Here is a 56158-nt window from a genome sequence, read left to right on the forward strand (position 1 = left end):
CGAAGAGGTCGCGGCGGTATTGCTCCGCCAGATCCTTATCCTGGATGGCCGAGGCGGTGTTCCTCAGCCGCGCCTTGAAGCCGGCCTTGCGCTCCGGCGTGTCCAGCGGCTCCAGATGCTGTTCGCGGCGGAACAGCACCTCGGCGAACCCATGAGTTTCGGCCAGGGCCTGGCGCAGCGCGGGCGCGCCCTTGTCGCGCAGGATGTCGTCGGGATCCTGCCCGGCCCCCAGCAGGGCAAATCGGAAGGAGCGCCCCGGCTTCAGCAGCGGCAGCGAACGTTCGATGGCGCGATAGGCGGCGCGCAGTCCGGCCGCATCACCATCGAAGCACAGGATCGGCTCGTGCGACACGCGCCACAGCCGTTCCATCTGCTCCTCGGTCAGAGCCGTGCCCATCGGCGCCACGGCCGGCAGGCCCGCGCGCTGGCAGGCGATGACGTCCATATAGCCCTCGACCACGATGATGGCCTGGTCATTCTTGGATTCCGCGCCCAGTATCCGCCGCGCCTCAGGCAGGCCATACAGGGTCGCGCCCTTGTGAAACAGCGGGCTTTCCGGGCCATTCAGATATTTGGCGCGGTCGTCGGGGTTCATGGCCCGGCCGCCGAAGCTGACGATCCGGCCGCGCGCATCCAGGATCGGGAACATCAGCCGGTCGCGGAACCGGTCATAGGGCTGGCCGCCGCTTTCGGGCGAGATCAGCAGCCCGGCCTCGACCAGTTCGGCGGGTTTGGCGCCGCGCTGAACCAGCGCCTGCTTCAGCCCCTCGCGGTCGTTAGGCGCATAGCCCAGACCGAACCGCTCCCACTGATCCTCGGGCAGGCCGCGCTTGTCCAGATATTCGCGCGCCGCCTTGCCCGGCGTGCGGCGCAGGTTTGCGGCGAACCATTTCTGGGCCAGGTCCATCCAGTCCGACAGACCCGCCCGCTTCTGCTCGCGCTCGGCCTCCTTGGGGTCTTCGGCGGGAAGCTGCATCCCCGCCTCGCCGGCGAGGCGCTGCACCGCCTCGACGAAACTCAGCCGCTCGGTTTCCTGCAGGAAGGAGATGATGTCGCCATGCTTGCCGGACGAGAAGTCGTGGAAGAAGCCCTTGTCGTCATTGACGAAGAAGGACGGCGACTTCTCCTTCGAGAATGGCGACAGGCCGACATATTCGCGGCCCTGACGTTTCAGCTTCACCGTCCGCCCGATCACGTCGGACGGCCGAAGGCGGGCCTTCAGTTCATCGATGAATCTCTCGTCGAAACGCACCCGCGATCCTTAAGCCCTGCGGCCCCCACAAGCGAATCGAATGAGCGCAAAACCCTCATTGACTTGACAAGTTTATATTTTAAAGTAGTCATATCGCAGGAGAGCCAAGAATGACAGATTCTTCTTCATCAAGGGACGAAGCCGACCTGGCCTACCTCAAACGATTGGCGGTAGCGGGACGCGGGCAGCCCGCCCCTTTCCTGCTCTTGATCGCCGTGTTCGGGGGCGCCTATGGCTTTGCACTGTTGGCCGTCCTGATGGCCTTCGTGATCGAAGGATTCCCGCAACCCGGAACACCCGTGACAGGACCGATCTCTAATCTCGTGGGATCGTGGGGAATTATAGGATCGCACCTGATCTTTTTCGCCACCGTCGCGTGGACGATCTGGAGAACCTTGGGTCCAAACCTAGTCCGCCTTAGCCGATCCGCTACAGCGACATGGTCCGGCAGCTTCATCGCGCTGGTCGCCACCTTTGTCGTTTTCCACCTGGTTACGCGAAACGAAGCCGCGCCGGATGCGACGAAGATTGCCCAGGTCATCTGGCCGGTCGTGTTGATCCTATGGGGCGCAGCATGGTGGACCACCGCCATCGCCAGCGACCGGAGGTGGCTCATCGCCGTTGCGATCGGAAGTTTTGGCGCAGCCGCTGCCTTGGCGTGGGTCGGCACAGCGTCTTTGGCCGCCTTGGTTGTCATGTGCGCCAGTCTGATACTTCTGGCCTTCGCTCCTGCGATGATCCTGATGCGCGAGACGCGCAGGTGACGGCCGAGCCCAGCGTCGATCCCGCCTTTTCCCATCGATTAAGAACAGGGGTGATGGCCTATCTCTCGACCGCCGAAGCCGCCGACTTCACCGAGCTCGCCCTCGCCTTGGCCGCCCCGAACAACAGCCTGTCCAGTCACCTGACCCGACTGGAAACCGCCGGCTATATTGAACTGCGACGGGGTTTTCTGGGCCGCAAGCCTCGCACCCGCGTCGTCCTGACCGTCACTGGACGGGCGGCATGGGAAAGATATCTGGGCGCGTTGGGCTAAAGGACGATCAGGCGGCTCGTCCGGGCATCCCCCGATATCCGAACGAACCGCCGCATCGCAGAAGGCGCAAACCGCAGCGTCCCCCAACGCCTTGGCTAACGAAGTCCTAACGCCTCGCGGACCGGCATCTGAGGTCAGGACCAGCGTTCTGTCGAGAGGCGGGCCGTCTTGCTCTAGCGAATAGAGGCGAGACTGTGTCCTTTTCGTCGCGCGTCGTTCGCCTTAAGGGCGACCGAAGGGGACGACCTTATTGGCGGCGTCATGCCCGATATCGGCGCTTCCCAGAAAGGGTATGCCCGAACGCAGGCACCAGTATCGAACGATTTCCTCCGGAGTCTGACCAAAATCGGGATCGTTTGGCGTAACGTCCGAGACTCGTCCCAGACGAATCCCGGCCACGCGACGGATGCTGGCCTGGCTGGTCAAGTGAAACATCATCCGGTCGATCCGGTAGGCGGCCTCGGAAACCTCCTCCAGCATCAGGACGTGCCCGGACAGATCCGGCTCCAGCGGCGTGCCGGTCAGTTCGTTCAGGATGGTCAGGTTGAAGGCGACGGCAGGGCGCGGATCGGTCGCCAGCGACGGCTCGATCCAGTCGGTCCGCCCGGTGGTCAGCCAGGACAGGGCGCCCTTCGCCGTCTCGTCGTCGCGCACCGAGTCCGAGGCCATCGGCCCGTGCGCCAGATGCTGGAAACCCGCCTTGTACATCCCGGCCAGCAGGCTGCCGGCGTCGGAATACCCCATGTAGCGCTTCTTGCCGGCGACGGCGTCCAGGCGCGGGATCACCGCATCGGCGATGCGGCACGAACCGTATCCGCCGCGGGCAAACCAGATGGCATTGATGCGGGGATCGTTGGCGAACTCCACGAAGGCGTCGGCGCGCGCCCGGTCGTCGCCGGCGAAATGACCGTGTTTCAGAAAACAGGCGGGGTGGAAGACGACCGCCACATCGCGGTCGGGGTGGTTCTGCGCCATCCAAGCCTCGACCGCCTCGGCGCGCTCTTTCGAGAAGCGCGAACTGGCGCAGACGACGCCGATCTTGAAGCTATTGGTGGTCACGTCCGTCTTCTTCGTCGTTTTTGCGATCCCCTACTGGCGGACCGGCCCGATCCCCTGTTCTAAGGGGGCATGAACCAAGACGCCTCCTATTTCTTCTGCGGCATCGGCGGGTCGGGCATGCTGCCCCTGGCCATGATCGTCCAGGCGCGCGGCGCCGTGATCGAAGGGTCGGACCGCGCGCTGGACCAGGGCCGTACGCCCGAGAAATTCAACTGGCTGCGCGCCCACGGCGTGATCCTGCACCCGCAGGACGGATCGGGCGTGACCCGCGCGGATCAGACCGTCATCGCCACCGGCGCCATCGAGGAGACGGTGCCCGACGTCGGCGCGGCCAGGCGCGTGGGCGCGACCATCAAGACCCGGCCTGAGCTGCTCAGCGAACTCTTCAACGCCGCCCCGACCTCGGTCGGGGTGGCGGGCACCAGCGGCAAATCCACCATCACCGGCATGATCGCCTGGATCCTGCATCAGACGGGCCGCGAGCCGACCGTCATGAACGGGGCGGTGATGAAGAACTTCGCCGACGCCGACCATCCGTTCGCCAGCGCCCTTATCGGCGGGCCAGACCTGTTCGTGTCGGAGGTGGATGAAAGCGACGGCTCCATCGCCCACTACGATCCGACGGTAGCGGTGGTGTCCAACATCTCGCTGGACCACAAGTCGATGGAGGAGTTGCGCGACCTGTTCGGGGGCTTCACCGCGCGGGCGACGACGGCCGTGTTGAACCTGGACAATCCCGAGACGGCGGCGCTGGTCCAGACCCTGCCGGTTGGCAAGGCGATCACCTTCGGCCTGGGCGAAGAAAAGGCCGACCTGTCCGCCCATGATCTTCAGCCCCTGCCGACGGGCATGCGGTTCCGGCTGATCGAAGGCTGGATCGAACACGACGTGGTCCTGAACGTGCCCGGCGCGCACAATGTCGCCAACGCCCTGGCGGCGCTGGGCGCGACCCGGGCGCTGGGCGTGCCGACGGCCGAGGCGGTCAAGGCGCTGGAGACCTTCGCCGGCATCCGTCGCCGGATGGAGGTCGTCGGGACGGCCGGCGACATCACCGTCATCGACGACTTCGCCCATAACCCGGACAAGATCGCCGCCACGCTGAAGACCCTGCACGCCTTCGACGGGCGCCTGCTGATCCTGTTCCAGCCGCACGGTTTCGGGCCGCTGAAGCTGATGAAGTCCGAGTTCATCGACGGTTTCGCCGGCCTGATGCGCGAGGACGACGTGCTGCTGATGCCCGAGCCGGTCTATTACGGCGGCACCACGGACCGCAGCGTGGGATCGGAAGACATCGCCTCCGGCGTCCGCGCCGCCGGCCGTCAGGCCGAGGCGCTGGCGACGCGCGCCGACTGCGGCGACCGGATCGTCGAGATCGCCAAGCCGGGCGACCGAATCATCGTCATGGGCGCGCGCGACGACACCCTGTCGACCTTCGCGGCGGAACTGTTGGGGCGACTAGACCAGTAGCCCCCATCGGCAAAGACGGGGTTCAGTATACGTCGCGGCGGTAGCGGCCGTCTTCCAGCATGGTCAGCACCACGTCCGCGCCCAGCGCGCTTTCCAGCGCGGCATGCACGCCTTGCGACATGCCGTCCAGACTGCCGCAGACATAGATCGCCGCGCCGCGCGCGATCCAATCTCGAAGCTCGTCGGCCGCCGCCCCGACCAGATTCTGCACATATCGGCCGTCGCCCGCGTCGCGCGAGAAGCTCCGGTCCAGCCGCCGCAGCACGCCCGACGCCAGCCAGGCCTGCAACTCCGCATCGAAGAAGGCGTCGTGCGCCTGGGTGCGTTCTCCGAACAGCAGCCAGGCCCCCCCCGCCGCCGTCCGCGCTTTCAGATGCGCCCGTAAGCCGGCGATGCCCGTGCCGTTGCCGATCAGGACCATCGGCGTCTCGTCCGCCGGGCCGTGAAAGCTGCGGTTGGTGCGCAGGCGCATTCCGATCTGATCGCCCAGCGCCAGATCCTGCGTCAGCCAGCCCGAGGCAAGGCCGGGTGTGCCGTCGGGATGGCGCATCAGGCGGACCAGAAACTCGACCCGGCCGTCAGACGGCAGGGAGGCGATGGAATATTCGCGCGAACCCGGCGTGACGCCATCACGCTCAGGCAGGCCGACCTCGGCGATGTCGCCGGCCGACCAGTCAGGCGCCGCGCCGACAGCTTCGAACGCCAGATGATACGCCTCGCCGCCGGGACTGCTGGGGTTGACCAGAGTTCGTTCGACCAGCCGCCAAGGATCGTAGGCCGGCGGGGTCCAGTCGGGGGCGGTCACGCTGCCGGTGATCTGATTCAGCTGGTGCTGCCAGTGTCGGATGGCGCCGGCCTCGCCGTTGTCGACCTCGACCGTGTCGAACAGGGGTTCGGCGGCCGACCGCCTCAGCCAGCCGTCCACCGCATGGCCGAAACCGCAGAACTGATCATAGCTGCGGTCGCCCAAGGTCAGCAGTCCGAAACGAAGACCGGACAGGTCCGCCGTCTCGCCCATCGCCTTGCGCACGAACCGGGCCGCGCTGTCGGGGGGATCGCCCTCGCCCGTCGTGGAGACGATCAGCAGCGCCCGGTCCGCCGCCTTCAGGGTCTGAACGTCCAAATCGGCGAAGGACAGCACCCGCGCGCCCACGCCGCCGTCGCTCAGGGCGCGGGCCGTCATCCAGGCCAGTTCTTCGGCAAAGCCGGTCTGGCTGGCGAAGGCGATCAACAGCGGCTGTCCCTCGCCTGCGCCCACCAGAGCATCAGACCGCGCGCGGGCCGCCGCCCTGGCCCTGCGTTCACGCCAGACGATGACGGCGATCAGGGCCAGCCAAAGTGCCAAGGCCCCGACCGCCCACAGCCAGCGCTGCGGATCGGCTGTCACCTCGGACGATCTCCGTCGTCGTCGAGCAGAGCGGCGAAGGCTGGCGACATCCGCTCGACCGGCCCGCGCTCGGTGCGTTCGACGAAATGGGCCATCAGGCCGACGGCCTCGGCGTAGTCCGGTCCGTCAAACGGCCCCATGACGGTCAGGGCCGTGGCGTAGGCGTCGGCCATCATGGCCGAGGGGTGCAGGACAGTGACCGAACTCAGGTTATTGCTGACCGGCCGACCGGTCGATCCGTCGATGGTGTGGGGATAAAGGCGCCCCTCATGGCGGAACGCGCGGCGATAGTCGCCGCTGGTCGCCACGGCGAGATCGAACAGGGCCGCCACGGTGTGGGGCGCCGGCGAACCCTCGACCCGCTCGATCTCGACCCACCACGGCTGGGCGTCCGGCTTGACGCCGCGCCCTTTCAACTCGCCGCCGATCTCGATCAGGTGCGAGGTGGCGCCCATGGCCATCAGGCGGTCGGACACGCGGTCCACCGCATGACCCTTGGCGATGCCGGAGAAGTCCAGCCTCATCCCGCCCATCTGCATCACCGCCCGCGCGTCGCCGTTCAGCCGCAGTTTCTGCCAACCCGACACGGCCATGGCCGCCGCGATCTCGTCTTCCGACGGGACGGGCAGCAAGGCCGAACGCGGTCCAGGCGGGCCGAACCCCCACAGATCGACCAAGGCGCCCAGGGTCGGATCGACCGCGCCGTTGGTCTCGTCGCCCAGGGTCATCGCCGCATCCAGCAGATCCCAGAACGGCTGGGACACCGCCCAGACGCCGGCTGGCGCGGTATTGAAGCGGCTGATTTCGCTGGACGGCTCCCACGGGCTGAACAGACCGACGACGGTCGCCAGTTCCTCTTCGATCGCCGCCCGGATCTCGGCCTCGCCCACGCCTGGCGGGGCGATGACGCGCGCGCTCCAGGTCGTGCCCATGGTCTGGCCGCCCAGCGAACGGATCAGGTCGCTGGGCGGACGGGGCGGCGCGCCTTCGATCGCGGGCACGAGGACGCGGTTGTCGGCGCGGTCGCCCAGAGGGGCGGCGTCGCCGATATTGACCGTGGGCGGGGCGGCGCGCGAACCGCGCGAAGGGGGAATGTCGGACATGGCCCTTCGCTTAGGGCAGGACTTCCATCGCCGCCACATAGCTGGCGTTGGAACCCAGCGTTTCACCCTGGCCTTCGGTGCGGACCGAGGCGTTCAGCCAATACATGCCGGCTTCCGGCCAGGTGATGGTGAAGGCGCCCTCGGCGTTCGTTTTGAGCGTCGATTCTTCGGGGTTGTCGCGGTAACGCAGACCGCCGCGCGCCACGGTGACGTCGATGTCAGCCGCCGGCTGGCCGTTGTTCAGCAGCTTGAAGGTGGCAAGCTCGCCCACCACCAGATCGTTCGGGTGGGTGACGGGAACCAGCTCAAGCCCTTCGCCGGTCGTCTTGAAGACGGTGTCGGTCGGATTGTTCAGGGTGACGAAGGTCTCGATGCGGCTGGCGGTGCGGGTCGCCTGAACATTGGTCGCGCCCTCGGGCAGGCCCGCCGGGTATTCCGAGGCCGCGCCGCGCCAGCGCTTCTGTTCACCGTTCAGGGTGTAGCTGGCCATCACGCCGTTCATGACGTTGGCGATCTTGTAGGTGCCGTTCTGGGTCAGATGGGCGTCGAAGGTCGAGCGATAGCGGCCCTGCATGGCGTTCTCGGGCTGGACCGCCGAGCCATCCGGCGCGGTGATGGTCAGGCCGGTCAGGCGCATGGCGGCGTGATCGGGGTTGAACACCTGGTTCGACATGCCGGCGTCGAATCCGACCCAGGCGTCCGTGCCGGACAGGGTCGTGGCCGTGGGCGCCAGCCAGGCGCGGTGGGCCTGGGCGGCCATGGGGGCGGCCAGCGCTGCGGCCAGCGTCAGCAGGGCGATCGTCTTCTTCATGGTCATGATCCTCAGCGAGAGACGGCGACGCGCACGGCGCCCAGTTCGGTGGAGCCGGTTCCGGCGCCGGTGTTGGCCGCGCCCCAGCGGAACGGCACGCGCACGACTTCGCGCCCGCCCAGTTCGCGGGCCGCCTCGACGACGATGTTGTACTGGCCGGGCTGAAGGTTGCGAAGACGGGCGGCGGGTACGGTGACGGTCTGGCGGCCCGGCGCGCGCGTGGCCCCGGATACGCCGTCGGCCGGCAGGCTCATGGCCCGGCCGCCCTTGCGCCACCAGGTGCGCAGATCCTTCAGCCAGTCCTTGCCGTCGCCTTCGTTGTTGCGGGTCTGCTGATACCAGACGGCCAGGGTGCGCTCAGCCGACTGGTCCGGCTTTTCGATCCACACCGCGACATAGGGGCGATGATACGAGGCGGTGTTCAGGCGCGGAATCTCAACCGACACCGTCAGGTCGGCGGCCATGGCGGGCGCAGCGGCGGCGGCCAGGCCGACGGTGGTGATGACGACGGGGAGAAGGCGCATCGGAAAACTCGTCAGTGAATGAAGATCAGGGCGATGACGACGGGGATCAGCAGGCCCAGCGCCGCCAGCGGCCAGGTCGAGGGCCGACCCTTGGCGTGCAGGAACATCAGACCCAGGCCCGTGACGGCGAAGATGACGCAGGCCGCCGCGAAGACGTCGATGAACCAGAACCAGACCACCCCGGCGTTGCGGCCCTTGTGCAGGTCGTTGAGGTAGGCGATCCAGCCGCGCGTCGTCTTCTCGTGCAGGGTCTCGCCGGTCGAACGGTCGATGGTGACCCAGCCGTCGCCGCCAGGCATGGCCAGGGCGACATAGACTTCTTCCGCCGTCGTCTCGGTCGGCTTGCCGGCGATCTCGACCTTGAGCGCCTCGGACGCCCAGCGTGCGACAGCGTCAGGGACAGGATCGGTCGTCTCCTGCGGGAAGCTCGCCAGCCGCTGCAACAGGGGCGTCGGCAAGGTCGCGGTCTGTTCTACCGTCACCGGATCGCCGGGGATCGAGGCCGCATGGTTCAGGGTGATGCCGGTGACCGCGAACAGCATCATGCCGACCAGGCTGACCGCCGCCGAAATCCAGTGCCAGCTATGCAGCTGTTTCAGCCAGAACGACCGTGCGCCGTTCAGCACCGCCTTGGGTTTGGGGCCCTTGGCTGCGGTTTCGGCCTGACGCTGTGTGGCGAGTTCGGTCACGGGCTGGCTGTGCCATTGTTGCGAACGGGTTGCAATAGCATTTAGCGGCGTCGCGGCGCCTTGTGTGTCAGAGCTCGGTCCAGCGCCGCAGCAGATTGTGATAGACGCCGGTCAGTTCGATCACCGCCTGATCCTTGGGCCCCCTCTCGGACGACACGCGCTGGGTGGCGATGTCCAGACGGAACAGGGCTTCACGATCGGCGTCGTCGCGGACCAGGCTCTGCATCCACATGAAGGACGACACCCGCGCGCCGCGCGTCACCGGCGTGACCCGGTGCAGGCTCTTGGAGGGATAGAGGACCAGATCGCCAGCCGGCAGCTTGATCGCCTGCGACCCGTACATCTCCTCGATGATCAGTTCGCCGCCGTCGTAGTCCTCGGGTTCGGACAGGAACAGGGTCGCCGACAGATCGCTGCGAATGCGGATAGCCCCGCCGTTGCGGGACTGACGGATGGCGTTGTCGACGTGCAGGCCGAACTCACCCCCGCCTTCGTAGCGGTTGAACAGGGGCGGAAAGATCGTGTGCGGCAGGGCGGCCGCCACAAACATCGGATTGGCGTTCAGCGCCTGGACGACCAGAGCCGAGACCTCTTTCGCCACATCCGACCCTTCGGGCAGTTGAAGGTTCTTCTTCGCCGTCGCCGATTGATGGCCCGAGGTGGCGTTGCCGTCCGCCCACGGCCCGACGTCCAGCCGCGCACGCAGAGCCGCGACCTCGGCCTTGGAGAAGACTTCCGGAATTTGCAGCAGCACAAGCGTTCTCGCTGAAAGACGAAACGGCCCCGCGGGGGGATCGCGGGACCGTCAGACTAGGCCGGGGAAACGGCCGTTAGAAGCGCAGGTTCAGGGCCAGGATGGCTTGGCGACCTGCGGCCACATCGGCGTGGTGAACGCCGTTAGTGCGCATGATGTATTCCTCGTCCGTCACATTCTTGACGTTCAGCTGAAGCGTCGCGCGGTCCGTCAGATCATAGGCGGCGAAGGCGTCCACGCGGGTCCATTCGGGCGCATAGATGCGGTTGTTCCCGCCGCCCGCGCCGCCCTGATTCCCGCCCAGAGATTTGGATGTGTAGTAGACGCCGCCGCCGACCGTCAGCCGGGGCAGGACGCGATAGGTGGTGAACAGGCTGGCGCTGTGCTTGGGCGTGTTGGCCAGCGGCAGGCCTTGCAGTGGATTGACGCTTGCGACCGGCGGTGTGCCCGACACCACCACGGCCGCCTTGGTCAGTTCGGAGTCCATGTAGGTATAGCCGCCGAACACGGTCCACTTCGGCGTGATGCTGCCCGACACGCCCAGCTCAAAGCCGTTGACCTCGACCTCGCCTTCCTGACGGAAGATGTTGGGCTCAACCAGGATCAGGGCGTTCTTGCGCGTCAGATGGAAGGCGGCCGCCGACAGGGCGAGACGGTCGTTCAAGACATTGGCCTTGGCGCCGACCTCGAAGCTTTCGGTGTCTTCCGGATCCAGAACGGTGTTGGCGACGCCATCGACCGTGCCCAAGCCGCCCGAGGCGTTCTGGTCGCCCGCCGAAATGGTCGGCGGCGTCGAAGAGGTGGACCAGGACGCATAGACGCTGCTGTTCTGCGTCGGCTTGAACACCAGACCGACCTGATAGTTGGTGAACTCCCAAGTCTGTTCCGGTACGGCGACGATGCCAGGGGCCAATGTTGAACCTGGTGCCGGAATTTGCGGGTTGAGTGTCCACATCCCTGCCGACTGAGTAGCATTCTGGTTCACGCCCTTGACCGAATACTGGTCCCAGCGAACGCCCAGGTTCAGGATCAGTCGCTCGGTCAGGGTGATGCTGTCGTTGGCGTAGACGCCGATGGCTTCGGTCGTGTTCGAGCTGGTCGGGCCGCGATTGATCACGCCGGTCCAGGCGTCGTCGGGGTTTGGGTTATAGACCGGGGTGCAGTCGCCGGCGCCCAAGGCGCCAGTGGCGGTCGGATAGGTTCCCGACACCGTCGTCAGACCGGTCGGGCAGGCCGAGCCCGAGGTGGTGTAGGTCGAATAGGTGGCGTTCCTGTTGTGCTCGCGCGACAGCTCCACGCCGACGTCATAGCTGTGCTTGATCGAGCCGGTGGCGAACTGGCCGAAGACATCGGTCACATTGGCCAGGGTGGTGACCGGGTTCCAGCGGGTCTTGGTGCCCCGCTTCATCCAGTAGGTGCCGTCCGCCGCCCGTCCGACATAGCCGCCGTCGCCGGGGTTGGTGACGATGTAGTCGTTCAGCGTCTGCGAATAGCGGCTCACGTTGCGGATCGTGGCGAAATCGTTGAGGCGATGCTCGGCCTTGAAGGTAAACGCATCCACCTCATTGGTCAGGTAGTCGCGCGCCTTCAGCCCATAGAAGCTGTCGTAGGGCACATCCAGAACGCCGCTGTCGGTCGTGCGCGACTGGATCTTGGTGAACAGCGGAATGCCGTAGTCGGGCATCTGGTCGCTGGTCAGGTGGTAGTAGCTGAAGACCATCGACGAGGGCGTCCCCAGACCGGCGCCCAGGCTGATGGCCGCACCCCATTTGTCGTAGTCCACGGCGTTGCGGCCGGGCACGTCGCCCTGGGCGCCCATCAGGTTGATGCGCAGAGCGGCGGTCTCGCCCAGCGGCAGGTTCGCATCGACCGTGCCGCGCAGATAGCCGTCGGTGCCCGCGCCCGCGCTGACATTGGTGAAGGCGTTCAGCTTGGGCGATTTGGAGGCCAGATTGATGCTGCCGCCGCCCGAACCGCGTCCCGAATAGACAGCGTCCGGCCCCTTGATCACCTCGACCTGCTCCAGGTTAAAGACCTCGCGCTGCTGGCCGCCCGTGTCACGAATGCCGTCCACGAAGATGTTGTTGCCCGACGACTGGCCCCGGATGAAGGGACGATCGGCCAGCGGCTGACCGCCCTCGCCTGCCCCGAAGGTGATGCCGGGGGAGTTGGACAGCAGGTCCTGCAAGGACGAGGCCGAGGTCTGTTCGATGATGGCCTGGGGAATCACCGTCACGGCGCGCGGCGTGTCCACCAAGGGCGCGACGAACTCGGGGCTGACGGGGGCCGGCTTCTTGAACTGACCGTTGACGTCGATCGTGCCCAGATTGGCGGGCTGGGACTGGTCGGCCGTGACCACCACGCCGTCCTCGGCGGTCACATCGGCGGCGATAGCGGGGGCGGCGACCAGCATGCTGGCGGCGCTGGTGGCGAACAGAAGCGAGCGGAGCGCGGCGGCGCGGGATTCGGACATAGTCTTGCGACCTTTTGGTCTGATTTTGCGATGCGCTCGCAATAACCAGCTCCACAGGAAGGCACAAGACAATTGCGAACAAATCGCAATCTTAATTAGCCGACCGCGCTGATGCTCGTCTGAGGCGCCGACGTGTCGATATCGAGCCAGGTCGGATCAGGCATGGCGCGGTGGGCGGCGGCCAGGGCTTCGGACCAACGCCGGCCCAGATCACGGAAATAGGGATCATCCGCCTCGATGCGCCGCGCCGTGCCGGTCAGCTGGTCGCGCGGCATGACGATCAGGTCCAGCGGCGGGCCGACGGCGATGTTCGAGCGGATGGTCGAATCGAACGAAATCAGCCCCAGCTTCACCGCCTCGGACAGGGAGGTGGAGCTGTGCAGGGCGCGGTCCAGAATGGGTTTGCCGTACTTCAGCTCGCCGATCTGCAGATAGGGCGTATCGGGCCCGCACTCGATGAAGTTGCCCTGGCCGTAGATCAGATACAGCCCCATCTTGCCGCCAGCGATTTGACCGCCCAGCAGCATGGAGGCGGTGACGTTCAACCCGTCTGCGGTCGGCGTCGGCGGCGTATTGATGCTGGCGCGCACGCTGGCCATCGCATGACCCAGAAGCTGGGCGGCGCGGAACAGGGTCGGGGCGGTCTGTAGCGTTTCAAGCTCGGTGGAGTCCGGCAGTTTGACCCCGGCTGCGACCATGGCCAGCGCCGTCTGGGTGACCGACAGATTGCCCGCCGTCGCGACCGCCAGGATCCGCTCGCCCGGCGACTTGTAGATGTGAAGTTTGCGATAGGACGAGATGTTGTCCACGCCCGCATTGGTGCGCGTGTCGGCGATCATCGCCAACCCGTCGTCCACCAGCATGCCTACGCAATAGGTCACTTCGCTCTATTCGCTCCCCGCGTTGCGAATCCCCAGACGCTAACAGATTCGCGCGTCATGCCTATCGGGGCCATCCACTGGATTGCAGTTGTTGCTGGCTCTGTTGCACCGGCCGCACATTCAGGGCGACGGTCAGTTGCTCTTGGCCGCCGCCATAGCTCGTGCCCCGGATCGGGGTGGCGCCGCGCGCGTCTAGGCCGACCGCGACCCGAACATAGTGTTCGGTGGGACAGATGCCGTTGGCCGGATCGAACCCGACCCAGCCCAGATTCTCGACCCAGGCCTCGGCCCAGGCATGGGCGGCGTCCTGATCGTGGCGTCCGTCCTGACGGCTGAGGTGGCCCGAGACGTAGCGGGCCGGCACGCCCAGCAGGCGTGCGGCTGAGATGAAGATCTGCGAATGGTCCTGACAGACGCCGCGCTTCTGAGCAAAGGCCTCGGCGGCGGTGTGGGAGGCGGAGGTCGAGCCGACCTCGAACGCCACCGTATTCTTCAGCGCGCCCATCAAATGATGCATCCGGCCCAGCGTCGCGCCCTCAGGAATGGAGCGGGCGAAATCGACGATACCGGCGTCGGCCTTGGTCATCGGGGTGTCGCGCAGATAGACGATGGGCGACAGGCGCTCGGCCTGTCCCTTCACGACGCCGCCCGTCTCGACGGTCGAAACCTCGCCGGTCACGCGGATGGTCAGGGCGTCGGTCGGCCGCTCGGTGTAGAGGCTGTGAACGATGTTGCCGAAGGCGTCCTCGCTGCGCCGCAGCCGGGCGTCTACATCGGTTTCGATCCGCCAGTCGCGGACCTGCTGGCTTTCGCACGACTTGGGCGTCAGGCGCAGCATCTGGACGATGAACCGCGCGGGCCGGGCGTAGGCGTAGCGGGTGGAGTGATCGATCCGGATCCGCATGGTCAGACCAGATACTGTTCATGGACGGCCGCGGCCAAGGCGTTGTTCTCGTTTAGGAAGCCCTGGATGTATTCGTGCAGGCCGGACTGGAAGATGTCCTCGATCTTGGCCTCGTTGAACTGGCTAAGGCGGTTGGAGGCCAGTCGCTGCGCCGGTCCGCGTCTTCCGTAATCGGTCGCCAACTTCTCCAGATAGCTGACGATCATGCCCTGACATGAGGCCAGCGAGCGCGGCATCTGGCGGTTCAGCACCAGCAGGTCCGCCACCAGCCAAGGCCGAACGCTTTCGCGGTAAACCCAGCGATAGGCGGTCAATGCCGAAACCTCGCGCAGCAGGGTCGTCCACTGGAAGTAGTCCAGTTGCCCGCCCACCCGTTCGCCGGGCGGCAGCAGCAGGTGATATTTCACGTCCAGCAGTCGCGCGGTGTTGTCGGCCCGCTCGATCGCCATGCCCAGTCGCAGGAACCAGTAGGCGTCATTCCTCAGCATGGTCCGCGACGAGGCGCCCTCAACCGCCAGGGACGTCGATTTCACGAAGTCGAGGAAGTTGGTGAAGTCGTCGCGTTTGGTCGGTTCGCCCAGCTCGTTCAGACCGTTCCAGGCGCCGTTGATCGCCTCCCACAGTTCGATGGTCAGGGCGGTGCGCACCGAGCGCGCATTGGTCCGCGCCTTGGTGATGCAGGCCTTGATCGAGGTCGGATTGTCGAAGCCGAAGGCCAGATATTCCCGCACGGACTTTTCCGACACGGTGCGTCCGGTCGCATCAAAGCCGGCCTTGACCCCCGACGAGGCGATGGCCCCGGCCCAGGCCGTGACGGCGGCCTGATCTTTCGCCGGCAGGGCGGCGAGACGGATCGCCGCCTCCAGAATGCGGGCGAGAAAGTCCGCCCGCTCCATATAGCGGCCGGTCCAGTAGAGGCTGTCTGCGGTGCGTGAAAGCATCAGTTGTCCAGCACCCAGGTATCCTTGGTTCCGCCGCCCTGGCTGGAGTTCACCACCAGCGACCCTTCCTTCAGCGCCACCCGCGTCAGGCCGCCGGGCGCGACGCGCACGCCGGCCGGGCTGGATAGGACGAACGGCCTGAGATCGACGTGGCGGGGCGACAGGGCCCCGCCGTTCAGCGTCGGAGCCGTCGATAGGCTCAACGTCGGCTGAGCGATGAAGTCGTCGGGATCGGCGATCAGCTTGGCGCGGAAATCCTCGATCTCGGCCTTGGTCGAGGTCGGCCCGACCAGCATGCCGTAGCCGCCCGATCCGCCGACTTCCTTGACCACCAGTTCCGGCAGCTTATCCAGCACTTCCTTCAGGGCGTCCGGCTCGCGACAGCGCCAGGTCGGCACGTTCTGCAGGATCGCATCCTCACCCGTGAAGAAGCGGATGATCTCGGGCATGTAGGTATAGACGGCCTTGTCGTCGGCCACGCCCGTCCCGACCGCATTGGCCAATGTCACTCGTCCCGCGAAATAGGCGGACATCAGCCCCGGCACCCCGATGGTGGAGTTGGGCATGAAGGTCAGGGGATCGAGGAAGTCGTCATCGATGCGGCGATAGATGACATCGACGCGCTTGGGCCCCTCGGTCGTGCGCATGAAGACCGTGTCGTCATTGACGAACAGGTCCGTGCCCTGGACCAGCTCGACGCCCAGCTTGTCGGCCAGGAAACTGTGCTCATAGTAGGCCGAGTTGAAGGGGCCGGGCGTCAGCACGACGATGGTCGGATCCGCCCCCGCCCCTGCCGGCGCGGACGCCTGCAAGGAGCGCAGCAGCATGTCGGTGTAGATCTCGACGGGACGTACGGCGTGTTCCGCGAACAGGTCGGGGAACAGCCGCATCATCATCTCGCGGTTCTCCAGCATGTAGGAGACCCCCGACGGCGTGCGGCAGTTATCTTCGAGTACGTAGAAGCCGTCCTCGCCCGTGCGCACCAGATCCACGCCCGAGATATGACACCAGACGTCGCCCGGTGGACGACGGCCCTGCATCTCCGGCCGATAATGCGGATTGGTCAGGATCAGATCGGCCGGGACAATGCCCGCCTTGATGCAGTCCTGCGGCCCATAAATGTCTTTGAGGAAGGCGTTGATGGCGGTGACCCGCTGCTTCAGCCCCTTTTCCAGACCGCCCCATTCGTCCGCGCCGATGATGCGCGGCACCACGTCGAACGGGATCAGCCGCTCGTTGGATTCCTCGTCGCCATAGACGGCGAAGGTCACGCCCATGCGGCGGAAGAACAGCTCCGCCTGGCGCGAGCGCGCCTGCAACAGATCGGCCGGCGCGTTTTCCAGCCACGCCGCCAGCGTCTTGTAGCTGTCGCGGATCGCACCCAATCCGCCGCCGTTCATTTCGTCGAAAGCTCTGGTCATCCGCCCCCGCCGCGTTGAAGTCGCAGCTTGAACGGTCACGAACGTAAAGCGCAACAGTTTTGTTGCACTGCGGCGACGCCTTATCCGACGGCCACCGCCTTCATCGACACCGCCGGATCGGCCAGCTTGTCCACGTCCACAGGCGTCGCCTTGGCGATCAACTGTTTGCCGGCCATGAACTCGGGCGGAGCGTTGACGGCCTCGACGCAGACGATCCGGTCGCCGTTCAGATGGAAGACAGCAAAGCCCGACGCCGTCGGGTCGCCGCGCACCACCTGTCGGTCGGCGTCGAACGGCAGGCCGGCGATCTGAAGCTTGACGTCATACTGGTCCGACCAGAACCACGGCACTTCGGGCGTGGGTCCGGCCCGCCCGACGATGGCGGCGGCCGCCTGTTTGGCCTGCTCCAGGGCGTTGGGCACGCTTTCCAGCCGATGATGCACGCCGCCGTGGACCGGAATCGGTCGTCGCGTCATGTCGCCGATGGCGAAGATCGCCGGGTCGCTGGTGCGCGCCTCGGCATCCACCACCACGCCGTCGTCGCAGGTCAGGCCGGCCGATCGCGCCAGAGCGTCGCACGCCAAGGCGCCGACGCCCACCAACACCGCATCCGCCCGCACCACCGATCCGCCGGCCAGGCTCACGCCGTCGCGGGCCACGGCGACCACCTCAGCGTCGGTCAGGATTTCGACGCCGTGCGCCCGGTGCTGCGCCGTAAAGAAGGCCGACAGGGTCTCGGACGCCACCCGCGCCAGCACGCGTGGCGCGCGCTCGATCACCACCGCCTCGGCTCCCAGGGCCCGCGCCGACGCCGCCGCCTCCAGCCCCACATAGCCGCCGCCGACGACCGCCAGACGCTTGCCGGGCCCAAGGACGGCTTTCAGCCGCTCGGCGTCCTTCATGGTGCGCAGTTCCAGCAGATCGGGATGATCCCCGCCCGGAACCGGCAGCTTGCGCGCCATCGAACCGGTCGCCAGCACAAGGATGTCGTAGGTCTCCGACGACCCGTCCTCAAAGACGACCGTCTTCGCTGCGGGGTCCACCGCCACGGCGACCATCGAGGGTCGGAAGTCGATGGTCTGCTCGGCGTAGAAACTCAGAGGCCGCAGCAGCAGCGCCTCCAGATCCGCCTCTCCCTTCAACCAGGCCTTGGATAAGGGCGGCCGCTGATACGGAGGCGCATCCTCCTCGCCCGCCAGCACGATGGGGCCTTCATGCCCATACTGCCGCAGGAACGCCGCGACGGAGCCGCCAGCGTGTCCCGCGCCGATGATGAGAACCTTGGTCATGACGACGCAGATAGTGCGCCACGCACGATCTGTCTCCTCCCCCCTTGACCGTTCCATCGTTACAGCATAGTGGAACGCGCATGACGACCCCGCCCGCCTGTGACGACCTGCATGACGCCCTGCTGTCGATGAAGACGCGCGCCGAGATCGACGCCTTTCTGGCCGATCTTTGCACGCCTGCGGAACTGCGCGCCTTCTCCGAGCGCTGGCAGGTCGCGCGCCTGCTCGACGCCGGCGGCAAATCCTATCGCGAGATCGCCGCAGAGGCCCATGCCAGCCCCACCACCGTCGTCCGCGTCGCCCGCTATCTGAAAGACATGCCGCACCAGGGCTATCGCCTTGCCCTGGACCGCCTGAAAAACAAGAACTGAGTATCCGAATATGAGCACCGTGCAGGGCCGGCTTCGCATCGCCGTCCAGAAATCCGGCCGTTTGGCCGACCGCAGCCTCGACCTGATCCGCGACGCGGGCCTGAAATGGGTCAAGGGTCACAACGACTTGCTGTACCGGGTCGAGAACTATCCGATCGACCTGCTGCGCGTCCGCGACGACGACATCCCCACCTTCGTGGCGGACGGCGTCTGCGACCTGGGCATCGTCGGCGAGAACGTGCTGGAGGAAGGTCGCAACGGCGGGCCGAACGCCTCGATCGTCATGCCGCTGGGCTTCGGTCGCTGCACGCTCAAGATCGCCACGCCTCCAACCCTGGCCTATGACGGTCCGGCCTCGCTGGACGGTCTGCGCATCGCCACCTCCTATCCCAAAATTCTGCGCCGCTTCCTCGACGAACGCGGGGTCAAGGCCGACATCGTGGTGATGCGCGGCGCCGTCGAGGTCGCGCCCCGGCTGAAACTGGCCGCCGCCATCTGCGACCTGGTCTCGACCGGCGCGACGCTGGAGGCCAACGGCCTGGGAGCCAAGGATACGGTTCTGGAAAGCCAGGCCGTGCTGATCCAGTCGCCCGTGGCGCCCGAGCCCGCATTGCAGCAGCTGTTGGACAGCGTCATCGAGCGGATGGCGGGCGTGGTGTCCTCTCAAGGCGCCAAATACGTCATGCTGAACGCCCCGCGCTCGGCCCTGGACGAGATCACCGCCATCCTGCCCGGCGCCGGCTCGCCCACGGTCATGCCCCTGATGGGTCGCGACGATGCGGTCGCCGTCCACGCCGTCTGTCAGGAGGCGGTCTTCTGGGAAACGCTTGAAAAGCTGAAGGCCGCCGGCGCCTCGGCCATTCTGGTCCTGCCGATCGAGAAGATGATGTGATGAAACGCATCGACTGGTCTTCCCTCGACGCCGCCGGCAAGACGGCCGCCCTGGCCCGCCCGGCCCAACGCACCGCCGGCGACGTGACCGAGGTCGTGCGCACCATCTTGGACGACGTGCGCCAGCGCGGCGGCGCGGCCGTGACTGACTGGTGCCTGAAGCTGGACAAGGCGCCGCCCCGTCGCATCGCCATCACGCCCGAGACTGTGGCCGAGGCGCGCGACGCCCTGCCGCCCGGCGACGTGCGCGCCCTGCGCATGGCGGCCGACAATGTGCGCGTCTTCCACCAGGCGACCCGGCCCGAGGACACCCCCTTCGTCGAGACGACGCCTGGCGTGCGCTCGAAACTGGCTTGGCGCCCCATCGCCTCGGCCGGCCTCTATATTCCCGGCGGCACCGCGCCGCTGTTTTCGTCGCTGCTGATGCTGGCCATTCCAGCCGGCGTCGCGGGCGTGGGCCAGCGCGTCGCCGTCACGCCGCCGAACAAGGAGGGCGGCATCCACCCCGCCATGATCCTGGCCGCCGCAGAGGCGGAGCTGGACGCCATCTGGCTGATGGGCGGTGCCCAGGCCATCGCCGCCCTGACCTTCGGCGTCGAGTTGGAAGACGGGGTCATTCCGGCCTGTGACAAGCTGTTCGGACCCGGCAACGCCTATGTGGCCGAGGCCAAGAAGCAGGCCTCCGCCCTGCCAGGCGGTCCCGCCGTCGACATGCCGGCCGGCCCGTCGGAGTTGATGGTCATCGTCGATCGCGACGCCGCGCCCGAGATCGCCGCCGCCGACCTGCTCAGCCAGGCCGAGCATGATGCGGATGCGCAGGTTCTGCTGGTCTCCACCAGCCGCGCCACCATCGACTACATCCTGAGCGAGGTGGAGGTGCAGGTCGCAACCCTGCCCCGCGAAGCCATCGCCCGCGCCTCTCTGAACGAAGCCCGCGCCATCCTGGTGCGCGACCTCGACGCGGCCGCAGAAGTCGCCAACCTCTATGGTCCCGAACACCTGGCGATCCAGATCGACGATCCCGAGCCGCTGGTCGACTCGATCAACGCCGCCGGGGCCGTGTTCGTCGGCCGGTTCGCCGCCGAGACGCTGGGTGACTACGCCGCTGGTCCCAGCCACGTCCTGCCGACCGACGGCGGCGCCCGCACCCTGGGCGGCGTCACCACCGCCAGCTTCATGACCACCATGTCGGTCCAGCTGGTGACCGAGGCCGGCGCCCGTCAGCTTGCGCCCATCGCCGCCCGTCTGGCCCGGATGGAGGGCCTGGAAGCCCACGCCCGCGCCGCCGACCTGAGGGCCGAAGGATGACCCTGCCTGCCCCTTATCCGCCGCTGGTTTCCGGCGGCGAAGGTCTGGATCGCTATCCCGACGACGCCTCAGCCCTCGCCGCTCGCATGGCCGGCGTCTATGGCGTACCTGCCGAACAGGTGCTGCCGGTGCGCGGCCTAACCCACGGGTTGGAACTGGCCTGGCGCCTCGCCGCTCGCGACGGGGGATCGGTCGAGGCCCCGAAGGCCGAACCCTATGACAGTCTCGGCGCCATCTATCCGGCCAAGGGCGAAACGGCCCCAGAGAAAAGTATCGTCGTCATCCGCGCCCTGGGCTCGCCCGAAGCCGTCGGCGAGATGGCCGCCCGCGTCGCCCCCGCCCTGCTGGTGGTGGACGAGGGACTGATCGAGTTCTCCGACAGCGCCTCGGCCGTGACCGTCGTCGCCGATCAGCCGAACCTGATCGTGCTGCGCAGCCTGTCCCTGGCCTATGGCTTAGCCGGCGCCCGCGTCGGCGCGGCGATCGCCCAAGCCCAGACCCTGGCGCGTCTGGCGTCGGTGCTGGAACCCTACGCCCTGCCCGAACCGCTGGTGCGGCTGGCGATGCAGGCGCTGGACCCGTCGCGGATGATCGAGACCGCCGAGCGCATCGCCTCGGTCCGGCGCGAACGCGAGCGGATCGCCCGCGAACTGGGCCGCCAGATGCCGGTCGAGCCCGGCGTCGGCCCCATCATCATGGCCCGGCCGGAAGACCCCGCCGCCGCCTTGGCCGGTCTGAAGGCCTATGGCGTCGAGGCCGACCTGTCCGGCGACCGCCTGCGTCTGCCCGTCTCCATCAAACCCGAGGTCAACGACCGGCTGCTGGCCGCCTTCGGCCTGACGCCCGCCAAGCGCCGCCCGGCCCGCGTCGGCCAGGCCGTGCGTGACACCAAAGAGACCCGCATCGTCTGCGCCGTCGATCTGGACGCCCCAAGCCCCATCAAAATCGAAACCGGCGTCGGCTTCTTCGACCACATGCTGGAGCAGATCGCGGCCCACGGCGGCTTCTCCCTGCGGCTTCAGTGCGAGGGTGACCTGCACACCGACCCGCACCACACGATCGAGGACAGCGCAATCGCCCTGGGCCAGGCGCTGAAACAGGCGCTGGGGGAGCGCAAGGGCATCGCCCGCTACGGCTTCGTCCTGCCGATGGACGAGGCGAATGCGACGGTCTCGATCGATCTTTCCGGGCGCCCCTATCCGCTGTTCGAGGGCTCGTTCGAGACGCCATTCATCGGCGACTACCGCACCGACCTGACGGCGCACGTCTTCCGTTCATTGGCCGAGGCTATGGGCGCTGCCGTCCACATCTCGGTCACCGGCCAGGACGACCACCACAAGACCGAAGCCGTCTACAAGGCGTTCGGCCGCGCCCTGCGCCAGGCCATCCGCGTCGAGGGCGACGCCGTGCCGTCGACCAAGGGCGTGTTGTGACCGAGGTCGCCGTCATCGCCTACGGCGCCGGCAATGTCGCCTCGGTCCAGTTCGCGCTGGAGCGGCTGGGCGCGACCGTGCGCCTGACCGATGATCCGACGGTGATCGCCGAGGTTGAACGGGTCATCCTGCCCGGCGTAGGCGCGGCCGGATACGCCATGAAGCGCCTGTCGGACCTGGGTCTGATCGCGCCGATCCGCGCCTTCCCGCGCCCCCTGCTGGGTGTCTGCCTGGGTCAGCAACTGCTGTTCGGATCGAGCGACGAAGGTGACGGCGTCGATCTGCTGGGCCTTATTCCCGGGGCGGTGACCCGGCTGAGGCCTGCGAGCGATCTGCCGGTGCCGCACATGGGCTGGAGCCGGTTGACGCGCGACCGCGACGACCCCTTGCTGGAGGGCGTCGCCGACGGCGCCTACGCCTATTTCGTCCACGGCTTCGTCTGTCCCGACGGACCAGCGACCCTGGCGCGCGCCGACTATGGCGGCGTCGTTCCGGCTGTGGTGCGATCCGCCAACCGCTGGGGCTGCCAGTTCCACCCCGAACGCTCGGCCGAGGCCGGGGCGACCATCCTCAAGAACTTCCTGAGTTTGTCATGCTGATCTATCCCGCCATCGACCTGAAGGACGGCGTCTGCGTGCGCCTGATGCATGGCGACTTCGCCCAGGTGACGCATTACGACCAGCAGCCGGCCGCCCGCCTGACGACCTTCGCGGCCGAGGGCGCGGAGTGGATTCACATCGTCGATCTGGACGGAGCCGAGGCGGGCGAGGCGCGTCAGCATGCTTTGATCGGTGAACTGACCCAGGCCATCGACGTCAAGGTCCAGTCGGGGGGCGGCGTGCGCAGCGCCGACGATGTGAAAAAACTGCTGGACGCCGGCGTGTCGCGCGTCGTGGTCGGATCGCTGGCGGTGACCCAACCCGAGGCGGTGGCGACCTGGTTGGAGACCTTCGGCGTCGAGCGCATCACCCTGGCCCTGGACGTCAAGATCGAGGACGGCGTGCCGGTCCCCGCGCTGAAGGGCTGGACCCAGTCCTCGGGCATGACGCTTTGGGAGGCGTTGGATCGGTATCCCAAGGGGACGGCCAAACACCTGCTGGTCACCGATGTCGGTCGCGACGGCGCCCTGACCGGGCCGAACCTGGATCTGCTGGCGGAGATCCGCAGCCGTCGGCCGGATCTGGTGTTGCAGGCCTCGGGCGGCGTTTCATCTCTGGACGACATCGCTGCGGTCAAGGCGCTGGGCTGTCACGGCGCCATCGTCGGACGCGCGCTCTACGAGAACTGCTTCACCCTGCCCGAGGCGATCGCGGCGGCCAAACGCGCATGACGGCCCACCCTGCATCAAGCGGGGCGGTCAGATGACCGCTCGGCGGATCATCCCCTGCCTGGACGTAAAGGACGGCCGGGTGGTCAAGGGCGTGAAGTTCGTCGGTCACACCGACATGGGCGACGCGGCCGAGCTGGCCGCCCGTTACCGCGACGCGGGCGCCGACGAACTGGTCTTCTACGACATCACCGCCAGTCCCGAGGGGCGGACGCTGGACTACGGCTGGATCAAGGACATCGCCCGACTGCTGGACATTCCTTTCTGCGTCGCCGGCGGCATTCGCACCGTGGAGCAGGCGGCGCGCTGCCTGGACCACGGGGCGGACAAGGTCTCGATCAACTCCCCGGCCTTGGAACGGCCCGAACTGATCGCCGACATGGCGGCGCGGCTGGGCAGCCAATGCGTCGTCGTCGGCGTTGACAGCCGGTTCGAAGACGGCGACTGGGTGGTGCACAAATATACCGGCGACCCGGATGCACGCCGTCATGCCGGCAAACGCACCCTGGACTGGCTGGACGAGGCGCAGAGCCTGGGCGCAGGCGAGATCGTGCTGAACTGCATCGATCAGGACGGGGTTCGGCGCGGCTATGACATCGAGCAGCTGTCCGCTGCGCGCGCGCGCCTGACCATTCCCCTGATCGCCTCGGGCGGCGCCGGCGCGCCCGAGCATTTCAAGGCTGTGTTCGAGCAGGCCGACGTCTCCGGCGCCCTGGCCGCCAGCGTGTTCCACACCGGCGCCATCGCCATTCCCGACCTGAAACGCTACCTGGCCGACCAAGGCCTGGAGATAAGACTGTGATCGACCCGAACACCATCGACTTCGCCAAGGGCGACGGCCTGGTCCCCGTCGTGGTTCAGGACGCCGCCACGCTGCAGGTCCTGACCCTGGCCTATATGGATCGCGCGGCGCTGGACGAGACGATCGCCTCCGGCGAGGCCACCTTCTTCTCACGCTCGCGCGGAGGGCGGTGGAGGAAGGGCGAAACCTCGGGCGACCGGCTTCACGTCGTCTCCATCACGGCCGACTGCGACGCCGACGCCATCGTGCTGGGCGTCAGGCCGGTCGGAAACGCCTGCCACCTGAACCGGACAAGCTGTTTCGGCGAGGCCGACGCGCCGGGGCTGGGTCGGATCGCCCGGCTGGAGCGCACCATCGCCGAACGAGCCGCTGCCGATCCGTCCGAAAGCTGGACCGCCCGACTGATCGCACAGGGGCCCAAACGCATCGCCCAGAAGGTCGGTGAAGAGGGTGTGGAGACCGCGCTGGCCGGCGTCGCCGGCCCCGATGAGGAACTCGCCAGTGAGGCTGCGGATTTGATCTATCACCTGCTCGTTCTTCTCCATGCCCGTAACATGGTGTTTCAGGATGTGCTGGACGTGTTGGCCTCGCGGGCGGAAGCGGCCAAAGACAGCGGCTAGACCGTAAAGGCGTGCGTCCCGACAAATGGGATCATCGAGGGACAAGACATGGCGGCTCTCATTCTGTTTGGCGGCGGCGGCGATCTGGCGATGCGCATGCTCCTGCCGTCGCTCTACTTCCTCGAACACGACGGCCTTCTGCCTGAAGGGCTGAAGATCATCGGCGCCGCGCGTTCGGAAGAGAGCGCCGACGACTATATCGCCAAGGTGCACGAGGCGGTGAAGGCGCGCGCCGAGGCCGACAAGGTCTGGGACGAAGCCAGCTGGTCGCGGATGAAGGCCCGCCTGGACTATCTGGCAGTCGACGCCACCTCGCCCGAAAGTCTCAAGCCGCTGAAGGACAAGGTCGGCGACGGGGAGGTCACCTCCTTCCTGGCCGTGTCCCCCTCGCTCTATGCCCGCATCGTCACGGCGATGAAGGCGGCGGGCCTTGCCGAAAAGAACTGCCGCATCGTGCTGGAAAAGCCGGTCGGGCGCGACCTGAAGTCCTTCCTCGAAATCGACGACGCCGTGGCCCACGCCTTCAGCGAGAACCAGGTGTTCCGCATCGACCACTATCTGGGCAAGGAGACGGTCCAGAACCTGATCGCGCTGCGGTTCGGCAACACGATCTTCGAGCCGCTGTGGAACAACCTGTCCATCGACCACGTGCAGATCACGATCGGTGAGACGGTGGGGGTCGGCGACCGCTGGCCCTACTATGACGAATACGGCGCCCTTCGCGACATGCTGCAGAACCACATGCTGCAGCTGCTGTGCCTGGTGGCGATGGAGCCGCCCAGCGACCTGGACCCGGACTCGGTGCGCAACGAGAAGGTCAAGGTGCTGCGCTCCCTGCGCCCGATCACGCCTGACGAAGCCGAGCGCGTGACCGTGCGGGGTCAGTATGTGGCGGGCGTCTCGGAGGGCAAGCCAGCCAAGGGCTATGACGAGGAGCGCGGCCAGCCGTCCGACACAGAAACTTTCGTCGCCGTGCGCGCCGACATCGACAACTGGCGCTGGGCGGGCGTGCCCTTCTTCATGCGGACCGGCAAGCGCCTGCCCGAGAAGCGCACCGAGATCGTCATCCAGTTCAAGCCGGTGCCCCACTCGATCTTCGACCGCGACGACCGCGGCGAGGTTCAGGCCAACCGAATGATCATCGAGCTGCAGCCCGACGAAGACATCTCTCTGACGGTGATGAACAAGCGGCCGGGCCTGGATCAGCGCATGCAGTTGCAGCCGATCAAGATGAGCCTGTCGTGGGGTGTGGACGGCAAGTCCGCCGCCCCGCCGCGTCGCCGCATCGCCTATGAGCGCCTGCTGCTGGACGCGATGGCCGGCGATTCGACCCTGTTCGTGCGCCGCGACGAGGCCGAGCAGGCGTGGAAATGGGTGGACGAGGTGTCTGAGGCTTGGGCCGAATCCGGCCTGAAGCCCGACGACTATGTCGCCGGAACCTGGGGCCCCGACAGCGCCGACATGCTGATGGCCCGCACCGGCCGCGACTGGAACACCACCGATGTCTGAGACCCCCGCCATCGAAGCCTTCCCCTCCGTCGAGACCTGGGCCGAAGCCATCGCCGCGCGCCTGGCCGAAACGCTTGGCGCGGCCCTCCGCGACAATGGGCAGGCCCTGTTCGCCGGTCCCGGCGGTTCGACGCCCGCACCCGTCTATCGCCGTCTCGCCGCGACCGATCTGGACTGGTCCAAAATCGCCGTGACCCTGGTGGATGAGCGGTACGTGCCCGAGACCTCGTCGGAATCGAACGCCCGGCTGATCCGCGACGTGCTGCTTCAGGACAAGGCGGCGACGGCCCGCTTCATCCCGCTCTATACGCCCGAGGTCACCGTGGACCGCGCGGCCATCGTGGCGGCCAAGGCCTTGGCCGATGTGGGCGGGCGGTTCGATGCGGTGCTGCTGGGCATGGGCGAGGATGGCCATATCTGCTCCATGTTCCCCGAAAGCCCGACGCTGAAGACCCTGCTGACCCCGACGCTGAAGCCGACCGTTCTGGGCGTGCCGCATGGGCGCGACGGCATGGCGCCGACGATCGAACGGCTGTCGATCAACCTGCCCTATCTGATGTCAGCGGGCCGGGTGATCCTGGGCCTGAAGGGCGCCGCCAAGCGTCGTGTCTTCGAAGAGCAGGCCCAGGGCGATCCGAAGATTCAGCCCATCGCCGCCCTGATCGCCGCCGGCGTTCCCCTTGAAGTTCTGTGGACGGAGGAAGGCTGAAATGGCGCTTCATCCCACCGTGGCGGCCGTCACCGCCCGCATCGTCGAAAAAAGCCGCGAGACCCGCGCCGACTACATCCGTCGCATGGACGCCGCGCGCGACAGCGGCGCCGGACGCGCCAAGCTGAGCTGCGCCAACTGGGCCCACGCCTTCGCGGGCCAGACCATCGCCGACAAGCTGACGGCGATGGACGGGTCCAAGCCCAACCTCGGCATCGTCACCGCCTATAACGACATGCTGTCGGCCCACCAGCCGTTCGAACGCTTCCCCGACGTGGTGCGCAAGGCCGTGCGCGAGGTCGGCGCCACGGCCCAGGTCGCCGGCGGCACCCCCGCCATGTGCGATGGCGTCACCCAGGGTCGTCCGGGCATGGAGCTGTCGCTGTTCAGCCGCGACCTGATCGCCATGTCGGCGGGCATCGCCCTGACGCACGACGCCTTCGACGCCGGTCTGATGCTGGGCGTGTGCGACAAGATCGTACCGGGCCTGTTCATGGGCGCCCTGGCCTTCGGCCATCTGCCGGTCGTCTTCGCCCCAGCCGGTCCGATGCCGTCGGGCATTCCGAACGCGGAAAAGGCCCGGGTGCGGGCCGAATATGCGCAGAACAAGGTCGATCGTCAGACCCTGCTGGAAAGCGAGATCGGCAGCTATCACTCGCCCGGCACCTGCACCTTCTACGGCACTGCCAACTCCAACCAGATGATGATGGAGCTGGGCGGCCTGCACATGCCCTCCACCGCTTTCGTCCATCCCGACACCGGCCTGCGCGACGCCCTGACGGCGGCGGCGGCGAAACGGGCGGTCGAACTGGCCCGCAGCGGCGAGTGCCGCATGGCCGACGTCATCGACGAGAAGTCCATCGTCAACATGATCGTGGCCCTGCTGGCCACCGGCGGCTCGACCAATCACGCCATTCACCTGGTCGCCATGGCGCGGGCGGCAGGCGTGCTGATCGACTGGACCGACATGGACGAGCTGTCGTCGGTCACGCCGTTGCTGGCGCGGGTATATCCGAACGGTTCGGCCGATGTGAACGCCTTCCAGGCCGCCGGCGGCGTCGCCTTCATCGCGCGTGAGCTGGCGATGGCGGGCAATATCCATACCGACGTGACGACCATCATGGGTCAGGGCATCCAGGCCTATTTCCAGGAACCGTCGATGGTGGACGGCGAACTGGTCTGGCGCGATGGGGTCCAGGAAAGTCTCGATCTCGACATCCTGCGCCCCGCCTCGAATCCCTTCGACAAGGAGGGGGGCCTGCGTTTGGTTCAGGGCGATCTGGGACGCGCGGTCATCAAGATCTCCGCCGTCAAACCCGAGAACCGCATCGTCGAGGCGCCCGCCGCCGTGTTCGAGACCCAGGAAGATGCGCTCCAGGCCTTCCGGGACGGCAAGCTGTTCCGCGACGTGGTCGTGGTCCTGCGCTTCCAGGGGCCCAAGGCGAACGGCATGCCCGAACTGCACAGCCTGTCGCCCGCCCTGTCCGTCATTCAGGACAAGGGGTTCAAGGTCGCCTTCGTCACCGACGGCCGCATGTCGGGCGCCAGCGGCAAGACGCCCGCCGCGATCCACGTTTCGCCCGAGGCCCTGGCCGGCGGCCCGCTGGCCCATGTTCAGGACGGCGACATCATCCGCCTGGACGCCGAGGCCGGGGTCCTGACCACCGTCGGCGTTTCCGACCTGACCGCTCGTCCGCTGGCCGCCCGGTCCGCCGTCAACGCCGAGGGTTCGTCCTGGGGCTATGGCCGTGAGCTGTTCGGCGCCTTCCGCCATGTGGTCACGACGGCCGAACAGGGGGCGACGGTCTGTTTCGCCCTGCCGACCGGTTCGCGCGGCAACGACGACACCCCGCCCAATCCCAACTTCGTCGATCGGACCGTGGACGCCTAATCCACCGAACCGAGCGCAGGAAACGCCCAATGAATGACAAGACCCTTCTCGTCGGCCCCCAGCTTGTTGGCGATGTCGGCGGCACGAACGCCCGCTTCGCCGTGGCCCGCATGGTGGACGGCAAGCCCGTGCTGGACCACCACGAGAGCTTCCCGGCCGAGACCTATCCGACCTTCCTGGAAGGCGTCGCCGCCTTCATCGACGGCTGCGAGGTCAAGCCGACGGGCGGCGTGATCGCTGTCGCCGGCCCGGTGACGGACGGCGCCATCGACCTGACCAACTCGCCCTGGCAGGTGTCGGAGGCGGAGCTTCAGACCCTGGGCCTGAAGCCGGTCAAGCTGATCAACGACTTCGAGGCCCTGGCCTGGGGCGCGCCCATCGTGCCGGAAGACCAGCTGGAGAGCCTGGGCGGGCCGGTCGACGGCGATCCGCACTGCACCGTCGCGGTGCTCGGCCCTGGCACAGGCTTCGGGGTCTCGGCCCTGGTGCGGGATGCGGCCGGCAAGGAAATGGCCATGCCGTCCGAGGGCGGACACGCCTGCTTCCCCCCCCGGCGATCCGGTCGAGGATGAAATCCTGCGCATCCTGCGTCGCCGCTATGACCGGGTGTCGATCGAGCGTCTGATCTGCGGGCCGGGGCTGCTGAACATGCACCGGGCCTTGGCCGAGATCGACGGGCGCGAGACCCACATCGACGATCCGGCTCAGATCACCGCAACGGCCCTGGCCGATCCGAACAGCCCGTGCGGCGCGACCCTGGCCCGCTTCTGCGCCATCTTGGGCGCGGTCGCCGGCGACATCGCCCTGACCACCGGCGCGCGCGGCGGCGTCTATATCGCCGGCGGCATCGTTCCGCGCATCCTGCCCTTCATCAAGGCCAGCCCTTTCCGCCAGCGGTTCGAGCGCAAGGGCCGGTTCAAGGAATATATGCAGGACATTCCGACCAAGGTGATCATGCACAAACACGCCGCCCTGCTGGGCGCTGCGCGGGTCGCCTTCGCCCAGTCGGAGGGCTGACGCGGCGGGCGATCACGAAAATCTCACGGCGGCGTGAACCGAACCGTCACCGTAGCGTTTGAGAGTTTCCACCTAGGAGAGGAAACTCAAATGAAAAAGTTCGCCATCGCCGCCGCTTCGGTCTTCATGCTGGCCGGCGTCGCCGCCTGCGGTGAAAGCGCCGCCGACAAGGCCGCTGAAAAGCAAGCCGACGCCATCGAAGCGACGGGCGAAGCCCGCGCCGACCAGCTGGAATCGCAAGCCGCGACCGCTCCGACCGCCGCTCAGGCCGACGCCCTGAACGCCCAGGCCGACCAGGTCGAGAAGAACGCCGACCGCAAGGCCGACATGGTCGAGCAGCAAGCCGGCAACGCTGATGGCGGCGCTACGACGGCCAACACGCCTTCGACCCACTAAGATCTGGCGACCGACTAAATCCGTTTACGGATGGATCAGCCCCCCGTCGTTCGCGACGGGGGCTTTTTCGTGCCTGCGACCTCAGTCGATGCACAGGGTCGGGCCGGCCTTGCCGTCCTCGACCGTCGTATTGCAGCCGAAACGGTCGCTGGTCGCCTGGCAGACGCCGGTCGCCGCCGTCCCCGGCGTCACGCCGCTGTTGCCCTCGATGCGGCAGTCGCCTTGGCACTGATCGCCGTCGGTGCATCGCTTGCCGGCGTCGGCGTAGGAGATGACGCACTGCCAGGACTGCATCCGCCCAACCTGTTTCATCGTGCCGCCGCGCGTGGCGCAGGACGCGGCGTCGGCGCTCTGCATCGGCGCATCCGACGCCGCGCCCGTGGTCTGGGGCGAGCAGGCGGCGGCCAGAAGCGCGACGGCGGCGATGAGGGAAATGCGGATCATGAGATCTGTCCTTTGGTGAAGCCTGACCAGACGTCGTCGTAGTCGAGCTGCATCTGCGGTGATTCCGACGCCCATTTCGTGACGCGGATCGGCATGCGCGTCTCGAACATGAAGGCCAGGGTGTTTTCGATCTTGTGCGGCTTCAGCTCGGCCTTGATCGCGCCGTCATAGCTGGCCTGATCGGGGCCGTGGCCGCTCATGCGGTTGTGCAGCGACGCGCCGCCCGGCGCGAAGCCGCCGGCCTTGGCGTCATAGGCGCCGGTCACCAGACCCATGAACTCGCTCATCACGTTGCGATGGAACCACGGCGGGCGGAAGGTGTCCTCGGCCACCATCCAGCGCGGCGGGAAGATGACGAAGTCGATATTGGCCGTGCCCGGCGTCTCGGACGGACTGGTCAGGACCGTGAAGATCGACGGATCGGGGTGGTCGTAGCTGACGGTGTTGATCGTGTTGAAGCGCGCCGTGTCATAGCGGCAGGGCGCCAGATTGCCGTGCCAGGCGACGACGTCCAGCGGGCTGTGATCGAAGGTCGTGGCCCACAGGCGGCCGCCGTATTTCTGGACGCACTCGGTCGGGCGATCCACGTCCTCATAGGCCGCGATCGGGGTCTCGAAGTCGCGCGGATTGGCCAGGCCGTTCGAGCCGATGGGGCCCAGATCCGGCAGGCGGAACGGGCTGCCGTAGTTCTCGCAGACATAGCCGCGCACCGGCCTCTCAATCTCGACGCGGAAGCGTACGCCGCGCGGGATCAGGACGATGTGGCCCGGCTGGGCCTCGATCACGCCGAACTCGGTGATGAAGCGATGGTCGCCTTCCTGAGGCACGATCAGCAGTTCGCCGTCGGCGTCATAGAAGACCCGGTCGGTCATCGATCGGTTGGCGACATACAGGTGAATGCCCGCCCCGGCCCCGCCGTCAGGCTCGCCATTGCCGCCATAGGTCGTCAGCCCCTCGACCCAGTCGGTCGCAGCCTGCGGTATCGGCAGCGGATCCCAGCGCATCCGGTTGGGATTAGGCGGCGTCTCGTCGAACGGACCGGAGCGGACCCGCCCCTGATCGAAGGGCGCGTAAGGCCCATGCTGGGCCGACGGACGCAGGCGATAGAGCCAGCTGCGCCGGTTCTCGGCGCGCGGGGCGGTGAAGGCGGTGCCGGACAGCTGTTCGGCATACAGGCCCATCGGCGTCTTCTGCGGCGAGTTTCGGCCCACCGGCAGGGCGCCGGGCGCGGCCTCGGTCGCGAAATGATTGCCGAAACCGGTCATGTAGGCGGGCGCGTTGGATCGCGTCATGTCGTGTCTCCCTATGCCCCTCGTTTAGCCGTCCCCGGCGCCAGCGTCACCCTTTGCCCGTCAGGCAACAGCTTGGCGGTTGGCGCGTTGCTGTGGCCTCGCGGAGGGATTTCCATGACCTATCTGACCCGGGCGGTGTTCGCCTTCGCCAGCCTGCTGCTGTTGCTGGCAGCCATGGCCCTGATCGGGTTCGGGGTGAAGGATGCGCTGCACGGCATCGGCTCGCCCGACAAGTCCGGCGCCGATGCAGTTCTGGACGTGCTGGGCTATGTCATCGTCGCCATCGCCGTGTTCGACGTGGCCAAATACATCTTCGAGGACGAGGTTCGACGCGGCAACGAAAAGCGCAGCGCCGCCGAGGCCCGGCGCAGCCTGACGAAGTTCCTGTCGACCATCGTCATCGCCCTGTTCCTCGAAGCGTTGGTCGTGGTGTTCAAGACGGCGCGCGAGGACGTGGCGCAGTTGCTCTATCCCACCGCCCTGCTGATCGCCTCGGTGCTGGTGCTGGTGGGCCTGGGCGTCTTCCAGCGCCTGTCGGCCACGGTCGAGGAAAAGGTCGGCGACGACGACGAGGCCGAGGATCGCAAGGACAAGGTCAGGCGAAAGGCGGCGCCCTAGCCTTTGCTCGGCAGGAAGGGCGAGAAGGTGATGACGGTGAAGGTGTCGCGCACGTGCGGTCGCGTCTGGACCTGTTTCGTCACGAAGGTGCCGATGTCGGCGTCACGCGGCAGATTGAACTTGGCCAGCAGGTCGTGCTGGCCCGAGGTGGAATAGACCTCCGAGACGTTCTCGACATTGTCCACGATATCGGCCGCCACGTCGTTGGCGTAGCCCAGCTCGCATTTGATGAAGACGAAGATGGCGGTCATCATGGCGGATCAGTCCTCTGGTTCGAGGGCGCTTCTAGCGGACGAAGACGTGACGGGTAAGCCGCAAGACACAGACGCCGTGCTGGAGGCGCAATACAACAACCGCGCCCTGGTCCCCGACCACCCCGCCGTGATGGCGCGCTGGAAGGCGGGATCGGAGACCGCCCGCGCCGCCCATCCGCCGCAGGTCCTGAAATACGGCCCAAGAGAGCGCGAGTGGATCGACTGGTTCGACGCCGGGAACGGCGCGCCGGTCCTGGTCTTCCTGCACGGCGGCTACTGGCAGGCGCTGGATGCGAGCTGGTTCAGCTTCGTGGCGCCGCCCCTGCTGGCCCACGGCGTCAGCGTGGCCATCCCGACCTATGACCTGGCGCCCAGCGTGCGGCTGGGCCGGATCGTCGATCAGGCGCGGACGGCGGTCGACCTGATCCATGCCCGCACCGGCGATGCGCCGGTCGTCAGCGGCCATTCGGCAGGCGGGCATATGGCGGCCTGCCTGCTGGCGGACGGGCGGGCCTCGGCGGCGGTCGCCATCTCGGGCGTGTTCGATCTGGAGCCGCTGATCCCCACCTCGCTCAACATCGCCCTGGATCTCAATACGGCCGAGGCTCAAGCTCTGTCGCCTATCCGATGGCGGGCGCCCGCCGGCGCAGTTCTGAACTGCATCGTCGGCGGCGCCGAAAGCGACGCCTTCGTGGACCAGAGCCGCGCCATGGCCGCACGCTGGGGCGACGCCGGGGCCGAGACGCGGTTCGAGCCCCTGCCCAACCTGAACCATTTCACCGTCCTGGACCCGCTGTTCGACGCGGACAGCGCCTTGGTCATGCGTCTGACGGCCTTGGCGCAGGGTCGCTAACGCGGTTTGACTTGACCTTGCGTTCGCGACAGCGGAGGTCGGACGCGAACCTATCGCAGAGGAACCCGTCCATGGCCCATGATCGCGTCAGCGTGCTTCAGGCGCTTCAGACCCAGGGCGTGTGCCCGGTCTTCTACCATCCCGACGCCGAGGTCAGCCTGAATGTCATTCGCGCCTGCGCGCGCGGCGGGGCGCCGGTGGTCGAGTTCACCAATCGCGGGGACTTCGCCTGTGACCTGTTCGGCGAGATCAATCGCGAACTGATCAAGACCGACCCGAACGTCGTCTTGGGCATAGGTTCGGTTGTCGATGCGGGCACGGCCTCGCTTTATCTGAACCGGGGCGCGCGGTTCGTGGTCAGCCCCTGCCTGATCCCCGACGTGGCCAAGGTCTGCAACCGTCGCATGGTCGCCTATTTCCCCGGCTGCGGGTCGGTGACCGACATCGGCGAGGCGCACGAACTGGGCTGCGACATCGTCAAACTGTTCCCCGGCTCGTCGGTCGGCGGACCCGACTTCGTCAAGGCGGTCAAGGGCCCGATGCCCTGGGTCAAGATCATGCCCACGGGCGGCGTCGATCCGGACGAGGCGTCCATCGCCAAATGGTTCGGCGCGGGCATCGTCGCGGCGGGCATGGGCTCCAAACTGGTGACCGACGACGCCGTGAAGTCGGGCGACTGGGCCGCCATCGAGGCGTCTGTGCGCTCGGCGGTGAACGCCGTCGCCGCGTTCCGCGCGTCCAAGAAGGGCTGAGCGCTCAAGCGCCGTCAGCGTGGCGCGCGGTCGTCCGGCTGACGGTGATCCGGCCCGTGGGCTGCGGCGCGACGGGCGGCGCCCTTACGCTGAAGGATCGGGGCCAGGGCCTTGCGCTCCTCGGGCGTCAGCGTCGCCAGCACCGCGACCGCGCCGTTTTCCAGGCGCGTGCGTCCCCGCATCTCGGCGGATCTGGACTGTTCCAGCAGGCTTTCGACCCGGGCCGCGTCCAGGGTCGGCTGACCGGCGACGTCGATGGCCTCGCGCCGGGCGGCGCGGGCCGCCTCGAAATCAGGACGCGCCGCCAGGGCCGATTCTCGCAGCGAGGTGCGCACGCGCTGGCGCACGGCCGGATCCAGATCGGCCAGCACCTCGGCCAGCGGTCCCTCGCGCCCCGGACGGCGTTGGTCCTCGATCCGGCGTTCGATCCGGTCGCGATTGACGACATAGGTGACCCCGCCCGCCACGGCGAACAGGTTCAGGGCCACCGAGACGGCCAAGGCGATCTTCAGGCTCTTGGACGTCATCCCAGCAGTTCCGTGTCATCCACGCCCGTCAGCGAGGATTGGTAAAGCACCGCATCGGCGCGCGCGTCGGCGGTCAGATGGGTGGTCAGGCCGACGCCGGCGACCACGCCCGCACAGGCCGCGGCGGCCCAGCCGGCGCCCAGATACCAGATCGCCTTGCCCAGACGACTTTTCGCCCGGGGCGCAGCCGCAAGGATGCGCGCGATCAGGGCGGAGGACGGGACAGGTTTGGGCGCGGCGTCGAGCAGAGCGTCCAGCGCGGCCGCCTCGTCCAGCACCGCCTTCAGCGACGGATCGGCGGCGATCAGGCTTTCGGCGAAGGCGCGCTCGGACGCGGGCCACCGACGCAGGTCGGCGCCATAGGCGTCCGCCAGTTCGTGCAACCGTTCCGCCTTCATCGTCCGTCTCCTCTAATCGACCCTGAACCGATGTCCGAAAGGGCCAGACGCAATGCGCGACGACCGCGCGACAACAAACTCTCCAGCGCCTCTACGCTGATCTCCATCAGGGCCGCCGCATCGATATTCGACAGCTCCTGATAATGGCACAGGACGATGGCCTCGCGCTGTCGGTCCGGCAGCCGTTTCAGGGCCGCCGTGACCCGCACGCCCGTCTCGGCCGCCAGCAGACCGCGATCCGGCGCCGGGCCTTCGTCGGGACGATCCGGCGGCGTGTCTGTCGGAATTTCGCGCCGACGCCTCAGCCGATCGTAACAGAGGTTCAGCGCGACCCGGTGCAGCCAGGTGTCGAACCGGGCCTTGCCGGGCGTCCATTTGGGCGCCTGACGCCAGGCCTTGAGCATCGTCTCCTGGGCCACGTCCTCGGCCTCGACCGCATCGCCCAACATGCGCTGGGCCAGCGACAGGATGCGCGGCAGCTTGCGCGAGACGAGCGTCTGCGCCGCAGCCGGGTCGCCCTGCCCCACGCGCCGCACCAGATCCTCGTCGGGGTCGACGATCGCGACCAAACTTGCCTCTTCCGCTGCTGACGAAAGGGACCGGTGCGTTCACGACGGCCGACCCCGACACCGTCTTACTCCGAAGCCGGGACGGGGGAAGCGGGTTGTTGTACCGGACGCTGCGCCTGGCGGGCCGCGCGGCGTTCCTGCCGTTGCTCACGCTGCGCGGACATGGCCGCCCGGCGCTCGTCGGCGGAGATCACGCCGTCGCGGTCAGCGTCCATCTTGTCGAACCGCTCGCCCAGCTTGGCGGAGGCTTCGGCGATCACCACCGGCCCGCGTTCGCGTCCTTGGCCGCGCATGGCGCGATGCGCGCCGCCGCGACGGCCCTCACGATGACCGGCGCGTTCAGCGCGCGGACCGCGATCCGGGCGTGCGGCATGGCCGGCGTCGAACTCGGTCCGGCTGATGGAGCCGTCGCCGTTCGCATCCAGCTTGGCGAAGCGGTCGCCCGCCCGTTCGGCGCGACGGGCCTGCATGGCGGCGGCGCGTTCCTCGGGGCTGACCACGCCGTCACGGTTGGTGTCCAGCGCGGTGAGACGCGCGATGCGCGCATCGACGAACTCGGCGCGGGTGATCTGGCGGTTCGGATCCGCACGCGCATGATGCGGCGCAAGCGCGCCGACGACGGGAGCCGGCGGAACCTGGGCGGTTGCGGCGCCGGCGGCGGCGGCCAGAGCGATGACGCCCAGGCCGGTCAGAAAGGTGTTTCTCATCTCGATCATCTCCACGGGCGCGTTTGGCGCCCTTTGACATTGCCCTGTCAGGAGATTGAACGCGGCGTTGCGGATTCTCCGTCGCGGCCTGCTGGAACCGCACGCTCGAAGGCCTTTCGCGCCCGCGCGCGCAGGTCGGTCAGCTCGGTCTTCAGCGTGTCGAAGTCCGGCGCGCCGGCGGCCTCGGCCAGGCGCAGCTGGAAGACGCCGGGTTCGCCCTCCGGATCGACCCGCCCCCTCGAAGGCGGCGGCCAGAAGGTGGGCCAGCCGCTGCTGCACGCGCCAGGCCTCGGCCAGGACCGGGTCGTCGTGAAGGGCCTCAAGCGTCGACAGGGTCAAGGGCTCGCCGATGGCGGCGGCCTGAAGCTGGCGGAACTGGGCGGCGAACTCGGCGTCCACCTGCCCGCCGGGCGACAGCTTCAAGTCCCAGAAGCCGTGCGGGCGACGCTCGCGATCCATCAGGCTACGCATCTTTCGGACATCGGCGGCGACATCGACGCCGGGACGCGGGCGACGCAGGGCGGCCTCGATGGCGGCCGAGACCTGGGCGCCGAACTTGGGATCGCTGGCCCAGACCACGCGGGCGCGGGTCAGAACCATGAACTCCCAGGTCTCGGCCTCCTTGGCGTAATAGGCGTCGAACGCCTTCAGCCGCACCGACACCGGCCCCTTGGAGCCGGTGGGGCGCAGGCGCATGTCCACCTCATAGAGGCCGCCTTCCGCCGTATGCGCCGACAGGGCCGCGATCAGCCGCTGGGTGAAGCGGGCGTAGAAGACGTCGGCGGTCCAGCCCTTGATCTCGGAGGTCGCCTCGGGCGGCGCCTCGTACAGGGTCATCAGATCGAGATCAGATCCGGCCGTCATCTCGCGCGATCCGGCCTTGCCCAAGGCGACCACCGCCACCGCACCGGGGAAGGCGCCGCCCAGCCGTTCGGTCTCGGCCAGGGCGGCGGGCGACAGGGTGCGCATGGCGGCTTCGGCCAGGGCGGCGTAGGCGCGGCCCGCCGCCTCGGCCCCCGCCCGGCCGGTCAGGGCGTGGATGCCGATGCGGAACATCTGCTCGCGGTGCAGGCGGCGCACGGCGTTCATGGCCCCCTTCGAAATCTTCGGTCTCGCCCGCCTCGCGCAGCATCTGTTCGGTCAGGCCGGTCTCTTCGGACAGATCGACCAGGAAACGGGCGTCCAGCACCCCGTCCAGCGCCGCCGGTTGCCGACCCAGAGTGCGCGCCAGACGCGGCGCGAAGGCCATGACGCCCAGCACCATCTCGAACAGTTTGGGCTGGTTCAGGAACAGGGCCTGGACCTGCACGCCCGCCGCCAGGCCGGAGAAGAAGACCGCGAAACGCCGGAACGCCTCGTCCGGCGCACCGGACCGGGCCAGAGCTTCCAGCAGGCGCGGCGCCAAGCGGGTGAACAGTTCGCGGCCCCGCGCCGTGCGCGTCGCGGGGATGCGGCCGTGATGCCAGCTGCGGATCGTGTCGGCGACCGACGGCGCCTCGGAAAAGCCCATGCGACGCAGGGTTTCCAGCGTCTCGGGATCGTTCTCGACCCCGGTGAAGACCAGGCTGCCGTAGCTGGAGGCCAGATCTTCGCCGCCCTCGAACAGTTCGCCATAGCGGGCGTTGACCCGCGCCAGCAGGGCCTCGACCTGGCCGTCGAAGGCGGCCAGGTCGTTCGAACCGGCCAGGGCGGCGACGGCGGCGCGGCGCTCGTCATCCTCGGGCAGGCGATGGGTCTGCTCGTCGTCGAGCATCTGCACGCGGTGCTCCAGCCCGCGTAGCTCGACATAGGCGGTGGACAGTTCCTCGCAGACCGCTTGGGGCACATGGCGCGCGTCGGCCAGGGCCTTCAACGCCTCCAGCGTGCGCTGTTTGCGCAAAGCCGGATCGCGGCCGCCCAGGATCAGCTGCTGGGTCTGGGCGTAGAATTCGATCTCGCGGATGCCGCCGCGACCCAGCTTCAGATTGGCCCCGGCGGCCTGCAGTCCCTCGCCCGTCTTGTGGACGTGAATCTGTTTCTTGATCGACTGGATGTCGAGGACGGCCGCGTAATCCAGGCTGCGCCGCCAGATGAAAGGGATCATGGCCTTAAGGAACCGGCCCGCCGCGCGCATGTCGCCCAGCACCGGCCGCGCCTTGATGAAGGCCGCCCGCTCCCAGTTCTGGCCGACGCTCTCATAGTAGGCCAGGGCCATCGGCCCCGCGACGACCGGCGGGGTCGAGGACGGGTCCGGCCGCAGCCGCAGATCGACGCGGAAGACATAGCCGTCGCCCGTCCGCTCGGTCAGCAGGGTGGCGATCCCCTTGCCGACACGATTGGCGAAGTCCTGCATTTCCTCGCCCTCGCGCAGGGCCAGGCCCATCAGGCGCGGCTCGAAGAAGAGCGAGATGTCGATGTCGGACGAATAATTCAGTTCGTTGGCGCCATGTTTGCCCATGGCCAGGCCGAACAGGCCGGGAATAGGGCCGCGCGGATCGCCGGGCGGCGAGATCAGCCGGCCGCGCGCCCTCTGTTCGGCGGCGACCGCGCGCAGGGCGGCCCGGCAAGAGGCGTCGGCGAACAGGGACAGGGCGTCGGTGACCTGGTCCAAATCCCAAACGCCGCCCAGATCGGCCAGGGCGGTCAGCAGGTGCAAGTCGGCCTTCAGCACGCGTAGCGGGGCGCGCACCGCGTCCGGTTCGGCGTCCAGCGCGTCCGTGTCGCGAATGATCCGCTCCAGCGCCTCGGCTGGATCGGCTTCCAGCTGGCTTCGCAGATGGGCGGGGCGACGCCGCATCAGACCGGCGAGATAGGGCGAGGCGCCGGCGACAGGCGCCAGAGAGGGCCAAGCGGCGTCCAGAGTCTCGCGCCAGCCGTCGGCGTCAGCGGCTTCGGTCAGGCTTTCGTGCAGGCGGTCGGCGGCGGCGATGTTTGTGACCGGACCGGCGGGCGTGAGGCCGTAGGCCAGCGGGATCGAGGTTTCTGGATGGGCCATCAGATCATCCGCTCATCCCGGTCGAGGCCGGCGGCAGCACCAGCGCCACCCGCAAGCCCGGTCCGAAGTCGCCGTAGGCGCCGGGGCCTTCGTCCAACACGACCCGTCCGCCGTGGGCCTCGGCGACGGCCGTGACCAACGAAAGACCTAGGCCCGAGCCGGGTTCGGTGCGGCTGTTGTCCAGGCGCACGAACCGCTGGACCACCCGCTCGCGGTCCTCTTCCGGCACGCCCGGTCCGGTGTCGGTGACCGAATATTCGATCTCGCCAGACGAGCGGCGGCGCGCGCGCAGCTTCACCGCTCCGCCGGCGGGGGTGTATTTGATGGCGTTGTCGATGAGGTTGGCCAAGGCCTGGGCCAGGAAGGGCTGGTTGCCCTCGATCATCAGCCCCTTTTCGACCTCGGACGAGAAATCGATGTCCTTGTCCTCGGCCGCCGGTTCGTAAAGCTCGGCCATGTCGGCGGCGAGGTCGGCCGCGTCCATGACCTTGGGGTCCGGCGCCCCGCCCGCCTGCAGCCGCGCGATGGCCAGGACAGTGTTGAACGTCTTCAGCAGATGGTCGGCCTCATCAAGGGCGATGCCCAGGGCGTCGACCCCGTCGATCTTGCCGGCTTCGGCGTCGATCAGAGCGACCTCCAGCTTGGCCCGCATCCGCGTCAGGGGCGAGCGCAGGTCGTGGGCGATGGCGTCGCCGGCGTGGCGGATGGAAGACATGGACGCCTCCAGCCGATCCAGCATGGTGTTCAGCCCCTGGCCCAGTTCATCCAGTTCGTCGCCGGTGTGGCGCACGGGCGCACGGACCTTGAGGTCGCCGTCCTGCACCGACTGCACGACCCGGTTCAGCCCGGCCATGGCGTTTTCGACCCGCCGGCTGATGTAGAGACCGCCCGCCAGGCCCAGCAGCATGACCAGGGCCATGGCGCCCCATAGGGCCTGGGTCAGGCGGGAGAGGTATTCCTCGATGTCGCCGATGTCCTGACCGACGAACAGATGTTCTCCGCTCGAAAGCGTGGTCATGACCCCGATTGAGCGGCGTCGCTGGACCTTGCCCTTTGAATCTGTCGAAGTCAGGCGGAAGGTCTCCCAGTCGCTGGCGCCGGCCGGCAGGCTGAGGTCGATGTCGATCGGGGATTCGGTGATGTTGCCGGTGATCGTCTTTCCGGCCTTGTCGGTCAGCAAATACAGATACGGCCCGCCCCGGATCGAGCGTTCGACCAAGGCCTGGTTCAGGGCGTCGATGCCGCGCGTGCGGTGGATCGCCGTCAGGGCGCCCAGCTCGATCTCCACATCCGCCCTGGCCCGGCCTTGAGCCTCTGACGCCGAGGCGAAATAGACATAGGCCAGGATCGCCCCCGCCGCCGCCACGAACAGCGCCAGAAACAGCAGCGTCAGCCGGAAAGGCGTGCGGCGAAGGAGGGAGGGAAGACGCACCTACAATCCTCCCCGTTCACGGGGAGGGGGACCACGAAGTGGTGGAGGGGCGGCTTCAGCGCCGGTGTCTGGGGTCGCCCCTCCACCGCCGTGCCGGCGGTCCCCCTCCCCCGCATTGCGGGGGAGGATCTCAAGTCACGCCTCCAACCGATACCCCGCCCCGCGCACGGTCTGCAGCATGGCGCGGTCGAAGCCCTTGTCGATCTTGGAGCGCAGGCGGCTGATGTGGACGTCGATGACGTTAGTCTGAGGGTCGAAATGGTATTCCCATACCTTTTCCAGCAGCATGGTGCGGGTCACCGACTGGCCGGCGTGGCGCATCAGGAACTCGAGCAGCTGGAACTCGCGCGGCTGAAGATCGATCTCTGTCGTGCCGCGATGCACCGTGCGGCCGATCAGGTTCATCTCCAGGTCGCCGACTTTGAGCACGGTCTGCACCCCGCCGGTCTCGCGACGACGCGCCAGGGCCTCGACCCGCGCGATCAGTTCGGCGAAGGCGTAGGGTTTGACCAGATAATCGTCGGCGCCGGCCTTCAGCCCCGTGACCCGGTCCTCAACCTCGCCCAAGGCCGACAGGAACAGGACAGGCGTCTGATCGCCTCCCTTTCGTACCATCTCGACCATGCCGACGCCGTCCAGTCGCGGCATCATCCGGTCCACCACATAGACGTCGTAGCCGCCCTTCTGCGATTCCAGCAGGCCAAAGGCGCCATCCACGGCGTGGGTGACCTCATGCCCGGCTTCGGACAGGCCCCGCACCATGGCGGTCGCCGCCTCGGCATCATCCTCGACCACCAGAATCCGCATCGAAACCCCTCCCGGAATCAAAATCGCCGCCGATGGTAGCGCATCGGCGGCGATTGACGAGTTAAGGCTTGGTCAGAATGCCGATCATTCGCCGGCGGCGAACTTCAACGGCACCGGGCTGGTGCCCTGCGGCGTGCGCACGAACAGCAGGATGCTGGGACGACCCGCCTGTTTGGCCGCCGCCACCGCTGCGCGCAGATCGGCGGCGGACGTGATGTTGCGATCATTGGCGCGGGTGATGACGAAGCCCGGCTGGAAGCCGAGGCGCGCCGCAGCCGAACCCTGTTCGACGTTGGTGATCACGACGCCGTTGACGCTGGCCGGCAGGCTGAAGCGCGAACGCGCGGCCGGCGTGATCGCGGTGACGGCGAGCCCTTCGATCGTGTCGCCCTGACCAGGCTGGCTCTGCCCCGGATTGGCGCTTCCGCCCTCTTCCGACGCAGCGAGCTCCTCTTCCGAAGGACGGGTGCCTGAGCGCACGTTCAGCGTCTGGCGACGACCGTCACGAATCACTTCCAGGCGAATGGTGTCGCCCGGCTTGGCCGCGCCGACCCGACGGGTGGCTTCCTGGCTGTTCGCCACCGCCTGGCCGTTCACGCCCACCAGAAGGTCTCCGACCTGGACGCCGGCGCGCGAGGCCGGGCCGTCCTCGGTCACGCTTTCGATCAGAGCGCCCTTGAAATCCTTGGGCTGGCCCAAGGCTTCCCAACCGTCGGGGCTGAGGGTGCGAAGACCCAGGCCCACATAGCCGCGCTCGATCGACTGACCGCGCATCAGGCGTTCGGTGATCGTCTTGGCGGTGTCCGCCGGAATGGCGAAGCCGATGCCGACCGAGCCGCCCGTGGGCGAATAGATGGCCGAGTTCACGCCGATGACGCGGCCGTGGATGTCGAAGGTCGGACCGCCCGAGTTGCCCCGGTTGATGGCGGCGTCGATCTGGATGTAGTCGTTGTAGCCCGACGGATCGATGTCGCGGGCCTTGGCCGAAACGATGCCCGCCGTGGCGGTGCCGCCCAGGCCGAAGGGGTTGCCGATGGCGATGACCCAGTCGCCTACGCGCGGCTCTGCCGTCTCTTCGAAGCTGACGTATTTGAAGTCGTTGCCCTCGACCTTGATCACCGCCAGGTCGGTGCCGGGATCGCGGCCGATCAGGCGGGCGGGCAGTTCGCGGCCGTCCGACATCTTGACCTTGATCTCGGTCGCGTCGGCGACGACGTGGTTGTTGGTGACGATGAAGCCGTCCTGCGAGATGAAGAAGCCCGAACCGGCGCCTTGGGTCGTCTGAGGCTCATCATTGCCCTGACCGCCACGGCCTTGCGGCGGCACGAACTGGAACGGCAGGCCGGGGATCTGGAAGGCGCCGCCCTGGGGCTGGTCCACCTTGACCGTCACGTCGATCTGAACGACGGCGGGCGAGACCTGGTCGAAGATGGTCGCGAAGCTGCTCGGCGCTCCCGGCGGGGGCGTGAAGGCGTCGCCATTGGCCGGGACCGGGGTGATCCGGTTCACCGCCTGCGGTTCCGCATGTGCGCCAGGCCAGTTGATGACGCCGCCGGCGGTCGCCGCCGCCGCCAGGGTCAGGCCGGCCGCGGCCCCGAGAATGAACTCCTTGCGCTTCAGCATCGTGGTCCTTGCGATCCTCTTGTCCAGCGCCAGACGGGCGCCGGTTTCGCGATTGATATAGGCCGAACCGGCTTTGCGCCAATCCCGACCGCCGATCGTTGATCTCGACTAGCGCCCGTCGTGAGGCGAGGTTGCGTCAGGATCGCGGCGAAGCTTCTCATTTCGTAGAACTTCGTCCAGCCGGCGTTCTTCTTCTGGCGTGAGGGCGACGGCCTCAACCGGACGACGGCGTGCGCGCAGGGCCAGAACGGCGACGGCCAGCAGCACCAAGGCGAACGGGCCGAACCACAGAAGCCAGGTCCCCGCTCGGACCGGCGGAGTGAAAAGCACATAGTCGCCAAAGCGCCGCACCAGATCGTCGCGCACGGCCTGATCCGACGCGCCGGCCGCGATCTCCTCGCGGATCAGGCGGCGCATGTCGCCAGCGACGCCGGCCGGGCTGTCGGCTATGGCCTCGTGCTGGCAGACGACGCAGCGCACATCCTTGAACAGGGCCTGGGCGCGGGCCTCCTGGGTCGCATCGGCCAGAGGACGGTCGGGTGCGGCGGGCGGTTCGGCCGCCGTCAGCATCAGCGCCAACACCGGCGCGGCCAGCAGGACTAGCAAGCGCCTCATGCGGTCTTGCGCCGGCGCGCGCCGATCCCGAGCCTGAGACGACGATCAAGCAGCGACAGCACCCCGCCCAGCGCCATGATCATCGGCCCCAGGAAGATCAGTCGCGCCCAGGGGTTCCAGTACAGACGCACGACCCAGGCCGGCTGTTCGGGACTGCCCGCGCGTTCGCCGATCACGACATAGACGTCGTCCAGGCCACGGAAATCGAGGCCGACCTCGGTGGTGGTCTGGCCGCCGGCGGGGAAGAAGCGGCGCTCGGCCGTAACGGTGCTGGCGCGGCCCTGATCGTTCGTGGCGCGCACGGTCAGTCGGCCCTGCTCGGCCAGATAGTTCGGTCCCTCGACGACGCGGACGTCGTCCAGGGTCACCGTCCAGGGGCCGGCGGCAACGCTCTGGCCCAGTGAGACGGCACGGGCGGCCTCAGCCTTGAAACCGGTCTCGACCACCGCCCCCAGGATGAAGACGCCCAGCCCCAAGTGCGCCAGGGTCATGCCCCAGGCGCCCAGCGGCAGCCCTTTCAGTCGGCGCAGCGTCTCGGCCATCGAGGCGCGGAACAAGCGGGCGCGTTCGGCGACTTCCGACAGCGATCCCAGGATCAACCACAGACCTAGGCCGATGCCGGCGGCGGCGAAGGCCTTCTTGGGCTCCCACAGGGCGTAGGCCGCCAGCGCGCCGACGATCGCCAGACCCGCCGCGACGGCCAGGCGCTGCATCGCGCCGGGCAGGTCGCCCCGCTTCCAGGCCAGCAGCGGGCCGGCCGGCAGGATCAGGAAGGCGACCATCATCAGCGGCGTGAAGGTGGCGGCGAAATAGGGCGGGCCGACCGAGATGGTCGCGCCGGACGCCGCTTCCAAAATCAGCGGATAGAGGGTGCCCAGCAAGACGGTCGCGGCCGCCGCCGTCAGGAACAGGTTGTTCAGCACCAGCGCCCCCTCGCGGCTGACCGGCGCAAACAGGCCCCCGCCCTTCAGCTGCGGCGCACGCCAGGCGAACAGGGCGAAGGCGGCGCCGGCCGTGATCCCGAGGATGGCCAGCAGCATCAGCCCGCGCTGGGGATCGACGGCGAAGGCATGGACGGATGTCAGCACGCCCGAGCGCACCAAGAAGGCGCCCAGCATCGAGAAGGTGAAGGCCAGCAAAGCCAAGAACACGGTCCAGCCAGCCAGCGCGCCGCGTCGCTCGGTCACGACCGCGCTATGCAACAGGGCCGCGCCCGCAAGCCAGGGCATGAAGGAGGCGTTCTCGACCGGGTCCCAGAACCACCAACCGCCCCAGCCCAGCTCATAATAGGCCCAGAACGACCCCAGAGTGATGCCCACGGTCAGGAAGGCCCAACTGGCCAAAGCCCAAGGTCGGACCCAGCGCCCCCAGGCGGGCCAGAAGGCGGTCTGCGCCCGTCCCTCGATCAGGGCTGCGACGGCCAGGGAGAAGCAGACCGAAAATCCGACATAGCCGGCGTAGAGTAGCGGCGGATGCACGGCCAGGGCCGGGTCCTGCAACAGCGGGTTCAGCGACGCGCCCTGGAACGGCGCGGGGTCCAGGCGGGTGAACGGGCTGGAGGTGAAGACGGCGAAGGCCAGGAATAGCGAGCCCAGCGCGCCCTGCACCGCCACGGCCGAGGCCTTCAGCCCGAACGGCAGACCGCGCGCCCGCGCCAGCGCCCCGCCGAAGACGGTCAGCACCAGACACCAAAGCAGAAGCGAGCCTTCGTGGCTGCCCCAGGCGCCGGCGACCTTGTAGAGCATCGGCTTGTCGGTGTGGCTGTTGGCCGCGACGTTGGAAACCGAAAAGTCCGACACCACGAAGGCGTAGATCAGGGCTGCGAAACTGAGCGCGACCGCCGCCGCCGCCGCCAAAGCCGCGCCCTGGGCGGCCCCGGCCAAGACCGGGCTGCGACGCGCGCGTCCGGCCGCCGAAAGCCCGGTCTGCAGGATCGACAGCGCCAGCGCCAGCGCCAGGGCGAAGGCCCCAAGCTCGGCGATCATAGGGGGACGGACTTGGTCGCGGCCGGCGCCGTCTCAGGCCGCCACTCGCCCTTTTCCTTCAGACGGTCGGCGACCTCGCGCGGCATATAATTCTCGTCGTGCTTGGCCAGGACCTGGCTGGCGTGGAAGGTGCGGTCGGCGCCGAAGGCCCCTTGCGCCACGATCCCCTGCCCTTCGCGGAACAGATCAGGCAGGTCGCCGTGATAGACGACGCGGGTCGTGGCGGCATTGTCGGTGACGACGAAGGCGACCACGCCGTCGCCGGTCTTTTGCACGCTGCCGGCCTCGACCAGACCGCCCAGGCGGATGTTGCGGCCCTCCGGCGCCTTGTCGGCGGTGGCCTCGGACGGTGAATAGAAGAAGGTCACGCTGTCCTGCATCGCCCACAGCGACAGGCCGACCGCCAAGGCCAGGATCGGCGCCACGGCGGCGACGACCCACAGGCGGCGACGCGCCTTGGGCGATTTGGGCAGCCAGCTCATACGAGGGACATTCCGGATTCCAGGGACGAACCGGCGGCATATACCGCCGTCGTCGCGCAGGACCAACGCGTCATTGCGCGCCGTCCTTCGGCAGTCGGCGTTCCAGATCCAGACGGCGCGGATCGGCCGGGTCGAGCGCGGCGATCAGAGACGTCCACAGGGTGCGGGCCTCGACGGCGTCGCCGCGCCGCAACGCGGCCTCGCCCAGGAAGAAGCGCGCGCCGAGCTGGTCGGGGTCCAGTTTCAAGGCCTCGCGGAAGGCGGCCTCGGCATCGCCGCCGATCTGGTTGTCGTTGGCGACGACCAGACTTTCGCCCAGCCGCGCCCAAGCCTGGGCGTCGCGAGGGTCCAGGGCGATCAGGCGGCGAAAGGCGGAGGCGGCGCCCAGCGGATCGCCGGCGGCGAAGCGGGCCGCGCCCAGCATGGCCAACGCCTGCCGATCCTTTGGCCGTTCCTGAACGACCCGCGCGGTCACCGCCGCCAGTTGCGCTGGCTCCAGCCGATCCAGATTGGCGGCCCAGTCGTCGACGCGCCGCTCATAGGCCTGATCCGGCAGGCCGGGCGAGCCGGTGAAGACATAGAGGCCCAGCGCGCCCGCGACCGTCACGCCGATCCCCCCCAGCACCCAGAACCGATCGCTGGCGCCGGCCACCGGGGTCGTGGTCGCCGAAACGGCCAGAAGCCGCCGTCCCGCCTCGGCGCGCGCGCCCACATAGGCCGCCTCGTCCAGCAGGCCGCGCGCCTTTAGCCGATCCAGTTCCTCGATCTCGCGCGAGCCGGCCTGGGTTTCAGCCCCGGCCGCCGGATCGGCGCCGCGCCGCGCGCCGGTCAGCACCAGCAGGGCGGCCAGGGCCGCCGCCAGTCCCGTCATTGTCCAGAAGACGATCATCTTCGCCGTCTAACCCATCCGCGAACGTCGGGCGAGGCGTCGTTTCAGCCCAGCCGCGCCATTTCTGCTGAGGCTGCGCGTCGCCTGACCGCGCGCGCCGCCTCCAGCGCCTCGATCACGGTCAGGAACCGCGCCGCGACACCGATCAGACGCAGCACATGGTCGGGATTTTCGGCTTCGCCGTCCGACAGACTGTTCAGCGCCTCGTCGGACCAGGTGGAGAGGTAGTCGGTCAGGTCGGCCTTCAATCCCGAGCGATCGGCTTCGCAGCCGAAGGTGACGGCCGCGCCGCGCAGGGCCGCCACCGCCGCCAGCAGGGCCGCCGCCGCCTCGATCGGTTCGCCCTCGGCCGGCGCCTCCAGCCAGGGCGACATCCGCGTCATGCGTCCGGTGATGACCTGACGCTTCATCGGCAGGGCGGCGTGGACGGCGCTGGAGGCGGACTTCATCAGACCCGAAAGCTGGCCCGAGACCTGGACCCGCGCCATCCGCGCCGCCTTGCCCCAGCTGGAATCGGGCCGCACCTGCAGGCTGAGGTCCATCTCGGCCAGTACGCCCGCGCACCAGTTGACATCGTCCACCACGCCCAGCATCGCGGTCTCGCCCAGCGACGATCGGACCACGGCGGCGATCTTCTGCACCCGCGCCTGAACGGAAGTCAGCAGCCGCTCGACGAAGACGCCCATCTCGGAATGGCTGAGGGTGATTTCACGGTCGGCGAGCCGGCTGGTCCGCGTCACGACCCGCAGCATCCGCTCGGCGTCCGCCACATGGGCGAACAGGATGTCGATCATGCGCCGCCCGCCGTCCGGCGACATCGCCAAACAGTCCTGGATCAACAGCCGAAGTCCCGCCAGCTGATTATCATCAGGGCGTTCCAGCCAGACGGGCAGGCGCGGCAGGGCGCTGCGGGCCAGAGGCGTCAGGTCGAAACAGCCGGCCAATTCGACCGGGGTGGATGGAGGCTGGTCGTCGGCGGGGCGCTGAAACTCCGGCCAGACGTCGCGCGGCCGGTCGCGCAGCACGGCGGCCGCCTTGGCGCACAGCCGATCGGCGGCCAGCGTCCATTCGCCGTCCACGGCCACGGCCCCGTCCAGCAGCGGCAGGAAATCCTCCTCGCCCTGCACCGCCTCGCGCCAGACCCGTTTCAAGACCAGAGGCGGAAAGACCAGGGCCGGCACGCCGTCGGCGCGCGGCTGAAACAGCGGCAGCAGAGGGGCGAAGGCCGTGCCGCGACGGGCGCGATCGCGCGCCTCTGCGGCGACGATGTTTGACAGTTCAACCGCTTTGTCGCCCTTCAGCGCCGCCACGGCCGCCCCCAGCATCCCCAGCGATGCGTCGGGACAGGCCTCGACGATCGCCGTCAGCGCGGCGTGGTGGGCGGCGGACAGGGACGGCACGAAAGCTCCTGCCAAAACTCAACTCAGGCCGGCACCGTGCGACAATCGGGTTAACAACGACTTGGCGTCTCTTGAGCGGAGCGCCACTTGAGTCAGGCGTCAGGCACGCCATATTGCCGCCACACCCGGCCCGCGCCGCCGCGCGCGCCGGAAAGGAAAGCCCATGCCCGTAATCGAGATCGACGGCCTGACCAAGACCTACAAGTCGGGGCACCAGGCGCTGAAGCGCATCGACCTGACGATCGACAAGGGCGAGATTTTCGCCCTGCTGGGTCCGAACGGCGCGGGCAAGACCACGTTGATCTCCATCGTCTGCGGCATCGTCACGCCGACGACCGGAACCGTGGTCGCCGACGGCCATGACATCCAGTCCGATTTCCGCGCCGCCCGCACCAAGATCGGTCTGGTGCCGCAGGAACTGACCACCGACGCCTTCGAGACCGTGCTGGCCACCGTCACCTTCAGTCGCGGCCTGTTCGGCAAGGCGCCGAACCCCGCCTTCATCGAGGGCGTGCTGAAGGACCTGTCGCTTTGGGACAAACGCGACGCCAAGATCATGACGCTGTCGGGCGGGATGAAGCGGCGGGTGATGATCGCAAAGGCCCTGAGCCACGAACCCGACATCCTGTTCCTTGACGAGCCGACCGCCGGGGTCGATGTCGAGCTGCGCCGCGACATGTGGGCGATGGTCCGAAAGCTGCGCGAGCGCGGCGTCACCATCATCCTGACGACCCATTACATCGAGGAGGCCGAGGAGATGGCCGACCGGGTGGGCGTGATCCTGAAGGGCGAGCTGATCCTGGTCGAGGAGAAGTCGGCCCTGATGAAGAAGCTGGGCAAGAAGACCCTGACGCTGAACCTGATCGAGCCGTTGGGCGCCCTGCCCGCCGACCTGTCCGAATGGGACCTGACGCTGAAGAACGAGGGCGGCGAGCTGGAGTACAGTTTCGACGCCAACGCCGACGATACGGGCGTGCCCTCGCTGATCCGCCGGCTTGAGGCGCTGAACATCGGCTTCAAGGACCTGAACACCCGCCAGAGCTCGCTGGAAGACATCTTCGTCAGCCTGGTCCACCAGAACGGAGCCGCGGCATGACCTTCAACGGATATGGCGTCTGGGCCATCTATCGCTTCGAGATGGCGCGTGCGCTGCGCACCCTGTGGCAGAGCGTGGTCACCCCAGTGATCACTACGGCCCTGTATTTCGTCGTCTTCGGCGGCGCGATCGGCAGCCGGATGCAACAGGTGGACGGCGTGCCCTACGGCGCCTTCATCGTGCCGGGCCTGATCATGCTCAGCCTGTTCACACAGTCGATCTTCAACGCCTCGTTCGGCATCTACTTCCCCAAGTTCACCGGGACGATCTACGAGATCCTGTCGGCGCCGGTGTCGTCGCTGGAGATCGTGCTGGCCTATGTCGGCGCGGCGGCGACCAAGTCGGCGGTGCTGGGCCTGATCATTCTGGCCACGGCGGCCTTCTTCGTGCCGCTGCAGATCCTGCATCCGGTCTGGATGATGGCCTTCCTGATCCTGATCTCGGTGACCTTCAGCCTGTTCGGCTTCATCATCGGAGTCTGGGCCAATGGGTTCGAGCAGCTCCAGATGATCCCGATGCTGGTCGTGACGCCCCTGACCTTCCTGGGTGGCGCCTTCTATTCCATCGACATGCTGCCGGACGGCTGGCGCACGGTGACCCTGTTCAACCCTGTGGTCTATCTGATCTCGGGCTTCCGCTGGGCCTTCTATGGTCAGGGGGATGTGGCCATCGGCGTCAGCGTCACCGCCACCCTGGGCTTCTTCGCCGTCTGCCTGGGCATCGTCATGTGGATGTTCAAGACCGGCTACCGGCTCAAGAACTGATCCGTCACGAAACGGGCCAGATCGCCAGCGATTGAGAAGACCATGTCCGACGACCAGAAGACCCCGCCCCAGCCCTTCGCCCGCAAGCCGGTGACCTGGGGGCGTATGCCCGCCACGACTTTCCACGTCGGGCCGGTGCCGGTCGCGCCCAATCCGCTGGACCGCATTCCCAATCCGCCGCCGCGCAAGCCCACGCCGCAACAACAGCAGGCCTCGATCCACACCCAGAGCCTGGCCTCCGGCGTCGCGCCGGCCAAGGCTCAGACGACGCCCGCCAATCCGATGCCGCGTCCCGCGCCCCGTCCGCAGGGGGCAAGCATCCTGGGCGGTTCGCTGATACCGACGGCGCGCCCGGCCCAGGCCCAGCCTCAACCTCAGGCTCCGACGCCGCCGCAGTCCAGGCCGCAGCCGGCGCCGGCCGCTCAACCTGATCTGACCGTGCGCCCCCTGCCCGCGCCCGAGACGACGCCCGCCCCTGCGCCGAAGCCGGTCGCAGCCGAACCCGTCGCCGCCGCCCCAGCGGTCGCGGCCAGACCCGCCATCGCGCCGGCCGCTGCGCCGATCACGCCCAGCTTCGCCCGAGCCCCCGCCAAGACCTCCCGCCTGCCGCTCTATGTCGGGGTCGGGGTGGTCGCCCTGCTGGTCGCCGGAGGGGGCCTGTGGTTCGCGATGCGTCCCGCCTCGACGCCGGCGACGTCAACGCCCGCCGTCGCCGCCGGTGCGCCTCTGACCGCCCCGCCGGCCGATACGATCCCCGCCGAAGCCGCCCCTGTCGTCGCGACCGAACAGCCCGCGCCCGCCGCGACGACCACAGCGACGCCGCCCGCCCCTGCCGCTTCCACGCCGGCAACGACAACGACGCCACGCGCGACGACGGCCGCGCCTCGCACGCAGACCCCGGCCCAGAACCAGACGCCGGCCGCGACGACGCAACCGACGACGCGTGCGCCCACGACCACCCCGGCGCCGTCCACGCCGGCGCCGACCGTCACGACGGAGCCGCTGGTGATCGTCCCGACGGCGCCGACGCCCGCCCCGACCGCGGCACGCCCGTCGAGCAGCGATCCCGACGGCCCGGTGGTGACGCGGCCTCAGCCGCTGGACTGATCGGCGGTTTCGCGCGCCGGGGCAGGTGACGAAACGGCCTTCAGCCCCTACCTACAGGCCATGACCGTTCACGCCTCCCCGCCGCCCATCCTCGACGCCGCCGGCGTCGACACCGATGAAGCCCTGTCGATCCTGAAGACGGCCCTGGCCGGCGCCGACGACGGCGAACTGTTCCTGGAGCGGTCCGAGAGCGAGAGCCTGGTGTTCGACGACGGTCGGCTGAAGTCCGCCGCCTATGACGCCACCGAGGGCTTCGGCCTCAGGGTCGTGGCGGGCGAAACGGCCGGTTACGCCCACGCCAACGAAATCTCGGCCGCCGCCTTGCGCCGCGCCGCCGACAGCGCGGCCCTGGCCAAACAGGGGCACGAGGCCCGTGTCGCCGAAGGGCCTCGCGCCACCAATCAGAAACTGTATGGCGAGGTCGATCCCCTCGCCTCGCCCGCCTTCTCCGACAAGATCGCCTTGCTGGCCGAGATCGACGCCTGGGCGCGCGCCCGCGATCCGCGCGTGGTCCAGGTGTCCGCCTCCCTGATCGGCGAGCGTCGCGCCATCGAGATCCTGCGCGCCGACGAACGGGCGGTGCGCGATGTTCGCCCGCTTGTCCGGCTGAACGTCTCTGTCACCGTCGAACAGAACGGCAAGCGCGAGAGCGCCTCATCCGGCGCCGGCGGCCGGGCCGGGTTCGAGGCCTGGGTCGCGCCCGAACGCTGGCAGGCCCAGGTGGACGAGGCCCTGCGCCAGGCCCTGGTCAATCTGGACGCCGTCGATTGCCCGGCGGGCGAGATGGACGTGGTCCTGGGCGCCGGCTGGCCCGGCGTGCTGCTGCACGAGGCCATCGGCCACGGCTTTGAGGGCGACTTCCACCGTAAGGGCTCGTCGGTGTTCAACGGCATGATGGGCCAGCGGGTCGCCGCCCCCGGCGTCACCGTGGTCGATGACGGCTCGATCGCCGGACGGCGCGGTTCCCTGTCCGTCGACGACGAGGGCACGCCCACCTCCCGCACCGTGCTGATCGAGGACGGGATCATGGTCGGGTTGATGCACGACCGTCTGTCGGCGCGTCAGCTGGGCGTCGCCGCAACCGGCAATGGCCGGCGCCAGTCCTTCGCCCATATGCCGATGCCGCGCATGACCAATACCTTCATGGAGGGCGGCAAGGATTCGAAGGCCGACATGATCGCGAATACAAAGCGCGGCCTCTACGCCGCCAACTTCTCGGGCGGTCAGGTGGACATCACCAACGGCAAGTTCGTGTTCCAGTGTAATGAGGCCTATCTGATCGAGGACGGGGTGATCACGGCCCCGGTGCGCGGCGCGACCCTGATCGGCGACGGGGCCACGGCCCTAACCAAGATCCAGATGGTCGGCGACGACTTCGCCTTCGATCCGGGCGTCGGCGTCTGCGGCAAGGCCGGACAGGGCGTGCCCGTCGGCATCGGCCAGCCCAGCCTCAAGATCGGCGGCCTGACGGTCGGCGGCACCGCCGTCTAAGCGAGCGGAACCGTATCGTCACGAAGCGTGTTTCCCCGCCACACTGGAGAGGAAACACCATGCCTACCGAACGCGAAGTCCAACATCCCGATGGCCGGGTCGAACGCATCACCGAGACCAGCGCGGCGCCCACCACCGTCGTCGAGCGTCGCGGCAGCGGCATGGGCGCCATCGTCGCCCTGATCGTCGGCTTGCTGGCCGTGCTGGTGATCGGCTACTTCCTGATGAACATGAACCGCAGCGACGCGGTGAAGGACAACGCCATCGCCGGCGCCGCCGAGAGCGTCGGCAACGCCGCCGACAACATCGGCGAAGCCGCGCGCGACGCCGTTCCGGAACGCAAGTAAGCTCTAGCGCGCCGATTGAGCGGGGGCGGAGGGGCGCCATTCGGGACCGATCGGTTCCAGCCCCTCCGCCTCCAGCCGATCCAATACGCCGTTCGGCTCGGCCAATAGCCGCAAGGGCGCGATAGCGACGGTGACCCCGGTTTCGGCCAGCGCCTTGTCCACCGCCGTATTCCATATACGACGCAGATCGTCCGCCTGGGCCATCACCGACCAGTAGGAACAGGCCGTCGCCGCCCTTTCCAAGGGCGAGTCCAGCACCGCCGGGATCCGGCGCAGACGCCAGTTCTCCGCACGTTGCGCGCCCGCCTCGACCCCGGCCTCCGCCGCCGTCGCCGCAGCGTCGATGCAGTCGAGGTAGCGTTCGGGCGGCGTCGTCAGAACCTTTTCGATCAGTTCGTCACCCCTGAAGATTCCGACGGGTTCAGCGGGCGTGCGATTGGCGCGCGTCGCCTGACGGACCAGGCCGGACACCGGACGCCCTCCGCTGCTGTAGCCGCCCAGTTCCATCAGATCGCCCGACAGGATCAGCATGCTGTCGCGGGTCGGGCCTTCGCCTGTCAGGCTTTCGACCCGGGCCTCAAGGTCCGGGGACAGATAGTCGGCGCTGGTGCGCCCGTTCGGCAAACGGGTCAGCGTCCGGAAACGCCAGATCAGCCGGCCCACATCGGCCAGCGAGGCCCGCCCCTCGACGGGAAACAGAACGCGGTCCGCACGATCAACCGCTGAGATGAGAGCGTCGGTGCGCCACTCCATCTTTCTGGGCAAACCGTCGATCGATCCGATCAGGATCAGGACGCTGTCGCCGCGCCGCACCTCCCACATCGGCGCCTCGATCCGGCGGGCGGTGACGACGATATCCTCGACGGCGTCCGATGGCGCATCCTGCGCGACGGCCGGCGCGGTCGTCAGCGCCATCGCTGCAAGTAAAAGCAATAGAGAAGATGAGCGCCTGATCATTACACCGCTGTAAACTTCATTACTGTCACTGGTGTAATGAAATCGCTGTAATGATGTCGTCGATTTAATCCACCTTGCGGCCTTGTAACTGGAGATGAATGCGACGGATCGGCACACCTCTCGCCAACACCCGAGGGGAAGACCAATGACAAAGACCCTGCTGCTGGCCAGCACCGCCCTGCTTTTCACCGCCAGCGCCGCTTTCGCCGGCGACAAGCCGCAAGTCGCCGAGGCCCCCGTGCCGACCGGCCCGACCAACCAGGCGCCCCTGGCCGACGCCAGCCAGCGCGGCGTGCTGGTCTTCACGCCGGACTTCTTCGCCGCCCAGCGCCCCAATACGGCGCTCGACATGGTCAACCGCGTCCCCGGCTTTTCCATCGACAACGGATCGGGCGCGCGCGGTTTCGAAGGGGCGGTCGGCAATGTGCTGATCAACAACAACCGCCCCGCCTCAAAGAACGATTCGGGTTCGAACGTCTTGGGTCGGACCCTGGCCAATCAGGTCGAGCGCATCGAACTGATCCGGGGCGGTGCGCCGGGCATCGACATGCAGGGCTATTCCGTCGTCGTGAACGTCATCCTGAAGACGTCCGACAGCCGCCAGTCGATCCTGACCTGGAACGCCATGCTGTTCGAAGGCGGCCATGACATCTATGGCGGCTCCTATCAGTTCACGCAGAACAAGGGCGATCGCAGCTGGGGCGTGACTCTGTCGGACGGCATGGGGTCCAGCGATTCCAACGGCGTCGGTCGGTCGGTCCGTCGCAACGCCGCCGGCGATGTCATCCGCGACGAGCGGTACGAGAATGACGGCTGGGGCGGCGGTCAGGGCATCCGCGGCAACTACACCGGCCCGCTGTTCGGCGGAAAGCTGGAAGGCACCGCCCGCTATGGTCTGAACGACTATCAGAACTGGACCGAGCTTTCGTCGCCCACGTCGCTGCGGCGCAGCGACTATGCCGAAGACGGCGATTCCGGCGAGTTGGGCCTGACCTGGACCCGCACCCTGAACCCGCGCTGGACCCTGGAGACGCGTCTGATCCACGAATTCTCCAGCTTCGACAGCGTCTCGGGCAGCAACGAGACCCTAAACGGGACGGCGGCGCCGGAGCAGCAGTTCAAATCCAACGGCGACTCGTCGGAATCCATCCTGCGCGCCTTGGTGCGTCACGAACGCTCGCCTGCCCTGACGATCGAGGCCGGCGCCGAGATCGCCTACAATATGCTGGACGTGAACCAGGCCTTCACCATCGGCGGCGTCGGTGTTCCCCTGCCCAGCGCCTCGGTCAAGGTCGAGGAGACGCGCGGCGAGGCCTTCAGCAAGGCGACCTGGCGGATCAATCCGAAGCTGACGCTGGAAGGTGGCGTGCGCCTCGAGGCCTCCACCATCAGCCAGTCGGGCGATGCGGACCAGGAAAAGAGCTTCTTCTTCGCCAAGCCGCGGCTGCTGGCGACCTGGACGCCGATGGCCGACAACCAGCTGCGTTTCCGCTTCGAGCGCGAACTGGGT

Annotated in this window: 56 protein-coding genes and 1 pseudogene (2 of these 57 cut by a window edge); 26 read left to right on the plus strand and 31 right to left on the minus strand. The window is 67.9% G+C overall.

Annotated features, from left to right (window positions below; genetic code table 11):
• A protein-coding gene (gene dnaG, locus A4249_RS10600; RefSeq protein WP_066552509.1) for a DNA primase crosses the window boundary here: on the minus strand, window positions 1-1252 show its 5' portion. Its footprint begins 608 nt before the window's first position; only the first 1252 of its 1860 coding nucleotides appear in the window; its start codon is at window positions 1250-1252; its stop codon lies beyond the left edge, outside the window.
• 110 nt (window positions 1253-1362) lie between these two features.
• On the opposite strand from dnaG, the gene A4249_RS16955 reads away from it, so the two are divergent.
• Both A4249_RS16955 and A4249_RS16960 read left to right on the plus strand, forming a co-directional pair.
• Complete coding sequence (locus tag A4249_RS16955; protein WP_066552510.1) at window positions 1363-2016, plus strand: hypothetical protein; 654 nt, start codon at window positions 1363-1365, stop codon at window positions 2014-2016.
• Between the two features lie 50 nt (window positions 2017-2066).
• Window positions 2067-2288: a transcriptional regulator gene (locus A4249_RS16960; RefSeq protein WP_335621854.1), complete on the plus strand. Its 222-nt coding sequence runs from the start codon at window positions 2067-2069 to the stop codon at window positions 2286-2288.
• A gap of 222 nt (window positions 2289-2510) precedes the next feature.
• Here the strand turns inward: A4249_RS16960 and A4249_RS10615 are convergent, their stop codons facing one another.
• Window positions 2511-3347, minus strand: coding sequence for an LD-carboxypeptidase (locus A4249_RS10615; protein WP_066552511.1), 837 nt, complete (start codon window positions 3345-3347; stop codon window positions 2511-2513).
• A gap of 69 nt (window positions 3348-3416) precedes the next feature.
• On the opposite strand from A4249_RS10615, the gene A4249_RS10620 reads away from it, so the two are divergent.
• Window positions 3417-4814: a UDP-N-acetylmuramate--L-alanine ligase gene (locus tag A4249_RS10620; RefSeq protein ID WP_066552513.1), complete on the plus strand. Its 1398-nt coding sequence runs from the start codon at window positions 3417-3419 to the stop codon at window positions 4812-4814.
• A gap of 22 nt (window positions 4815-4836) precedes the next feature.
• On the opposite strand, the gene A4249_RS10625 is transcribed toward A4249_RS10620, so the two are convergent.
• The 12 genes from A4249_RS10625 to A4249_RS10680 form a co-directional block, all read right to left on the minus strand.
• Complete coding sequence (locus tag A4249_RS10625; RefSeq protein ID WP_066552515.1) at window positions 4837-6201, minus strand: sulfite reductase subunit alpha; 1365 nt, start codon at window positions 6199-6201, stop codon at window positions 4837-4839.
• On the minus strand, window positions 6198-7304 hold the full coding sequence (locus A4249_RS10630; RefSeq protein WP_082854131.1) for an FAD:protein FMN transferase: 1107 nt from the start codon (window positions 7302-7304) through the stop codon (window positions 6198-6200). Before A4249_RS10630 ends, A4249_RS10625 begins: the two co-directional genes overlap by 4 nt.
• 10 nt (window positions 7305-7314) lie before the next feature.
• On the minus strand, window positions 7315-8115 hold the full coding sequence (locus A4249_RS10635; RefSeq protein WP_066555081.1) for a DUF4198 domain-containing protein: 801 nt from the start codon (window positions 8113-8115) through the stop codon (window positions 7315-7317).
• A gap of 11 nt (window positions 8116-8126) precedes the next feature.
• Window positions 8127-8639 carry a DUF2271 domain-containing protein gene (locus A4249_RS10640; protein WP_055752840.1) on the minus strand — a complete coding sequence of 171 codons (513 nt, stop codon included), beginning with the start codon at window positions 8637-8639 and terminating at the stop codon, window positions 8127-8129.
• 11 nt (window positions 8640-8650) lie between these two features.
• The gene (locus A4249_RS10645; protein ID WP_156494699.1) at window positions 8651-9328 is read right to left on the minus strand and encodes a PepSY-associated TM helix domain-containing protein; all 678 of its coding nucleotides are present in this window, start codon (window positions 9326-9328) and stop codon (window positions 8651-8653) included.
• 67 nt (window positions 9329-9395) lie between these two features.
• On the minus strand, window positions 9396-10082 hold the full coding sequence (locus A4249_RS10650; RefSeq protein ID WP_066552517.1) for a Fe2+-dependent dioxygenase: 687 nt from the start codon (window positions 10080-10082) through the stop codon (window positions 9396-9398).
• 76 nt (window positions 10083-10158) lie between these two features.
• The gene (locus A4249_RS10655; protein WP_066552519.1) at window positions 10159-12555 is read right to left on the minus strand and encodes a TonB-dependent receptor; all 2397 of its coding nucleotides are present in this window, start codon (window positions 12553-12555) and stop codon (window positions 10159-10161) included.
• Between the two features lie 95 nt (window positions 12556-12650).
• A complete protein-coding gene (locus tag A4249_RS10660) occupies window positions 12651-13436 on the minus strand; it encodes a peptidase (protein WP_066552521.1) in 786 nt (261 codons plus the stop codon).
• 61 nt (window positions 13437-13497) lie between these two features.
• On the minus strand, window positions 13498-14340 hold the full coding sequence (locus tag A4249_RS10665) for a transglutaminase family protein (RefSeq protein ID WP_066552523.1): 843 nt from the start codon (window positions 14338-14340) through the stop codon (window positions 13498-13500).
• 2 nt (window positions 14341-14342) lie between these two features.
• On the minus strand, window positions 14343-15281 hold the full coding sequence (locus tag A4249_RS10670) for an alpha-E domain-containing protein (RefSeq protein ID WP_039244207.1): 939 nt from the start codon (window positions 15279-15281) through the stop codon (window positions 14343-14345).
• Entirely contained in the window at window positions 15281-16702 is a 1422-nt protein-coding gene (locus A4249_RS10675) for a circularly permuted type 2 ATP-grasp protein (protein WP_066552525.1), read from the minus strand. Before A4249_RS10675 ends, A4249_RS10670 begins: the two co-directional genes overlap by 1 nt.
• 80 nt (window positions 16703-16782) lie before the next feature.
• Window positions 16783-17991, minus strand: coding sequence for an NAD(P)/FAD-dependent oxidoreductase (locus A4249_RS10680; protein WP_066552526.1), 1209 nt, complete (start codon window positions 17989-17991; stop codon window positions 16783-16785).
• 80 nt (window positions 17992-18071) lie between these two features.
• On the opposite strand from A4249_RS10680, the gene A4249_RS10685 reads away from it, so the two are divergent.
• The 14 genes from A4249_RS10685 to A4249_RS10745 all read left to right on the plus strand — a co-directional run bounded on the left by A4249_RS10685 (window position 18072) and on the right by A4249_RS10745 (window position 30265).
• The gene (locus A4249_RS10685) at window positions 18072-18362 is read left to right on the plus strand and encodes a YerC/YecD family TrpR-related protein (RefSeq protein WP_066552527.1); all 291 of its coding nucleotides are present in this window, start codon (window positions 18072-18074) and stop codon (window positions 18360-18362) included.
• Window positions 18363-18372: 10 nt separating this feature from the next.
• Window positions 18373-19254, plus strand: coding sequence for an ATP phosphoribosyltransferase (hisG, locus tag A4249_RS10690; RefSeq protein WP_055752833.1), 882 nt, complete (start codon window positions 18373-18375; stop codon window positions 19252-19254).
• A complete protein-coding gene (gene hisD / locus A4249_RS10695) occupies window positions 19254-20561 on the plus strand; it encodes a histidinol dehydrogenase (protein ID WP_066552528.1) in 1308 nt (435 codons plus the stop codon). Before hisG ends, hisD begins: the two co-directional genes overlap by 1 nt.
• Window positions 20558-21994, plus strand: a complete 1437-nt coding sequence (gene hisB, locus A4249_RS10700) for an imidazoleglycerol-phosphate dehydratase HisB (RefSeq protein ID WP_066552529.1) — start codon at window positions 20558-20560, stop codon at window positions 21992-21994. The genes hisD and hisB overlap by 4 nt, the downstream gene beginning before the upstream one ends.
• Complete coding sequence (hisH, locus tag A4249_RS10705) at window positions 21991-22593, plus strand: imidazole glycerol phosphate synthase subunit HisH (protein ID WP_066552534.1); 603 nt, start codon at window positions 21991-21993, stop codon at window positions 22591-22593. Before hisB ends, hisH begins: the two co-directional genes overlap by 4 nt.
• Window positions 22587-23324, plus strand: a complete 738-nt coding sequence (hisA, locus tag A4249_RS10710; RefSeq protein WP_066552536.1) for a 1-(5-phosphoribosyl)-5-[(5-phosphoribosylamino)methylideneamino]imidazole-4-carboxamide isomerase — start codon at window positions 22587-22589, stop codon at window positions 23322-23324. Before hisH ends, hisA begins: the two co-directional genes overlap by 7 nt.
• A 31-nt stretch (window positions 23325-23355) precedes the next feature.
• On the plus strand, window positions 23356-24123 hold the full coding sequence (hisF, locus tag A4249_RS10715; protein WP_066552538.1) for an imidazole glycerol phosphate synthase subunit HisF: 768 nt from the start codon (window positions 23356-23358) through the stop codon (window positions 24121-24123).
• On the plus strand, window positions 24120-24743 hold the full coding sequence (hisIE, locus tag A4249_RS10720; protein WP_066552540.1) for a bifunctional phosphoribosyl-AMP cyclohydrolase/phosphoribosyl-ATP diphosphatase HisIE: 624 nt from the start codon (window positions 24120-24122) through the stop codon (window positions 24741-24743). The genes hisF and hisIE overlap by 4 nt, the downstream gene beginning before the upstream one ends.
• Before the next feature lie 48 nt (window positions 24744-24791).
• The gene (gene zwf / locus A4249_RS10725; RefSeq protein WP_066552542.1) at window positions 24792-26252 is read left to right on the plus strand and encodes a glucose-6-phosphate dehydrogenase; all 1461 of its coding nucleotides are present in this window, start codon (window positions 24792-24794) and stop codon (window positions 26250-26252) included.
• Window positions 26245-26961 (plus strand): 6-phosphogluconolactonase, encoded by a 717-nt coding sequence (gene pgl, locus A4249_RS10730; protein WP_066552544.1) that lies wholly within the window; start codon window positions 26245-26247, stop codon window positions 26959-26961. Before zwf ends, pgl begins: the two co-directional genes overlap by 8 nt.
• Before the next feature lies 1 nt (window position 26962).
• Entirely contained in the window at window positions 26963-28852 is a 1890-nt protein-coding gene (edd, locus tag A4249_RS10735; protein ID WP_066552545.1) for a phosphogluconate dehydratase, read from the plus strand.
• Window positions 28853-28881: 29 nt separating this feature from the next.
• Window positions 28882-29424, plus strand: coding sequence for a glucokinase (locus A4249_RS17005; RefSeq protein WP_250637021.1), 543 nt, complete (start codon window positions 28882-28884; stop codon window positions 29422-29424).
• A 34-nt stretch (window positions 29425-29458) separates the two neighbouring features.
• Window positions 29459-29869: a glucokinase gene (locus A4249_RS17010; RefSeq protein ID WP_250637022.1), complete on the plus strand. Its 411-nt coding sequence runs from the start codon at window positions 29459-29461 to the stop codon at window positions 29867-29869.
• A gap of 90 nt (window positions 29870-29959) precedes the next feature.
• A complete protein-coding gene (locus tag A4249_RS10745; RefSeq protein ID WP_055752822.1) occupies window positions 29960-30265 on the plus strand; it encodes a hypothetical protein in 306 nt (101 codons plus the stop codon).
• Window positions 30266-30346: 81 nt separating this feature from the next.
• On the opposite strand, the gene A4249_RS10750 is transcribed toward A4249_RS10745, so the two are convergent.
• Together A4249_RS10750 and hmgA are read right to left on the minus strand one after the other, a co-directional pair.
• Window positions 30347-30709: a hypothetical protein gene (locus A4249_RS10750; RefSeq protein WP_066552546.1), complete on the minus strand. Its 363-nt coding sequence runs from the start codon at window positions 30707-30709 to the stop codon at window positions 30347-30349.
• Entirely contained in the window at window positions 30706-32001 is a 1296-nt protein-coding gene (hmgA, locus tag A4249_RS10755) for a homogentisate 1,2-dioxygenase (RefSeq protein WP_197458375.1), read from the minus strand. The genes A4249_RS10750 and hmgA overlap by 4 nt, the downstream gene beginning before the upstream one ends.
• A 114-nt stretch (window positions 32002-32115) precedes the next feature.
• Between hmgA and A4249_RS10760 the strand changes: the two genes are divergently transcribed.
• Window positions 32116-32619, plus strand: coding sequence for a hypothetical protein (locus tag A4249_RS10760; RefSeq protein ID WP_045811869.1), 504 nt, complete (start codon window positions 32116-32118; stop codon window positions 32617-32619).
• On the opposite strand, the gene A4249_RS10765 is transcribed toward A4249_RS10760, so the two are convergent.
• Window positions 32616-32873, minus strand: a complete 258-nt coding sequence (locus A4249_RS10765; protein WP_039244189.1) for an Lrp/AsnC ligand binding domain-containing protein — start codon at window positions 32871-32873, stop codon at window positions 32616-32618. The two genes, A4249_RS10760 and A4249_RS10765, sit on opposite strands and share 4 nt — an antisense overlap.
• Between A4249_RS10765 and A4249_RS10770 the strand changes: the two genes are divergently transcribed.
• Window positions 32872-33726: an alpha/beta hydrolase gene (locus A4249_RS10770; protein WP_197458376.1), complete on the plus strand. Its 855-nt coding sequence runs from the start codon at window positions 32872-32874 to the stop codon at window positions 33724-33726. The two genes, A4249_RS10765 and A4249_RS10770, sit on opposite strands and share 2 nt — an antisense overlap.
• Window positions 33727-33797: 71 nt before the next feature.
• Window positions 33798-34478 carry a bifunctional 4-hydroxy-2-oxoglutarate aldolase/2-dehydro-3-deoxy-phosphogluconate aldolase gene (locus A4249_RS10775; protein WP_055752818.1) on the plus strand — a complete coding sequence of 227 codons (681 nt, stop codon included), beginning with the start codon at window positions 33798-33800 and terminating at the stop codon, window positions 34476-34478.
• 14 nt (window positions 34479-34492) lie between these two features.
• On the opposite strand, the gene A4249_RS10780 is transcribed toward A4249_RS10775, so the two are convergent.
• From A4249_RS10780 to A4249_RS10840, 13 genes and pseudogenes are all read right to left on the minus strand, one after another.
• Window positions 34493-35005 (minus strand): periplasmic heavy metal sensor, encoded by a 513-nt coding sequence (locus A4249_RS10780; protein WP_066552547.1) that lies wholly within the window; start codon window positions 35003-35005, stop codon window positions 34493-34495.
• On the minus strand, window positions 35002-35403 hold the full coding sequence (locus A4249_RS10785; protein WP_066552549.1) for a hypothetical protein: 402 nt from the start codon (window positions 35401-35403) through the stop codon (window positions 35002-35004). Before A4249_RS10785 ends, A4249_RS10780 begins: the two co-directional genes overlap by 4 nt.
• Window positions 35400-35972 (minus strand): RNA polymerase sigma factor, encoded by a 573-nt coding sequence (locus A4249_RS10790; protein ID WP_066552555.1) that lies wholly within the window; start codon window positions 35970-35972, stop codon window positions 35400-35402. Before A4249_RS10790 ends, A4249_RS10785 begins: the two co-directional genes overlap by 4 nt.
• Window positions 35973-36037: 65 nt before the next feature.
• Entirely contained in the window at window positions 36038-36688 is a 651-nt protein-coding gene (locus tag A4249_RS17180) for an EF-hand domain-containing protein (protein ID WP_066552557.1), read from the minus strand.
• 38 nt (window positions 36689-36726) lie between these two features.
• A pseudogene (locus tag A4249_RS17185) lies at window positions 36727-39653 on the minus strand (bifunctional [glutamine synthetase] adenylyltransferase/[glutamine synthetase]-adenylyl-L-tyrosine phosphorylase).
• Between the two features lie 4 nt (window positions 39654-39657).
• Window positions 39658-41085, minus strand: coding sequence for a sensor histidine kinase (locus A4249_RS10805; protein ID WP_066552559.1), 1428 nt, complete (start codon window positions 41083-41085; stop codon window positions 39658-39660).
• 135 nt (window positions 41086-41220) lie between these two features.
• The gene (locus A4249_RS10810) at window positions 41221-41892 is read right to left on the minus strand and encodes a response regulator transcription factor (protein WP_066552560.1); all 672 of its coding nucleotides are present in this window, start codon (window positions 41890-41892) and stop codon (window positions 41221-41223) included.
• An 84-nt stretch (window positions 41893-41976) separates the two neighbouring features.
• Window positions 41977-43515 (minus strand): Do family serine endopeptidase, encoded by a 1539-nt coding sequence (locus A4249_RS10815; RefSeq protein ID WP_066552562.1) that lies wholly within the window; start codon window positions 43513-43515, stop codon window positions 41977-41979.
• A 108-nt stretch (window positions 43516-43623) separates the two neighbouring features.
• Window positions 43624-44130 carry a cytochrome c-type biogenesis protein gene (locus A4249_RS10820; protein ID WP_066552564.1) on the minus strand — a complete coding sequence of 169 codons (507 nt, stop codon included), beginning with the start codon at window positions 44128-44130 and terminating at the stop codon, window positions 43624-43626.
• Window positions 44127-46115: a heme lyase CcmF/NrfE family subunit gene (locus tag A4249_RS10825; protein WP_066552565.1), complete on the minus strand. Its 1989-nt coding sequence runs from the start codon at window positions 46113-46115 to the stop codon at window positions 44127-44129. Before A4249_RS10825 ends, A4249_RS10820 begins: the two co-directional genes overlap by 4 nt.
• Complete coding sequence (ccmE, locus tag A4249_RS10830) at window positions 46112-46597, minus strand: cytochrome c maturation protein CcmE (RefSeq protein ID WP_066552566.1); 486 nt, start codon at window positions 46595-46597, stop codon at window positions 46112-46114. The genes A4249_RS10825 and ccmE overlap by 4 nt, the downstream gene beginning before the upstream one ends.
• 70 nt (window positions 46598-46667) lie before the next feature.
• Complete coding sequence (gene ccmI / locus A4249_RS10835) at window positions 46668-47486, minus strand: c-type cytochrome biogenesis protein CcmI (RefSeq protein WP_066552567.1); 819 nt, start codon at window positions 47484-47486, stop codon at window positions 46668-46670.
• Window positions 47487-47530: 44 nt separating this feature from the next.
• Window positions 47531-48886 (minus strand): hypothetical protein, encoded by a 1356-nt coding sequence (locus A4249_RS10840; protein ID WP_066552568.1) that lies wholly within the window; start codon window positions 48884-48886, stop codon window positions 47531-47533.
• 163 nt (window positions 48887-49049) lie between these two features.
• Between A4249_RS10840 and A4249_RS10845 the strand changes: the two genes are divergently transcribed.
• Genes A4249_RS10845 through A4249_RS10865 form a run of 5 tightly spaced genes read left to right on the plus strand, consistent with a single transcriptional unit; the run spans window position 49050 to window position 53691 of the window.
• A complete protein-coding gene (locus A4249_RS10845) occupies window positions 49050-49982 on the plus strand; it encodes an ABC transporter ATP-binding protein (protein ID WP_066552570.1) in 933 nt (310 codons plus the stop codon).
• The gene (locus A4249_RS10850; RefSeq protein WP_066552572.1) at window positions 49979-50746 is read left to right on the plus strand and encodes an ABC transporter permease; all 768 of its coding nucleotides are present in this window, start codon (window positions 49979-49981) and stop codon (window positions 50744-50746) included. Before A4249_RS10845 ends, A4249_RS10850 begins: the two co-directional genes overlap by 4 nt.
• A 42-nt stretch (window positions 50747-50788) precedes the next feature.
• Window positions 50789-51853 carry a hypothetical protein gene (locus tag A4249_RS10855; protein ID WP_066552574.1) on the plus strand — a complete coding sequence of 355 codons (1065 nt, stop codon included), beginning with the start codon at window positions 50789-50791 and terminating at the stop codon, window positions 51851-51853.
• Window positions 51854-51913: 60 nt separating this feature from the next.
• A complete protein-coding gene (gene tldD / locus A4249_RS10860; protein ID WP_066552576.1) occupies window positions 51914-53344 on the plus strand; it encodes a metalloprotease TldD in 1431 nt (476 codons plus the stop codon).
• Between the two features lie 59 nt (window positions 53345-53403).
• Complete coding sequence (locus tag A4249_RS10865; RefSeq protein ID WP_045809440.1) at window positions 53404-53691, plus strand: hypothetical protein; 288 nt, start codon at window positions 53404-53406, stop codon at window positions 53689-53691.
• A 3-nt stretch (window positions 53692-53694) separates the two neighbouring features.
• On the opposite strand, the gene A4249_RS10870 is transcribed toward A4249_RS10865, so the two are convergent.
• Window positions 53695-54606, minus strand: a complete 912-nt coding sequence (locus tag A4249_RS10870; protein ID WP_066552578.1) for a TraB/GumN family protein — start codon at window positions 54604-54606, stop codon at window positions 53695-53697.
• Between the two features lie 187 nt (window positions 54607-54793).
• Here A4249_RS10870 and A4249_RS10875 point away from each other — a divergent pair, with 187 nt between their 5' ends.
• Window positions 54794-56158, plus strand: partial view of a TonB-dependent receptor plug domain-containing protein gene (locus A4249_RS10875; RefSeq protein ID WP_066552579.1) — the 5' portion only. Its footprint extends 705 nt past the window's final position; only the first 1365 of its 2070 coding nucleotides appear in the window; it begins with the start codon at window positions 54794-54796; its stop codon lies beyond the right edge, outside the window.

It is taken from the genome of Brevundimonas sp. GW460-12-10-14-LB2 (genome assembly GCF_001636925.1).
Taxonomy (GTDB): Bacteria; Pseudomonadota; Alphaproteobacteria; order Caulobacterales; family Caulobacteraceae; genus Brevundimonas; species Brevundimonas vesicularis.

Bases quoted from the DNA above. Each gene is read 5' to 3' on its own strand.
- A4249_RS10620 (WP_066552513.1), top strand. From the start codon at position 3,417: ATGAACCAAGACGCCTCCTATTTCTTCTGCGGCATCGGCGGGTCGGGC.
- pgl (WP_066552544.1), top strand. From the start codon at position 26,245: ATGTCTGAGACCCCCGCCATCGAAGCCTTCCCCTCCGTCGAGACCTGG.
- A4249_RS17180 (WP_066552557.1), bottom strand. From the start codon at position 36,688: ATGATCGAGATGAGAAACACCTTTCTGACCGGCCTGGGCGTCATCGCT.
- A4249_RS10845 (WP_066552570.1), top strand. From the start codon at position 49,050: ATGCCCGTAATCGAGATCGACGGCCTGACCAAGACCTACAAGTCGGGG.
- A4249_RS10850 (WP_066552572.1), top strand. From the start codon at position 49,979: ATGACCTTCAACGGATATGGCGTCTGGGCCATCTATCGCTTCGAGATG.
- A4249_RS10745 (WP_055752822.1), top strand. From the start codon at position 29,960: ATGAAAAAGTTCGCCATCGCCGCCGCTTCGGTCTTCATGCTGGCCGGC.
- A4249_RS10815 (WP_066552562.1), bottom strand. From the start codon at position 43,515: ATGCTGAAGCGCAAGGAGTTCATTCTCGGGGCCGCGGCCGGCCTGACC.
- A4249_RS10675 (WP_066552525.1), bottom strand. From the start codon at position 16,702: ATGACCAGAGCTTTCGACGAAATGAACGGCGGCGGATTGGGTGCGATC.
- A4249_RS10810 (WP_066552560.1), bottom strand. From the start codon at position 41,892: ATGCGGATTCTGGTGGTCGAGGATGATGCCGAGGCGGCGACCGCCATG.
- A4249_RS10765 (WP_039244189.1), bottom strand. From the start codon at position 32,873: ATGATGACCGCCATCTTCGTCTTCATCAAATGCGAGCTGGGCTACGCC.
- A4249_RS10670 (WP_039244207.1), bottom strand. From the start codon at position 15,281: ATGCTTTCACGCACCGCAGACAGCCTCTACTGGACCGGCCGCTATATG.
- A4249_RS10630 (WP_082854131.1), bottom strand. From the start codon at position 7,304: ATGTCCGACATTCCCCCTTCGCGCGGTTCGCGCGCCGCCCCGCCCACG.
- edd (WP_066552545.1), top strand. From the start codon at position 26,963: ATGGCGCTTCATCCCACCGTGGCGGCCGTCACCGCCCGCATCGTCGAA.
- A4249_RS10680 (WP_066552526.1), bottom strand. From the start codon at position 17,991: ATGACCAAGGTTCTCATCATCGGCGCGGGACACGCTGGCGGCTCCGTC.
- A4249_RS10870 (WP_066552578.1), bottom strand. From the start codon at position 54,606: ATGGCGCTGACGACCGCGCCGGCCGTCGCGCAGGATGCGCCATCGGAC.
- A4249_RS10855 (WP_066552574.1), top strand. From the start codon at position 50,789: ATGTCCGACGACCAGAAGACCCCGCCCCAGCCCTTCGCCCGCAAGCCG.
- hisD (WP_066552528.1), top strand. From the start codon at position 19,254: ATGAAACGCATCGACTGGTCTTCCCTCGACGCCGCCGGCAAGACGGCC.
- zwf (WP_066552542.1), top strand. From the start codon at position 24,792: ATGGCGGCTCTCATTCTGTTTGGCGGCGGCGGCGATCTGGCGATGCGC.
- A4249_RS16955 (WP_066552510.1), top strand. From the start codon at position 1,363: ATGACAGATTCTTCTTCATCAAGGGACGAAGCCGACCTGGCCTACCTC.
- A4249_RS10770 (WP_197458376.1), top strand. From the start codon at position 32,872: ATGGCGGATCAGTCCTCTGGTTCGAGGGCGCTTCTAGCGGACGAAGAC.
- A4249_RS10865 (WP_045809440.1), top strand. From the start codon at position 53,404: ATGCCTACCGAACGCGAAGTCCAACATCCCGATGGCCGGGTCGAACGC.
- A4249_RS10640 (WP_055752840.1), bottom strand. From the start codon at position 8,639: ATGCGCCTTCTCCCCGTCGTCATCACCACCGTCGGCCTGGCCGCCGCC.
- A4249_RS10760 (WP_045811869.1), top strand. From the start codon at position 32,116: ATGACCTATCTGACCCGGGCGGTGTTCGCCTTCGCCAGCCTGCTGCTG.
- A4249_RS10775 (WP_055752818.1), top strand. From the start codon at position 33,798: ATGGCCCATGATCGCGTCAGCGTGCTTCAGGCGCTTCAGACCCAGGGC.
- ccmI (WP_066552567.1), bottom strand. From the start codon at position 47,486: ATGATCGTCTTCTGGACAATGACGGGACTGGCGGCGGCCCTGGCCGCC.
- hisB (WP_066552529.1), top strand. From the start codon at position 20,558: ATGACCCTGCCTGCCCCTTATCCGCCGCTGGTTTCCGGCGGCGAAGGT.
- A4249_RS10780 (WP_066552547.1), bottom strand. From the start codon at position 35,005: ATGACGTCCAAGAGCCTGAAGATCGCCTTGGCCGTCTCGGTGGCCCTG.
- A4249_RS10655 (WP_066552519.1), bottom strand. From the start codon at position 12,555: ATGTCCGAATCCCGCGCCGCCGCGCTCCGCTCGCTTCTGTTCGCCACC.
- A4249_RS17005 (WP_250637021.1), top strand. From the start codon at position 28,882: ATGAATGACAAGACCCTTCTCGTCGGCCCCCAGCTTGTTGGCGATGTC.
- A4249_RS10825 (WP_066552565.1), bottom strand. From the start codon at position 46,115: ATGATCGCCGAGCTTGGGGCCTTCGCCCTGGCGCTGGCGCTGGCGCTG.
- ccmE (WP_066552566.1), bottom strand. From the start codon at position 46,597: ATGAGCTGGCTGCCCAAATCGCCCAAGGCGCGTCGCCGCCTGTGGGTC.
- hisA (WP_066552536.1), top strand. From the start codon at position 22,587: ATGCTGATCTATCCCGCCATCGACCTGAAGGACGGCGTCTGCGTGCGC.
- hmgA (WP_197458375.1), bottom strand. From the start codon at position 32,001: ATGACGCGATCCAACGCGCCCGCCTACATGACCGGTTTCGGCAATCAT.
- tldD (WP_066552576.1), top strand. From the start codon at position 51,914: ATGACCGTTCACGCCTCCCCGCCGCCCATCCTCGACGCCGCCGGCGTC.
- A4249_RS10685 (WP_066552527.1), top strand. From the start codon at position 18,072: ATGACGACCCCGCCCGCCTGTGACGACCTGCATGACGCCCTGCTGTCG.
- hisG (WP_055752833.1), top strand. From the start codon at position 18,373: ATGAGCACCGTGCAGGGCCGGCTTCGCATCGCCGTCCAGAAATCCGGC.
- A4249_RS10750 (WP_066552546.1), bottom strand. From the start codon at position 30,709: ATGATCCGCATTTCCCTCATCGCCGCCGTCGCGCTTCTGGCCGCCGCC.
- hisF (WP_066552538.1), top strand. From the start codon at position 23,356: ATGACCGCTCGGCGGATCATCCCCTGCCTGGACGTAAAGGACGGCCGG.
- A4249_RS10785 (WP_066552549.1), bottom strand. From the start codon at position 35,403: ATGAAGGCGGAACGGTTGCACGAACTGGCGGACGCCTATGGCGCCGAC.
- A4249_RS10820 (WP_066552564.1), bottom strand. From the start codon at position 44,130: ATGAGGCGCTTGCTAGTCCTGCTGGCCGCGCCGGTGTTGGCGCTGATG.
- A4249_RS10665 (WP_066552523.1), bottom strand. From the start codon at position 14,340: ATGCGGATCCGGATCGATCACTCCACCCGCTACGCCTACGCCCGGCCC.
- A4249_RS10635 (WP_066555081.1), bottom strand. From the start codon at position 8,115: ATGAAGAAGACGATCGCCCTGCTGACGCTGGCCGCAGCGCTGGCCGCC.